The sequence below is a fragment of the Vreelandella aquamarina genome (assembly GCF_900110265.1).
Lineage (GTDB): Bacteria > Pseudomonadota > Gammaproteobacteria > Pseudomonadales > Halomonadaceae > Vreelandella > Vreelandella aquamarina.
This window is the reverse complement of the sequence record NZ_FODB01000020.1, coordinates 1-56844: the sequence shown is the minus strand read 5'-3', so window position 1 is coordinate 56844 and position 56844 is coordinate 1. Positions and strand designations below refer to the sequence as shown.

Below are 56844 nucleotides of genomic sequence, written 5' to 3'. Positions count from 1 at the left end.
GCCTTGGTGAGCCGTTACCTCACCAACTAGCTAATCCGACATAGGCTCATCCCATAGCGGGAGCCGGAGCCCCCTTTCTCCCGTAGGACGTATGCGGTATTAGCCTGGGTTTCCCCAGGTTATCCCCCACTATCGGGCAGATTCCTATGCATTACTCACCCGTCCGCCGCTCGTCAGCATCCAGCAAGCTGGATCTGTTACCGCTCGACTTGCATGTGTTAGGCCTGCCGCCAGCGTTCAATCTGAGCCATGATCAAACTCTTCAGTTTAAGATCAATGCGATCCTTACTCGCTGCCCGAAGGCAACAAAAGCGGATCAAACTTGGCTCAAGGTTCAAACGAATTTGAAAGATGTGAACATCTTTCTTGTGCGCTTGCCTTGATAATTGGTGATTTATCACCCTCATCGGCAAGCGCCCACATGAATTACCTGATCAAATTGTTAAAGAGCTTTTCGAAGGGCGTTGCCGTTCGATATGGGCGTATTTTACGCATTTAAATCAGCGCGTCAACACTTTTTTCGCATTAGTACTCTGACCGAGAAAGCCTCACATAAAGACTTAACATTTGACCCAGCGCAACCTTCCAGAATCGGCCCTTTTTTAAGCTAATACTCACGTCACACCACCGCTAATTGTCGGCGTGTCGTTAAAAAAGAGCCAGATGAGAGAGGGAACTATGCGTAACAAATATGAAGTGATTTCAGCGCTCGGCGCCACTCTATTGCTTTCTGCTAGCGCAGCGCAGGCAAGCGATGGCCTAGATGAGTATCGCCAGAGGTTTGAGCCTTTACCACACCTACCACCATTACCTGCCACTAACTCCCAGACAGAGGAAAAAGTTGAGCTGGGTAATATGCTGTTCTTTGAACCGCGCATTTCCTCTAGCGGGGTTATTAGCTGTGCCACCTGTCATAACCCTGCGTTGGGATGGTCAGACCGCATACCTCGCGCCGTTGGCCATAACGGCCAAGTTGGCGAGCGCAATACGCCCACTGTACTCAACAGTGGATTTTTAGATGCACAGTTTTGGGACGGTAGAGAACCCGACCTTGAAGCACAAGCATTAGGACCCATCCAAGCAGACGTTGAGATGGCGATGCAGCTAGAGCATGCTTTGGAGCGCCTAGCTGAATTTGAACGGTACCAAGATAAATTTTCAGCCGCATACCCTGATCAAGAAGACCCGATCAACGCTGATAATTTAGGACAAGCATTAGCCGCTTTCCAGCGAACGCTCAACACCCCGGATGCGCCCTTTGATCGCTATTTAAGAGGGGACATGGACGCGATTAGCGAACAAGCGAAAAACGGCATGGTAGCTTTTGTTGATAATGGCTGCATTGCCTGCCATCGCGGCGCCAACTTTACCGACAGTCAGTTTCATGCCATTCAGGTGCCGGGGTCGACAGATTTGGGTCGCTACGTGGTGACCGGCGAAGAAAGAGACAAGTACCGCTTCCGCACCCCCACCTTGCGTAATGTCGGCGTCACTTACCCGTACATGAACAATGGTGCCACCGAAACGCTCGAAGAAGCCGTGGCCATTATGGGCCAGGAAATGCTGGGACGTGAGTTTGACGAACCCACCATTGATAACATCACGGCATTTCTGCACTCCCTGACAGGTGAAATGCCCGATTTCGAGGTGCCCGCTCTACCCTGATGCACTATGCCGCCGCCCATAGGAGCGGCGGCAGGCTGTATCAGGCTGCTTCCAGGCGCTTCAACAGTTCAGCGCGCCGCGCGTCGCTGACGAAGGCTTCTTCCATGGCATTGCGATTCAGCCATTTGAAGGTATCTTCTCCCCAGCCAAAGGCATCGGCACAGGCGATATGATTTTCGAGCAGCCCACCACCAAAATAGGCAGGATCGTCAGAGCTGATGGTGACCTTCAGCCCCGCTTCCAACAACGCCGGTAGCGGATGCTGATCCAATTGATCGACCACTTTCAGGCTGACATTGGAGAGCGGGCACACGGTCAGTACCGTCTGGGACTCCTTGAGACGCTGCACGACGTCTTCGCTTTCGAGACAGCGCACACCGTGGTCGATGCGCTGAACGTCCAACAGGTCCAGGGCTTGCGTAATGTAAGCGGCAGGCCCCTCCTCGCCCGCATGAGCCACACGCACCAGCCCAAGCTCCTTGGCGCGCGCAAACAGGGCCTGAAACTTCTCGGGCGGGTTGTCACGCTCGGCGCTGTCCAGGCCAATGGCATCCAGCATTTTCCAGTAGGGTGCCGCCTGCTCGAGAACGTGCAGTGCCTCGTCGGCTGGACGATCTCTCAGGAAGGCCATGATCATACCCACTGAAAGGTCCAGCTGGCTCTCGGCCTCCTGTTTGGCCCTGAGCAGTCCCGCCATGACCACCTCCAAAGGTACCCCACGCTGCAGATGCGCCTGAGGGTCGAAGTGCATATCGATATGCAGCACGCCTTCCGAACGGGCACGCTTGAAATAATCCATGGCCAGGTCATAGAAGTCCTGTTCGCTGCGTAAGACGTTCATGCCCTGGTAATAAAGATTCAGAAACTCTTGCAGGTCTTTGAAATCGTAAGCTGCCTTGGCCTCTTCGACCGTGGCATAGGGGAGTTCGATGCCATTACGGTCCGCCAGTTGGAACATCAGTTCCGGCTCGAGAGAACCTTCGATATGCAAGTGAAGCTCAGCCTTGGGAAGGTGTCGTAAAAAGTCGCTCATGGTCGCCGTCTACTTGCCGATTCGGTGAATATCAAAATGAAGTATCGTGAATTAACTTACCACCATCAAGCCGCCATTGATGAGCCAACCCCGGCACCAGGGCCGCATCATCCACTTGATGAACAAAGAAAATCGCCGTACGGCCTACCAACCAGGCGTCCAGCGAGGCCGCTACGTGCCGGGCCGTTGCCGCATCCACTCCCGCGAAGGGCTCATCCAGCAATACCACCGAGGGTGAGCGTAAGAACAGCCTCGCCAACGCCACTCTGCGCGCCTGCCCGCCTGAAAGCTGCTGCCCTCTTTCACCCACCTGAGTCGCCAACTGACGAGGCTGGCGTTTCGCCCAGTCCGAGAGAGCGACCTGGGCAAGCACCTGCCAAAGCTCTTCGTCTGTCGCGTCAGGCTTGGCGATCCGCAGGTTATCGGCCAGCGATCCATCGAACAGGTCTATTTGCTGGGGCAGGTACCCCATATGTGCTGCACTACTTTCGAGGGTAACGGCAGAGGGTGCATGCTCCGCCACCCACACGTCCCCTTCAGTGGGAGAGATGCGGCCCATGATCAAATTGGCCAGCGTCGATTTGCCCGAACCCGAAATACCCATGATGGCACCACGTTGACCGGCGGGCAGGGTCAGGGAAACCTGGCATATAGCCCAGCCCGCCGCATCCGGATAACGGAACATGACCTCACGCAGTTGCAGGGCATGGCCACCCTCGTCATCCGGAAGAGAGCCCACACGCGTTTGCCCTTGTGTCGCCTGCAGGGCATTCAGCCGCTGGGCCGCCCCGTGGCTGGCGCCAAACCGCACAAAAGCGGCAGGCAGGCTGGCCAGCACCTCATTGATACCAAACACGGCAATCACGGCCATGACCATGATGGGGCCCACCACGCGCTGCTCGGCCAGTGCCAGACTCCCCAGCCAGAGCACACCGATGATCAACAGCCCCGTTACCGCCATCAGTAGCGCATTTCCCAGCGCAGACTTCACGGCCAACTGACGCTGGTTATCCAGCGCTTGCTGTTCGTGAGCTCGTATTTTCCTGCGGTACCAGTCACTGGTTCGGTAGCTCATCAGCTCAGCAGACGCCTGTACCTGATCCAACACCAGCCGCCGAAGCTCCTCCTGATCATCCACTTGCCGATGGCTGTTGGTGAAACCCAGCCTGGCAAAGCCCAGGGTGATGACCAGCCACAGCAGCGTCAATACACAGGCCACGACGGCTCCCACCAGCGGCAACCAAATAGCGATGAAACCTGCAACGATCCAGACACTCAACAAGGCCACTACTGGCGGCACCAGCAGGCGTAGATACAGGCTATCCAGGGCATCGATATCCGACGTCAGGCGACTCAACCACTCACCGACTCGCCGACGCCGCAACGATGCGTCATCCAGGCGCGTCAAGTCACCAAAGACGCGATAGCGTAAATCCGCCAGCAGCGTCAGCACGGTATTGTGGTTGTAGAGCCGCTCAGTATATCGAGCGACAGTGCGCAGCAAGGCAAAAAAACGAATGCCGCCGCCGGGCACATAAATATCCAGCGATGACGGCAACCCGGCAGCCAACGCAATGCCCGCCAGGGCACACGCCGCAATGAACCAGCCGGACAAACCCAGCAGCGCAAGGCCCGCCAGCAATGTTACCCATACCAGCAGCGCACCCACGAGGAAGCGCTGCCTGCGCCTTAACATGAGCGCCAGCCATGGGCTCAGGTCATTGTGCAGAAACTTCATGGCGCCACCTCGTGAAGCTGGCCGTCTCGACACACCCAGTGGCGAGTGGCAACGGCCATCACCGCAGGGTGATGTGTTGCCATGACCAACGTTCGCCCTTCCGCCGACCAGGCCAGCAGTGCGTCGATCACGCTCTTTTCCGTCGCCGAATCAAGGCTAGCGGTGGGCTCATCCAACAACACCAGCGGTGCCTGGCTGAGAAATACTCTAGCCAGGGTCAAGCGCTGCGCCTGACCTCCTGACAAGCCGACCCCGCGCTCCCCTACCACCGTCTCCAGGCCATGGGGCAAGGCAGCCAACAATTCACCCAGGCCTGCGTTTTCCAGGGCCTCCTGCATGGCAGCCGGTGTCGCATCAGGCGCCGCCAGGCGCAGGTTATCGGCCAACGAGCCTTGAATGATGCAGGGTGATTGATCCAGCCACGCCACTTGCTCGCCCTGGCGGACTCTGCAAGCGCCACGCAGAGGCGCCATGAAACCGGCCATCAGCGCCAGCAAGGAAGATTTGCCACTGCCTGACTCTCCGGTAATAACCACCACATCTGCCTGACGTATCGTGGCCGAGACGCCCATCAAGACCGCCGAGTGCCGACCATAGCCCACCTCGACATCCACCAATTCAATCAGTGCATCTGGTTCAACGGGGGCGTCGAACCGGGTCGGCACCACGTCAGGCTCATTGAGGATGGTCACGATACTCTCTGCCGCCCCCAGCGCCGCAGCACGGTCATGATAATGCTGCGAGAGGGTTCGCAAGGGCTGGAAGAACTCCGGAGCCAGTAGCAACACCGCCAGACCACTGAACAGGGTCAGCGAGGGGGAAGGACCGTAATCGATATAGCCCAACAGACCAAACCCCACGTACATGGCGACGACGGCGATGGCCACCGAGGCAAAAAATTCCAATACCGCTGACGAGAGAAATGCCAGCCTGAGAGTGCGCATGCTCAGGCGGCGATACTGGTCGGTGGCATACCAGACGTCCTGCTGGGCAGCACGCGTATGACCAAATAGCTGCAGCGTCGTCATGCCGCGTACGCGGTCGACGAAATGCGCCGAGAGCCTGGCAACGGAAGCAAACTGCTCCTTGTTGAGACGCTCTGCCCCCATGCCGACCAGCGCCATGAACAGCGGAATCAATGGCGCAGAGAGCAGCAAGAAGATGGCCACCAGATAATCGAGCCAGCCCACCACGACGGCAATCAGCAGTGGCAGCAAAAGGACGATGCGCATTTGCGGGAGGAAGCGCGCGAAATAGCCATCGAGGGCTTCGATGTGCTCGACCGACTGGGTCGCCAGGGCCCCGCTCTGCTGCCGCGTCATCCAGACCGGGCCTAGCGCGGCGACCTTGTTCAAGACCTGCTCCCGAGCGTACTGACGAATGCGCAAGCTGGCAGTTGCACTCAACGACTCTTGCAGGGCAAGAAACAGTGAGCGCAACGCCACGGCGACCACCAGACCGAGCAGCACGGGCACCAGCGTGACAGGTGAGCGGCCATGAACGACCAGTTGCTCGATCGACCACGCCAACCCGACCACCAGCAAGATCGTCTGAGCGCCGGACAGCACGCCGAAGCACGCCGCCAGCGCCAGCCGAGCTCGCTCACGACGAGCCAGCGTGCTCAGCCAACGGCGCGGCGTCAACAAATTCGACTGGGCCGCAGGAGGGGCCATGAATCAGTGGTACCCTTCGCCGACGCGCACCTTGCCGCGGAAGACCCAGTAGGTCCAGGCGGTGTAGGTCAGGATGATCGGAATGACGAACAGCACACCGATCAGCAGGAACAGCTGAGATTCAGGGGCGGAGGCGGCATCCCACAGCGTGTAGTTGGGGGGCACGATGATGGGCCACTTGCTGACGATCAGCCCCAGGTAAGTGAACACGTAGATGCCGATGGTGGCTACAAAGGGAATGCCCTCGTCACGACGTTTCACGGAGCGATACACCATGAAAGCCGACAGCAGCGCCAATGCCGGGAACACCCAGATCAGCTGCAAATGACCGAACCAGCGCTCCCAGACCACCGGATTCACGAACGGAGTCCAGATGCTGATGATACCGAAGACGCCCAGTACCAGCGCCAACAGCAGCGGGGTGATCCTGTACGCCCACTCCTGAATGTGGCCCTCGGATTTCAAGATCAGCCAGGTGGCTCCCAGTAACGCATAACCTGCCATCAGGCCGAAGCCGGTCAGTACCGAGAATGGCGTCAGCCAATCGAAAGCGCCACCTGCAAAGGCAAAGTTTTCGACATGAAACCCCTGAATGTAAGCACCGACCACCGCCCCTTGAGCGAAAGCGGCCACGCCGGAGCCCCAGCAGAAGGCGCGGTTCCACCAGCGACGATTGCGCCGGGACTTGAAGCGGAACTCGAAGGCCACACCCCGGAAAATAAGCCCCGCCAGCATCAAGAACACACCAATATAGAGTGCCGGCAGGAAGACCGAATAGACCAGCGGGAAAGCCCCGAGCAAACCGGCACCCGCCAGCACCAGCCAGGTCTCGTTGCCGTCCCAGACCGGCGCCACGGAGTTCATCATCACATCCCGGGCGTCTTCGTCCGGGGCGAAGGGATACAGAATCCCAAGCCCCAGATCGAAACCGTCCATCAGCACGTACATCATTAGTCCGAACCCGATGATGCCTGCCCAAATTATCGTCAGATCAAACATTTCCATGTCTCAGTTCCTCACCGGGTCGACATCGTCATCAAAGGGAGTTTCCGTGGCCGACAGTGGACGCATGGGGCGTCTGAAATTGTCGCCTGCCGTTTCACGCTCTTCATTGGGCAGCATGCCGTTACGCACCACGCGGGTCAGATAGTAGATACCGGCATAGAACACCACCGCGTACACCAGCACGTAGCCCACCAGCGTAAACAGCGCCATGGGGCCGGTCAACGAAGGCGTAACGCCTTCCGCATGGGCCATCATGCCGTATACCAGCCATGGGGCACGTCCTGACTCGGTCACGATCCAACCAGCCAGCACGGCGACGAACGGCATGGGGATCATGTACACCAGCGTCTTGAGGAACCCGGTGTGCTGATGGAATTTGCCTTTGCGACGCAGCAACAGTCCTATCAGGGCGGTGGCAATCATCAACAGTCCGATCCCCACCATCACGCGGAACGCCCAGAAGACGATCCAGACCGGCGGCTGCTCTTCAGGAGCAAATTCATTCAGCCCCTGAATAACCCCATCCGTAGAGTGGGTCAGGATGAGGCTGGCAAGATTGGGGATGCCGATTTCAAAGCGATTGGTTTGCGCTTCCTGGTCCGGAATGGCGAACAGCAGCAACGGAACGTTGCCAGAGGTTTCCCAATGCCCTTCCATGGCCGCCACTTTAGCCGGCTGATGCTCCAGAGTATTCAAACCATGGAAGTCCCCCACGACTGCCTGGGCTGGCGCCAGAAACAGCAGCAACCAAAGGCACATGGAAAGCGCTCGACGGTTGGCTTCCGGGTCGCGACCACGCAGCAGGAACCAGGCACTCACACCGGCCACCACGAAGCCACCGGTCAGAAAGGATGCCATGGCCATGTGCGCGAAGCGGTAAGGAAAGGAGGGATTGAATATCGCTTCGGTCCAGGAAACCACGTGGAACCGATAGTCGATGAGTTCTACCCCTGCCGGCGTATGCATCCAGCTGTTGGCAGAAAGAATCCAGAACGACGAAATGAAAGTACCGATCGCCACCATGATGGCAGCAAACAGGTGCACCCCTTGTGGCACCTTGCCTCGGCCAAAGAGCAGGACACCGAGGAATGCCGCCTCAAGGAAGAAAGCAGTAACGACCTCGTAGCTGAGCACCGGCCCGAGGAAGTTGGAGGCCGCCTGGGAGAAGTTGCTCCAGTTGGTGCCAAACTGGAAAGACATGACGATCCCGGAGACGACGCCCATTCCGAAAACCACGGCAAACACCTTGGTCCAGAACAGTGCCAGGCGGTCCCAAGCGGGGTTGTTGGTCTTGAAGAACAGCCCATGAAGCAGCGCTATGTAAGACGCCAGCCCGATGGTGAAGACCGGAAAAATCGCATGAAACGATACAACGAAGGCGAACTGCATTCGCGATAGTACAAGGGGGTCGAGTTCCATCACACGCTCCTAAGACCTGGATTAAAATCCCATCAATGGGTGTCACAAGCTTAGTTGAGCCTTAATGGCGCTGCATTTTAGTTATAAGCACTAAGCTTATTCTTTACATGTGTTGTAGTTTAACGTTTCGACCGCCGTTATACAGCGATAGTTTGCCTGAAAAGCTGTGTCGCATTGACGCATACTCCTCAGACAAACCACCATTTTTCGGTGCAATCGTTTAAGACATCACCACAATGCTGACCATATAGCCTGTGTAGGCGATAAAAATGGCGAAGAGAACACCGCCTTCAACGCGGTTGATACGCCGTGGGCGACCACGCCAAGAAAATGCGAAGAGCACCATCATAAGCGTCATAAAGGTCATGACACTCCAATCACGCACCAGCACCTCACGACCCGCTTCAATAGGTGCAATCACTCCCGCCAGCCCAACAACGGCCATACTATTAAACAGGTTAGAGCCCACCACGTTGCCCAGCACCATATCGTGCTCTTTACGCCGCAGTGCGCTGATTGAAGAAGCCAGCTCCGGCAAAGAAGTACCTACGGCGACTACGGTTAAACCGATAATTAAATCACTGACTCCGAAAGCTACCGCGATCTCGACAGCTCCCCATACCAGCAGCCTCGAACTGGCAATCAACAGCACCAAGCCAATCAGCGTCCACATGATGGCCTTACCGCGCGACATCGGGTTGCTATCAAGACTTTCGGTCACTTCACCCAACAACGGATCATCCTCCTGACCTCGAGAACGAATAATGCTGATCGCAATAAATATGCCCAGCGCCACTAGCAGCACAATAGCTTCAGCACGGGAAATCCAACCGTCGAAAAGCATATAGCCGGTAAGCAGCATCACCGCTACCAACAGGGGCATTTCTTTACGGATAACACCTGAATGAACAGCTAACGGAGAGATAAGTGCGATAAAGCCCAAAACCAAACCAATATTGGCAATGTTGGAACCGTACGCATTCCCCACCGCCAGGCCTGGGTTGCCTTGCATCGCTGCCAGCACCGACACCATCATTTCCGGTGCAGAAGTACCAAAACCGATTACCAACATACCAATCAGCAGCGGCGACAGCCCCAGCCACCGCGAAGTTGCCGCAGCGCCATCAATAAATTTTTCTGCGCTCCAGATGAGCAGGACCAAGCCTACTACCACAGCAATAAAGGCAAGTAACATTTCAGTTCCTTGATGTCATAATGTTAGGCACTATCGCGGCTGCATCCTTGTCTAACTCTGGTATTTGGTCAAGTACTGTTTGCAAGTAGTTATCAGGTTACCTAGGTTGACACACACGATATACCATCGTATTGGTTCTAACCGTATTATGCACAGAGAGTTTGCTGTTGCCCCATTACGCCTTTATGAAACGGCCTTCGCTGCCGGTTAATACACCCCAGGTTGATTGCTCCCCCCCTGAAACTCGCACCCAGCGAAGGCGTTTGCGTGCGTGCCATGAATGTGACTGGGTATCTGCGCTCCCCCCCCCTGAACTCTGGTGAAAAAGCCACCTGCCCTCGCTGCTCGCATGTGTTAGTGAAGCGCCACCGTTATCCTGCTCAGCGCAGTATGGCGCTAGCGTTAGCCTCATTGGTCGCATTAATAGTCGCGGTATCTTTTCCTTTTGTCAGTTTCAGCGTTAGCGGTGTTGGCAACCGCATTGATCTATCGCAGACCGCCACCACGCTGATTGCTTTCCACCAGCCGATAGTAGCTATTGCGGTCATGATGACTATTGTCGTGCTGCCCGCCGTATATCTTGTAAGCGTCGTCTGGCTTCAGTTTGGCTTACTGCAGTCTCGCCCTATGCCTTTTAGCCGTGACATTGCCCGCTCCCTGGCACATCTAACCCCATGGATGATGGCCGATGTATTCATCATCGGCGCACTGGTAAGCTTAATTAAAGTTGCTGGCATGGCGCAGATTGAACTTGGCATCTCCTTTTGGGCATTCTGCTTGTTCGCCATACTGTTATTAATGACGGTGCAGTCCATTGACGCTGACTGGATGTGGTTCTCATTGGAAGGCGAACCCCTTGCTCCTGAAGGCACGCTCACTGGCACCACCGCTGCTAGCCAGCATGTCACTGGCTGCCCTACCTGCGGATTGATTAATCGCATTCAGTATGGAAAAGAACGCTGTGTTCGCTGCCATGAAAAACTGCATAAGCGCCTACCACATAGCTTACAGCGCACCTGGGCGCTTCTCTTTGCAGCTAGCATCATGTATATACCCGCCAACCTTTACCCCATCATGACCACTACCAGTTTAGGCAGCTCAGCACCCTCCACTATCGTTGGCGGCGTTGTCCAGCTCATTCAAATGGGGTCCTGGCCGGTGGCTGCGGTGATTTTTATCGCCAGTGTGATTGTGCCTGTTGGCAAACTGGTGGCACTCGCATGGCTATGCTTGATGATTAAGCGCAGCAACGAGCTCAACGCACAGAGCCGTACCCGCCTCTATCGATTAACTGAATTTATTGGACGCTGGTCAATGGTTGACGTATTTGTCGTGGCCATTTTGGTCGCCCTCATCCGCGCTGGGTCATTAATGTCGATTACACCAGGTCCTGCCGCGCTAGCTTTTGGTGCCGTCGTAGTGCTCACCATGCTGGCTGCCATGACATTTGACCCTCGTTTAATCTGGGATACCCACACTCCACGCCCTCTTCGCCGTAAAGCGGCCACCAAGGAACCTGTTGATGGCTAATGATTCAACACCTCAGAATACCTCAAACGCTGAAAACAATGAGTTACATAAAGCAAAATCGTCGCCACAAACTCGGCTATCGCCTATTTGGATAGTTCCTTTGGTGGCCGTCATTATTGGGCTGTGGCTGGTTTATGATAACTACTCAAGCCGGGGCACCATGGTGACGCTGACCATGGACAGCGCAGAAGGTATTGAGGCGGGCAGTACGCTGATCCGCAGCCGCAATGTTGAGATTGGCCGCGTACAGAGCGTTCGTTTGTCTGATGACCTGTCTCACGCGGTGATGATGGCTCAAATTCAACCCGAAGCCGAAGCCATGCTCCGCGAAGACAGTCGCTTTTGGGTCGTCAAGCCGCGCATTGGTCGCGAAGGCATCAGCGGCCTGGGCACGGTACTCTCGGGGGCTTATATACAGCTTGAGCCTGGGCAATCAGAGGAGCCTAAGCGGGAGTTTGAGGTAAGCGATCTCCCACCGGTCGCGCCTGCTGGGCAAGCAGGATTACAAATTAGCCTTGTCAGCCAATTGGGCAATTCGCTGCGTGTTGGGGATCCCGTCTCTTATCAAGGTTACACGGTAGGGCGCGTAGAAGACGCTCGCTTCGATGCAGACACACGTACCATGCACCACCAAGTATTTATCGAAGAACCCTACGCCCAGCTCGTGACCGATAGCACCCGCTTCTGGACCGCTAGCGGAGTGGACTTCCGCCTGGATGCTGACGGCGTGCGGGTCAACGTAGAATCGCTGGAAGCTCTGCTGGGTGGCGGTGTCACCTTTGGTGTGCCTGAAGATCTTCCCATGGGTAAGCCGGTAGAAGCCAATACACGTTTTAACCTCTATGCTGATGAAGATACTGCCCGGGAAGGCACATTTAACCGCTATCTAGAGTATGTATTGCTTGTTGATGACACGGTTCGCGGGCTATCACGAGGCGCACCGGTCGAGTTTCGTGGCGTCCGAATTGGTACCGTGGCAGCAGTACCCTGGAATTTTACGGCGCCACAGCCCGATTCGCGGGCTCGTTTCGCCATCCCTGTGCTCATCCGCATCGAACCACAACGCTTAGGGATCGAAAACACCGATATCGACCTGGAGGAGTGGGATAACCGCTTTAAGCGCATGTTCGGCCTAGGCCTTCGGGCATCACTCAAGAATGGCAACCTGTTAACGGGTGCGCTGTTTGTGGACCTTAACTTCCGGCGTGACCTTACCGACGAATACGTCGCGGAAGTTTTCTCCGAGCGGACCGTATTCCCGACGGTAGCGGGCGGTTTTGCACAGATTCAGGCTCAGGTGACTAGCCTGCTTGAAAAACTAAACGCCTTGGAAGTAGAACCTTTGATAGCCGGGCTGGACCGCAACCTGCAAGCTTCTGAAAGTGTACTGAACGAAGTGCGTGCAGTCAGCGCGTCTATCAATCAGTTGCTCAATGATCCAGAAACGCAAGCCATCGGGAGCAACCTCAACGGCACGCTGGAAGAGCTGCGCAGCACCCTTCAAGGGGTCTCGCCTTCATCGCCCGCCTATCAAGAGCTTACCGGCGCCATTGAGCGTTTGGATCGGCTGATGCGTGACCTACAACCGCTCACTCGGACGCTGAACGAGAACCCACGCGCGCTGCTGTTCGACAATTTAGAAACGCAGGACCCGATTCCTCGTGCTCCCCGTTAAGAAGGATTGAACGTCATGTTACGCCGATTACCGCTACTACTGCTGATCATCAGTTTGAGCTTGCTGCTTTCCGCCTGCGCTAGCAGTGTCTCTCCCCCTGCACGCTATATGCTTCCTGCCAGCCCAGCAGTGAACGCACCGGCTAACGCCCAGGCCACGCTGCAAGTGCGCACACCTCGACTAGCCCACTATTTAGACGTGGACGGGATTGTGATGCAGTTAGACGACATCACGTTAAACGAAGCGCGGGAGCACCAGTGGGCGGAGGGTATTGGGCGCCAGCTTGAACGCGCCTTACGGGCCGAATTGGCAGATCAGTTACCCAGCGTGCAAGTGGTACGAGCAGAAGGTAGCAGCCCTGGGGCGCTCACCCTGTCCATGGAAGTGGATCAATTCCAAGGCCGCTTTGACGGTGTCGCGGTAGCCAGCGGCCAGTGGCAGCTTCGAGATACCGATGGCGAGTTGCTCGCACTCAAAAGCTTCACTGCAGAAACCACTCTTGAACAGGATGGCTACCCTGCCCTGGTCCGTTCGTTGGGCGAAAGCTGGGAGAGTGTTGCTGCACAAATTGCTCAGCAGGTTCGACAAGGCGGCTACTTCTAAACCTTTATTGCAATCGCTAGGGGAACAGCATTGGTGTGAGACTTTCGTGCTACACTCTTTGCCAATAAATGACATCACTGTCAGCGCTACCCTGTCACCCCCTTGTTATGCCTGGTATGGCGTTACAAGACGTATAAATGCCCGTCGCGGCACAGCGTATTATCTGGCAAACTTCGCTGCCGCGACGGTGTACCATCCTCGCTTTTTGAACATTACGCCTAGCAACGCCGCCGAGCTAGTGGCGCCGATTGCTATGCGATTGCGGAGAACGCATGAGTTTTTCTGATCTTGGTCTGCATGACGATTTATTGCGCGCGGTAACTGCGCAGGGCTATACACAGCCTACGCCTATTCAACAACAGGCCATCCCCATCGTTCTTGAAGGTCGCGACCTTCTTGCCAGCGCACAAACCGGTACCGGCAAAACCGCTGGCTTTACGCTACCGATGCTACAGCGCTTGGCAAATGGCAAACGCCCTGGCAAACGCCAGGTTCGCGCACTGGTCCTCACACCCACCCGCGAACTGGCTGCACAAGTGGGGGAAAGCGTGGCTGCTTATGGGCAGCACCTCTCACTACGTTCACACATTATTTTTGGTGGCGTGGGCCAGCAGCCCCAAGTCGACGCTTTAAGAGCCGGCCTGGACATTCTAGTAGCCACCCCTGGGCGCTTGCTTGATTTGCACCAGCAAGGGCATGTCGACCTCTCCGCCATTGAAATTCTGGTGTTAGATGAAGCCGACCGTATGCTAGACATGGGCTTTATCCACGATATCAAACGGCTATTGCGTCTGGTGCCGAAACAGCGCCAAAACCTGCTGTTTTCTGCCACTTTCTCTAACGAGATCCAAACGCTGGCCCAGCAACTGCTGAATAACCCTGCCCTCATCGAAGTGGCTCCACGCAACACCACGGCAGAAAAAATTGAGCAGGCCATCTACCGCGTTGATCGCGACAAAAAACGCGATCTATTGGCCCATCTGATCCAGCGCCACAACTGGTTCCAGGTGCTGGTGTTTACCCGCACCAAGCATGGCGCTAACCGGCTCGCTGAACAGCTCTCCAAGCAGGATATTCCCGCGATGGCGATCCATGGCAACAAAAGCCAAGGAGCACGTACTCGGGCGCTGGGTGCTTTCAAGAGCGGCGACCTACAAGTGCTGGTAGCCACCGATATTGCGGCACGCGGGCTAGATATTAATGAACTTCCTCACGTGGTGAATTTCGATCTGCCCAACGTGGCTGAAGACTATGTCCACCGTATTGGGCGCACAGGGCGCGCGGGTAGCAATGGCGAAGCGGTGTCTTTGGTGTGTGTCGATGAACACGGCCTACTCAAAAACATTGAGCGCCTGATTAATCAAACGCTGCCGAAACATATTGAGCCAGGCTTTGAGCCAGACCCCAATGCCAAGCCAGAACCGATCGAGAATGGCCGCCGCGGTCAGCGCCAGCCAAGGGCTAACCGCAAGCCTGGCGGCCAAGCTGCCAATGCTGGTGGCGAGCGCCGCCGTCGCACTCGCCGGTAGCCCGAACGCCCGGAATATGCGAAGGTAGCGCCTCGCTTATTCCGGCGTTTTTGCTGAATTAATTCATGGAGTGATTATGGCGTCTTCACAACTCATGGCAGATTATCGTCAATGGCTGACTTTTCAGCGTCAGGAGCAACTCAGCCGCGAGCATCAAGGTATTTCTCAGCGCCTAGAGGACGCCCGCGCCTCAGCTAATCAGGTCTTGCAGGCCTATCGCAGCATGGCTGAAAAAGCCTCAAACGAAGGTGCCTGTTATCGCACTCTGTTTTTACGCGAACGCGATAACGCCTCACTCCCCTGTGAAGGTTGGTTATTTGTACGGCGCGTACTAAGCGAAGGCAACAGCACCCGCGTTCGAGTCACACTATTGGAAACTTTTACCCTAGAAGATGGCATCATCGCGCCAGGTGATAAACCGGCACGCAAGCTAACGCTGGAAATTTACGACAAGCTTGATATCAATAAAGGCATGCGTACCCAGGCACGTGTTGATTGCTTGGATACCACGCAAGATTATCACTTCATCACCTTGCTAGATGCGGTGCGAGGCGACCTTCGCCCCTACTTAAAATAAGCGCCGCTTCATGATCTCACGCCACGCTTGCCGATTCATTTTGCTGATGTTTATGGTGGGGCTAAATTTACGCCCTGCCATGTCCTCGGTCGCCCCCCTGCTAAGTCGGCTGCAAGAAAATGCGGGGCTTTCCGCCTCAGCGGCGGGCTTGCTAACCACGCTCCCCGTTCTTTTTCTTGGCTTAACCGCCCCCTTGGCACCAATGATTGGCAACCGTATAGGGAGTGAGCGTGCACTTAGTGCCGCATTACTCCTGCTGGCCAGCGGCTTGCTGTTACGGGTTCTGCCTTTTCCTGGATTGCTTTATCTAGGTACCGCCATGGCCGGTAGTGCTATTGGCTTGGCGGGCACGCTGTTACCCGCGCTAGTCAAGCGTGAGCTGCCTCAAAATGCGGATTTGCTCACCGGGCTCTACACCATGGCACTCTGCTTGGGGGGCGCTCTAGGCGCTGGGCTCAGCGTGCCGTTAATGCAGTGGCTGGGCAACTGGCAAGCCAGCCTAGTCAGTTGGTCACTGCTCGCACTGGCTACACTCATCGTATGGATCAGCTATGCGCCATCTCCTGCGCCAAAACCAACGCTTAACCTGCCCACCGGCATCCCCCTCGTGTCGCTACTCAGGCAGCCGCTAACCTGGCAGGTGATGCTCTTTATGGGCATTCAATCTTCCATGGCATATATCGTTTTCGGCTGGCTGCCAACTCTTCTGATTGAGCGCGGATACAGCGAGGCAACCGCTGGCTGGACGATGGCCGTTTCCATTATGTGCCAACTGGTCTCAGCACTGAGTGCGCCTTGGATTGCGCGATTGCATCACGACCAGCGCCCGGCCCTACTGCTGGTATTGGTATGCACAGCCTTAGGGCTTGTCATGTTGTTAGCCGCTCCGTTGGCATGGCGATGGCCCGGTGCCGTGTTGCTGGGGCTTGGGCAGGGCGGAAGTTTTAGCCTTGCATTAAGCTTATTGGTACTGCGAACCGCAAACGAACGCCTTGCAGGCCAGCTTTCTGGCTTGGTGCAAGGGGGTGGCTATACCCTGGCCGCATTGGGGCCCTTTGGGGTTGGTCTGATGCTCCAAGCCGGTGCTACCACGCAGCATATTGCTTGGCTACTGATTGGATTGATCGGCGTTTGCTGCGGCTTTGCGTTCTTTGCGGGACGCAAACGGCAGCTTGATGACCAAAGCGGCCAACTACAGGTATATCACCGCTAACCACTTCTTAGCTTTCAACAGGATACAGCGATGAGCCAGGCTCCTCTCCTTGCAGATGCTCAAAGCAGCCAAGAGCGGTTGCTTGTGATTTACACCGGCGGCACGATCGGTATGCAGCCTCAGGCTAACGGGCTCTCACCTGCCGGTGATTTTCCTGAACGCTTGGCCAGCGCACTGAGCCAGCTGCCGTTGCGGGACCAACAAATGCTCCCTGCTTATGATGTCATCAGCTACTCACCCCTGATTGATTCCAGCGCGGCGACCCCAATAACATGGCAGCAGTTAGCCGCCGATATCGCCGAGCGCTTTACAGAGCATCGTGGTTTTGTGGTAATTCACGGTACCGACACGCTAAGTTGGACCGCCGCTAGCTTAGCCTACCAATTGCAGGGCTTAGATAGGCCTGTGGTGTTGACGGGTGCCATGGCCCCCCTAGAGGCTCCTAACAGCGATGCCTTACAAAATCTCTACGGCGCTCTACGATTTGCTGCCCATCCCGAACTACAGGAAGTGGCCATTTATTTTGCCAACCGCCTGCTCAGAGGCACGCGCGCCATCAAGCAGCACAGCGAGGCTGTCGAGGCGTTTTCATCACCCAGCTACCCACTGCTGGGCGAGCGCATCGGCGACGACTTTATTCTGTTCCCCAGCCGCGGCTTGTCTTACCAGCAGCGCGGGGCTCCGCGCTTTGAGCTGGTGGACTACCAGCCTGTCGCCAATGGCGAGGTGGTTCGCATTACCCTCTGGCCTGGCATAGCGCCCTGGCAATTAGAGGCGTGGCTTAGCCATCCAAACGTGAAAGGCGCGCTGCTACAGCTATGGGGCGCAGGCAATTTACCGGATAACCCCGCACTACTAGAGGTGATTGCCAAGGCGACCGGAGAAGGCAAACTCATCGCCGCCATCAGCCAATGCCCACAAGGAAGTGTGCATATGGGGGCTTATGCAGCAGGGCACGGTCTCAACAATGCTGGGGTGCTATCCGGCGATGACATGACGCCCGAGGCCGCCTACACCAAACTGGTGCATGTACTAGCGCAACCAATTTCATTAGAGGATCAGAGGCGACGGTTTTTAACGACGCTAGTGGGCGAACGTTAAATGATCTAGCCAGTACTACACTGGCATAGTGGTTTATTCCCGCTATGGTTAAACAATGTCCTTAACGTGTATTAACCACCCACTGGATAGGAAGCCACTTATGGATCAACCGGTACATCACTTTAGCGAACTGTTTGAGCAACTGGGGCTGCGCTCGGATTCAGCCTCCATCGAACGCTTTATCGAACGGAACTCCCCGCTGCCCAAAGAGATGCCCTTGGCCGACGCCCCCTGCTGGAACGAGGGCCAAGCGGATTTTCTACGCGAAGCAGTGGAAGAAGATGCCGACTGGGCCGAGGTCGTCGATCATCTGGATGCCTCGATGCACAAAGCCGAATAGGCCTTCGCATCACGCCTGCTCCTGCGCCGCTTCCAGGCGGCGCCGGTACCAGGCCCCCGCCAGCAACAAAGCCGTCAACGCCAGAAGCGGCAGCAGTACGTCCATCTGCAGCGGGTCTTCTTCTTCGATGGCTTCCAGCGCACCGTAAATGGCACTGCTGTAGACAGCCCATTTCACGGCCAGCCCCAAGGCTGCAGCCAGCAGATAACGCCCCAGGGCAATATGCCCCAAGCCTGCCGCAAAATTGATCACTGAATGTGGAAAGCCCGGCAACACACGCATGGCACATTGCGTCAGCAGATCGCTACGCGCTTTCAGCGTGTCCATGACCTTGAGGGTCAGCCCCTTGGGCTGCCAACGCTCGCCGACCCGTGCAGCAAGCAGATATGCTCCCCAGGCACCCGCGACGCTGCTGATGGTCAACATCACCGTAGCGACCAAGGGGGGATAAAAGGGGGCAATCAACCACAGTCCAATACTGCCAGGCAAGCCAATCGCCAGGGTGACCGCCATGGTCAGCATGACCGTCACCACGACCACGGGATGATGAGACATGGTCGCGGCCCAGCGTTTCACCGCCATCAGGTCCGGAGAGTACCAAAGCCATATGTAGGCCAGCATGGCAGCCACCGCAAACGCGGCCGCCCAACGCCAGGAATAGAGAGATAATTTACGCATTGAGGCGTGCTTCAACCCGCTCGAGAATTTGCCGACTGACCTTTCCGACCAGCGGTTTGGCCGCCTTGTTCACCGTTTTTTCCATCAGACGATTGCGGATGTCATAGCTCAGCGTCAGCGACACCTCAGTCCCTTCGGGTACGGCACGCAGCTGATAGCGCCCCTGGTTTTTGACACCTTCCAGGGATTCCCAGGCCAGCACCGTTGGAGGATCGATATCGGTTACCTCCACGTCAAACGCCCAATCCATGCCCACTGCCCGCACGTGCCAGCGGTAGCGGTTTTCGCCAAGACGATCGATCGAGCGTATCAGGTCCGAATAATCCGCAAAATCTTCCACTCGGCGTAACAAGTCAAATACGCGCTCCGGGGAGGCTCTAACGATTTCACTATGTTCTATGGTGGCCATGCGTCCATCTCTTGCTCTAGCGGCTGTAGATGAGTAGCTTATCACGCCAATTCCATTGGCACACCGGATGCCACCACCCAGAACACTGGTCAGCAAGCGCGGCATTGCGTAAACTGCCCGCCTTCCGGACCGGACCCCGGAACACCGCCCTGCTGCTTGGGCAGGCACGACATAAATTCTCCGACCATGAGTACCCAGCATGTCATCCACTGCATCATCCGGCGCCCAGGCGCCATCCACCGTCGTCATCTACTCCGGCGGCATGGACTCCTATACCGTCCTTCACCGTGCGCTACGTGAGGGCCTCGCTGTCCATGCGCTATCCTTCGATTACGGTCAGCGCCACCGTCGTGAACTGGACGTTGCACGTCAGGTATGTGAGTCCTTGGCCATCCCTCATCAGGTCGTCGATATTCGCGCCATCCACGGGCTGATCGACAACTCGGCATTGACCAACGCTGCGTTGACCATGCCTCAAGGGGAGTACGATGCCGACTCGCTCCACAGCACCGTGGTGCCCAATCGCAACATGATTCTGCTGTCGTTGGCCATTGCCAAGGCAGTCAATATCGGTGCCAACCGCGTGGATTATGGCGCGCACGGCGGCGATCACATGCTTTACCCCGACTGCCGCCCGGCCTTCGTCGAAGCCATGAACGATGTAGCGCAGATTGCCAACTTCGAACCCGTCACCGTCCATGCCCCTTATCTGGCCTCCAGCAAAGCCGACATCCTGCGTGATGGGCTCGCCATGGGCCTGGATTACCGCCATACCTGGACCTGCTACGAAGGCCAGCAGCTCGCCTGCGGCCAGTGCGGTAGCTGTCGCGAGCGGTTGGCCGCCTTTGCGGCTAACCACAGCGTCGATCCTCTCGACTACGCCATCGACACTTCACAGGTGGCGCACTGATGTATCACGTTAAAGAAGCCTTCTACACCTTACAGGGTGAAGGCGCCCAGGCAGGTCGTGCCAGCGTGTTCTGCCGTTTTACAGGCTGCAATCTTTGGTCAGGCCGGGAAATAGATCGAGCGAACGCACAATGTACCTTTTGCGACACCGACTTTAACGGTACCGACGGAGTTAATGGCGGCCGGTTTAACACAGCCCAGGCGCTGGCAGAACACATCAAAGCGCTGTGGCCTCAGGAAGCTAACAACGCCGTGCCATACGTGGTATTTACCGGCGGCGAACCGCTGCTACAGCTCGATACCGAGCTCATTGCCACGCTGCATAGCGAAGGCTTCGAAGTGGCAGTGGAAACCAACGGTACGGTGCCCGCTCCTACGGGCATTGACTGGCTCTGCGTTAGCCCTAAGGGTAGCAACCCGCTAGCGATCACCCAAGGCGATGAGTTGAAACTGGTTTTTCCCCAGGCCGATGCGCCACCGGAGCAGTTTTCTCACCTCGCCTTTAGCCACTTCTTTTTACAGCCGATGGATCTCAGTGCCGTCGCTCAAAAGAGTATTGCCACCGACGGCGCGGCGACCGTTCAGGCCACCACCGCGTACTGCATGGCCAACCCACAGTGGCGGCTGTCACTGCAAACGCACAAAATCGCAGGATTCGAGTAATGGCGCTATTTGTTAATCATCTGACCCATATCGATGTCTCTCTTTGGTGCCCCACGAAAGGGTTGGTTGGCTGTAGCTGGCAAGTGGATGCTCAACTAGAGGGTGAACTAGGCGAGGACGGAATGCTGTTCGACTTCGGTGAAGTAAAGCCGTGGATCAAACGCACCCTGGATAGCGGACTGGACCACACCCTACTGGTGCCCACCCAAGCACCCGGTGTTGAGGTCAGCGAATGCGATGAAGGACTCTGCATTCGCACCACCACACCCTACGTGATGGAAGTTCGTGGACCGACAGAGGCATTTACCCTACTTCCCTGGGCATCGATCACTCTAGAACGGGTGACTCAGTACCTCAGCGCCCAACTCACCGAGCAGCGGCCAGCCAATGTTGAACGCGTGACGCTCACGCTAAGCGATGAGCTTATCAATGGTGCTGCCTATGGCTATAGCCATGGATTAAAACGTCATTCGGGTAACTGCCAGCGCATTGCCCACGGGCATCGCTCTCGCCTGCATATCTTCCAGGAACAACAGCGACAGCCGCAGTTGGAACAGCAATGGGGAGCGTGGCTGGATAATCGTTATCTTTTGGAAGAGGCAGATATAGCAGAGCATAGCGAGTCACAGCTCACCTGCCGCTATGAAGCAGCCCAAGGCAGCTTCTCAATCACCTTGCCATCTGAGCGCTGTAGCGTGCTGCCAAAGCCCACGACGGTAGAAAATATTGCCCTCTGGCTGGCCGATCAGATCGCCAAGCAAACGGGGACCGCCACTCACGTATACGCCTTTGAAGGAATCGACAAAGGCGCGACAGCACAAGCGAGCCCATGAGTGAGTTGATCACCAGTGACAGCAGCGCCACATGCCGAGCAGGCTGCGGCGCTTGCTGTATAGCTCCGTCTATTACATCGCCGATACCCGGAATGCCCGAGGGCAAACCGGCGGGGGTGCGCTGCGTTCAACTCGACGCCAACAACTTATGCACGCTGTTTGGCAGCCCGCTGCGCCCGATGGTGTGCGGGCAGTTCGATTATGACCCCACCGTGTGTGGCGAGCACCGCGATGAGGCGCTCGCCACGCTGTCGTGGCTAGAAGAGAGCACTCGCTGAATGTTTAAGCCTCGTTTTCAACACTCAGCGAGTGGGGCAAACGGCGACCCAGTAGGCTAACCCAGCGCACCAGCACCGGTGCATCGCTGTGGCTAACCTCGCTCAACAGGCGACGGAACGCCTCTTTTGCCTGCTGATCATGGGGTGAAATCCGCGTAAGCCAAAGCTCCAAGGCCGCTAACTCTTGATGGCGGTTGCCATGTTCCCGTGACTGCACAATCGCCATTTCGGCAAGCGCCTTTACTTCACTGGCCGGGTGCCCCAGCAAGTCACGCACTCTGGCCAGTTGAGTCGCCAACTCGGGCAAAAAGAGCGTGGTGCGCTCTCGGGCAATCACCAAACATTGATCCAGATACTCCTCGGCGGCCTTTAACTCGCCAAGTTCAATACAGGCATCTGAGTACCAAAGGACGGGGCGCTGGAAACGATCTCGCCCATTCAGCTCAGCCATCTGGTCCAGACTATCTCTTAATTGAACTAAACCAGCGTGATCCCCCGCCATGGCCCTCTGCCAACCCAACACACCTTGGGCGGAGAGTTGCCACAGCTGAAGGTCCGGCGTGCCCGTCATGGCGGCCGCGCGCTCAGCATGGCGTGCCGCAAGATGCACATGCCCTAATTGGCGATAGAGCGCTGCGGCAAACATTAACGCCATGGCAAGCGTTCCCGGATGACCAATTTTCTCAGCAAGACGGATGGCTGACGAGACGTGACGCTCGGCGCGCTGATAGTCGCCACGTAAACAGAGTGCCCAGCCCTGGAAGCAGGCAGCTGTCACTTGCGGGTGATCCGAGAAGGGCAGCCACTCGATCATCATTTGCGCATTGAGCGGGTCGATTTCATCCAGGTGGTCATGGGCCTGCTGAATTCGTCCGGCCCAGTACTCACAGTGCGCCCGGGCATAGTCGGCCAAACGGCGATAGCGCGGGTCTTCCAGACGTTCGGCAATATCCGCCAAGGTAGAGGCAAGTGCAAACGCGTCGGCATGGGCGTAGCGCTGGCTGCGGCCTACCCACAGCCCCCACTTGACTAGGAAAATTTGTTCTAAATCTTCCGGGTCGTCCGGCGAATTACCACCGGATTGGCGCAGCAGCTCCCGGGCGCGCACAAAGCTTTCGTGGGCAGTGGGCGAGCCATGGCCTTCCAGCGCAAACGCTGCCTGCCCACGCACGGTAAGTAGGCTGACCTCACGCTCCACTTCATGGTCAACGTGGCGCAAACTGGCCAAACCGAAGTCGGCCATCCGCAGCGCCGTACGGTTCGCGCTCACCTTCAGCGCTTCACGAGCAGACAGTTCGAAATAGCGCGCGCCTCGAGCGTAGTGGCCGCTGCGGCGCAGATGGGTGGCGAAATCCCCCGGATGACGGCTGATCCACACAGGGAAACGCTCCTCAATCAGCGTAACGACCTGCTGGTGCAGCTTGACCCGTACATCCCGAGGGCAGGAGAGATAAGCCGCTTCTTGTAGTAGCTGATGGCTAAACTGGTACTCGTGCTCGCCGCTCTCTTTATCAACCGGCTCAATAATTTCCAGCAGGCGCATATGCTCTACGGCTTGAGAAATCCGCGCTTTATCCCAGCCACTGCATTCAGCCAGGAAGTCGAGGCGGAAGCGTTTGCCCAGCACCGCCGCAATATGGGCAATTTCCCGATCCCCTTCCAGCTGATCGATACGGCTGGCCAGCAGGCCAAGCAGCCCTTTGGGCAATTCATCGAACTGAACACTACGCCCTTCGCGACGATCCATATCCAGGCGACGGCAAATCTCCTGCATATAGAGCGGCACGCCATCGCATCGCTCAATAATTTGGTTACGCAGTCGAGGGCTTAAATGCATACGATAGCGGCGCGATAGCTGGGAGAGCAGCCGAGAGGACTGCAGCGCATCGAGCTTGCCGAGGGTAATTTGCTGATCCCAATGCAGCTTCACTGGTAGCGCTTCACGACCGTGATGACTGGCCACCAGCATAAAGGCCGTATTGATGGACAAACGAGCTTGTAAACCGGCCAATACTTTGAAGGAGGGTTCGTCCAACCACTGTAGATCATCAACCATCAAGACGAGAGTCTGGGCGCCAGCGCGCTGGTCGATCAGACGGTGCAGCAGTTTCACGACCAACTCTACCGCTTCCCCGCTTTGGGTAAGCTGAGTAATTTCCTGAACGCCCCTAACCCCCAGCGCCTCTTCCAACAGCTGTTGGCGAGCATCGTCTAGCGCTGTATCACCCAACGATGCCTGCAACTCATGCAATGCTTCTTGAGTAGGCGTGGCGCCTAGATGCCACGCCAAGAGAGAACGGGCCACCCCGTAAGGCTCTAACACCGACAAGCGTGTGGTTGGCTGCCAACAGATAGCGGCGTCGCGGCTAAGTTCAAGCTGACGAAAACCAACCATCAGCGCCGATTTTCCCATGCCTGAGGCCCCCCGCACCAAGACACTTTGCCTTAAGCCAATACCCGCTCTTGCCAGCGCATCACGCAGCGTACGCAGTGACGTTTCGCGACCGACCAGACTGGGCGGCAGCGCATCCCGGCCGCCTTCATTCTGGCCTAACACCAGCGCCCGCAAGCGCACTCGACCATCGCTTGCCATCAAGCGCGACACCAAGCGCGGCTGCAGGTCCAGTGCCGGGGGCATGTGCTGGCTGGCTTCTTGAGAAATCACTAGTTCACTACCTTCAGCAGCGCCCATTAGCTCAAGGGAGATCTGTGTGACTTGGCCAAGCGGGTCAGCCAACTGGCGTTCAGGCAGATAGACCACACGGCCGCTATGTAACCCAGCCGCCAGCTCAAACGAAGGCGCTTCCCCTTCCCCACTCCAATGGCGCTGAGCTTCCTGCGGCAGCGCTTGGCGGCAGTGTTCATAGAGCGCTACCAGCTCGGCAAGCTGATGCGCAGGGCCGTGGGTGCCGAAACACGCCAGTCCCAAACCGCCGGTGGCCCCAGGCAGCCAGAAGCCACCTAAGTGATGGCACTGCTGCTCTAGCCAGCGCAATAGTTCCAGCTGAAGCGCTAGACAGTTACGAGTTGCCGCCCGGTCTTGCCAGTCGCCTTTCAGACGTAAGCGAATCGCCATGACCGACAGTTGGCGAAGCTCAATCTCATCTTCACGCAGCGGCTTACTATCGGCTGCCAGTGCACGAGAAAAAGCGCCCTGGGGCGACATGGCTCGCGGGTCGTGGTGGCCGTCCGACCAGTAGCTGGCCAACTGTAAGAAACCGGGCTCAGGCTGCTGGCCCGACAGCGCGAGCAACTGCAAATAGCTGTTGTACTGTTCATGAGCAGCGGCCATTTGATTTTTTTCGGCCAGTTGACGCACCAAACGTTCGTGGAAAGGCCCATAGCCTGAAAAGCGGCTCACCAGGCCTTCCAGCATGTCGTCTGGCGTTTCGTCATGAGCCTCAAGCACTTGCTCGGCAAACCGGATCACCCGCTGACGCCACTCATTGCGCACCTGCACTAGCCAGCGCTGAAATTCGCTGCAACTTGCCAACTGCAACTCTTCAATTAGATCGCCTTGGTAGCATGACATCACCTCCTCAAGGGTTTCTAAATCCTTGGGGCCTTCTAGCAACTGCTGCAGGTCATGTAGATCTACCTGCCAGTGGGCAGGTAAATGAAAGGCGATAGTCTGTCGCGATACGTTCAATACCTGATCGGCGTTATCACCCATGGACTGACGCAGGCAGTGCAACGCGTGGCGCAAGTTGGTACGACCTGACGAAAGCCCCTGGTCTGGCCAGAGCAGCTCAGCCAGTGCCGCACGATTGACCGGCTGGCGATGCAACAAAAGATACACCAACAGGGCCTTAACTTTGTCGTAATTGAAATGAGTGAGTACATCCTCCCCCTGGGTTAAGGAGAAGTGACCAAACAAGGTCAGCTGGTCTGTCTGTTGAGCATCGCGCATGATACACATCCCGCCTGACTAGCAGCGCCTTAGGCGGGCACGCCGCTATGGAAACGAAACGCCGTATCCGGAGTCATCATCAGCTCCGCTTCACGTGCGACAAAGAAGGCAATACGGTCATCAATCGGCTCAGCGGTCTGTTGACGCGCCAACAGCAGATAATCTTCAAAATGGCGCCCTTCTGACTTCACCAGCGTGCGGTAGAACTTCGCCAGTTCTTCGTCTAAGTAAGGGATAAGGCGGGCAAAGCGCTCACAGCTTCGTGCCTCAATTAATGCGCCAATAATCAGTACATCGATTAAGCGCTCAGGATCGTTACTGCGTAAATGTTTGCGCAGCCCCTCGGCATAGCGCGAGGCAGTGAGGTGATGATAGGTCACACCACGCTTTTCCATCAGGCCCACCACTTGTTCAAAGTGCAGCAGCTCTTCGCGGGCAAGCTGAGACATTTTGCTTAATAAAAGCGGCTGATCAACATAGCGGTAAAGCAAGCTCATCGCGGTGGAAGCCGCCTTCTTCTCACACTGCGCATGGTCAATCAGCAGCGTTTCAGGATTGGCAAGCGCCCACTGCAACCACGCATCAGGCGTTGGGCAGGCAAGAAACTGATGCAGACTTTCTGGTAGCAAATCATCCGCTGAAAGGGAGTGATCTGCTGTTTTTAGTGCCATTAGTTGTATAGACATAATACCGCTACCGAGCGCTTATCTCACTATTGTATAACATGTAAACGCCGTTGGCGTTTGTTTCCTAGCTATCCGAAGGCCACTTATTTAATGGCGCCTCAATTCTCATATAGCATATTTCTAATATATAAGCTCAGCTTATTTGGCGCTCCACACACCGCCTAAACCACTTCACTACGTTACTTAATAACGAATTAATCGTATGCCTATGGTAACGCGGCATCACAATAATCACACCCGCGCTTACCTCAAAACACCCCTGCTGGTAAAAAACTTTCAGATTTTGGGCACATTAACTAAAAAAGCCGCAAGAAAGGAGCTCAATATCAGCGCCTCAACATAAAGTACAAGCAGGCACTTAGCTTGGCTTCTTAACATTGTCGACAGTTTCCCGTAGAATCCCGCCCATCCACCAGACGCTGTTTGTCAAGCGTATGTCACGTGTCCGAACGCCTCACCCAACGTGCTAGTAGTCGTTCGGCACCACTGATTCATCACTACTAAGAAGATGAGAGGGCCCCAACGTGCTTGAAGCTTACCGCCAACATGTCGAGGAACGCGCCGCAGAGGGCGTCCCACCTAAGCCCCTAACCGCCGAGCAAGTCGCCGCCTTAATTGAGCTGCTCAAAGCGCCCCCGGCGGGTGAAGAGGAATTCATCCTTGACCTGATCACCAACCGCGTTCCGCCCGGTGTTGATGAGGCCGCCTACGTAAAAGCGGGCTTTTTGACCGCGATTGCTAAAGGGGAAGCCACCTCTCCATTAATTGATAAAATTCACGCCGTTAAACTGCTAGGCACCATGCAAGGCGGTTACAACATCGTCTCTATGGTGGAGCTGCTGGATAACGAAGAGCTGGCCCGTGAAGCTGGCGAGCAGTTAAAGCACACCCTACTGATGTTTGATGCCTTCCATGACGTAGAAGAGCGTGCCAAAAAAGGCAATGCCGTCGCCAAAGACGTCATTCAATCCTGGGCAGATGCTGAGTGGTTCCTATCCAAACCAGCTCTGGAAGAGAAAATCACCCTGACCGTTTTCAAGGTGCCCGGCGAAACCAATACCGACGATCTCTCTCCAGCTCCGGATGCCTGGTCACGCCCCGACATTCCGCTGCATGCTAATGCGATGCTCAAAAACGAGCGCGAAGGCATTGAGCCTGAAGTACAAGGCACCACTGGCCCGCTCAAGCAGATCGAAGACGTCAAAGCCAAAGGCTTCCCGGTTGCCTATGTAGGTGACGTGGTAGGTACCGGCTCTTCACGTAAGTCAGCCACTAACTCTGTGCTGTGGTTCTTTGGTGACGACATTCCTTACGTGCCAAACAAGCGCGCTGGTGGCTTCTGTTTCGGCGGCAAAATCGCGCCTATCTTCTTCAACACCATGGAAGACTCCGGTGCCCTGCCGGTAGAAATGGACGTTTCCAAGCTGGAAATGGGCGACGTCATTGACGTTTATCCCTACGAAGGCAAAGTGTGCAAGCACGGCACCGATGAGGTGTTGAGCACTTTCGAACTGAAAACTCAGCTGATTCTTGACGAAGTACGTGCTGGCGGCCGTATTCCGTTGATCATCGGCCGTGGCCTGACCGGAAAAGCACGCGAGTCACTGGGCTTAGCACCTTCTGACGTATTCCGCCTGCCCGACCAGCCTGTCGATACCGGCAAAGGCTTCACCCTGGCGCAGAAGATGGTCGGCAAGGCCTGCGGCATGGATGGCGTACGCCCCGGCATGTATTGCGAGCCGAAGATGACCACTGTGGGCTCGCAAGATACCACTGGTCCTATGACCCGTGACGAACTGAAAGACTTGGCTTGCCTAGGTTTCCAGGCAGACTTGGTCATGCAGTCGTTCTGCCACACGGCGGCATATCCGAAGCCGGTAGACGTGGACACTCACCACACCCTGCCGGACTTCATCATGAACCGTGGTGGCGTCTCGCTGCGCCCCGGCGACGGCATCATCCACAGCTGGTTGAACCGCATGCTGCTGCCGGACACCGTAGGTACTGGCGGTGACTCCCACACCCGCTTCCCGCTGGGTATTTCGTTCCCTGCGGGTTCTGGCCTGGTGGCCTTCGCCGCTGCTACGGGCGTCATGCCGCTGGACATGCCGGAATCCGTTCTGGTGCGCTTCAAAGGCAAGCGCCAGCCGGGCGTCACCCTGCGCGATTTGGTTCACGCCATTCCGCTGTACGCGATTAAGCAAGGTCTGCTGACTGTCGAGAAATCCGGCAAGAAAAACGCCTTCTCTGGTCGCGTACTGGAAATCGAAGGCCTGGAAGACCTCACCGTTGAGCAGGCATTTGAGCTTTCCGACGCGTCCGCTGAGCGTAGCGCCGCTGGCTGTACTATTACGCTGTCTGAAGAGAGCGTGACCGAGTACCTGAAATCCAACATCACGCTGCTGAAGTGGATGATTGCTAATGGCTACGGCGACGAGCGCACCATCAGCCGCCGCATCCAGGGCATGGAAGCGTGGCTGGCCAATCCGAGTCTAATGCGCGCCGACAAAGACGCCGAGTACGCCGAAGTCATCGAGATCGACCTCAGCGAGATCAAGGAGCCTGTTCTCTGCGCTCCCAACGATCCGGACGACGCTCGCCTGCTCTCCGACGTGGCTGGCGAGAAGATCGACGAAGTGTTTATCGGTTCGTGCATGACCAACATCGGTCACTTCCGTGCCGCCGGTAAGCTGCTGGAGAAACAGCCTGCGGGCAGCCTGAAGACCCGCCTGTGGTTGGCGCCGCCGACCAAGATGGATCAGCACCAGCTGACCGAAGAGGGTTACTACGGCATTTATGGCCGTGCAGGCGCCCGCATGGAAATGCCGGGATGTTCACTGTGTATGGGTAACCAGGCACGCGTTGCAGCGAAGAGCACCGTGGTGTCCACGTCTACACGTAACTTCCCGAACCGTCTGGGCGATGGTGCAAATGTTTACCTCGCCTCGGCAGAGCTAGCAGCGGTTGCTGCTGTAGAAGGTCGTCTGCCGACCGTTGATGAGTATCAGCGTTACATGGGTGAGTTTGACGCCATGGCAGGCGAGATCTATCGCTACATGAACTTCCACGAAATCGAGGAGTATCAAAAAATCGCCTCGAACGTGATTCCGGTAGCCCAAGAGGCTTAATCGCCAGTGGCACCGACCCATCGCCGATGCTCGCAACATCGCAGCCTGGGTAATCCCTCGCTGAGCCGATGACAGAGCGCCCCTTCCTATTGAGGTTGGGGCGTTTTTTATGACGCTGTGAACATAGCGCTGTAACCATAGGAGTAACTCATGACAACGACAACCCAAGTGGTCACCCCCGATCTATGCGACGCTTACCCCGACGTAGAGGTGCTAGAGCCCCTCTTTGCTAACTTCGGCGGTGTCGACAGCTTTTATGGCCCAATTCGCACGGTAAAGTGCTTCGAAGATAACTCAATGGTCAAACAGGCTGTGGCGGAGCCTGGCGAAGGTGCCGTACTGGTTGCGGATGCCGGTGGCTCTCATCGCTGCGCGATGTTAGGCGATATGCTGGCAGAGCAGGCAGCGCAAAATGGTTGGGCAGGCGTATTGATGTACGGTTGCGTGAGAGATGTCGACATTTTGGCCACGCTTCCTTTAGGCGTGCAGGCACTCGGCAGCCACCCGCGTAAAAGCGAAAAGCGCGGCGAAGGCCAGCGGGATATCGCCGTAACGTTTGCGGGCGTTACTTTAAGAGTTGGCCAGTGGCTGTATGCTGATAATAACGGCATTATCATCGCCGAGCAGCCCTTAAAGCTCTCCTAATCCCGCTTGTCAAGGGTGGCAGTTAGTGCCACCCTGATGCTTCACTCTGACACTTTTGTGACTATGCAGCCGCTCACTCAATTAGGCAACGCCCTTCTTCGCACTCTCCGAGATCACCTCCGTCCGCTCATAGCTTATCACTTGCTGTTTACCCTACTGGCCTCTGCCTTATTGGTACCGGCCGTTGCCTGGGTATCGCAACGCTTTTTGGCACAGCTAAACCGCACGGTGGTCACCACGGATGCACTCTTAGCGCTGCTCTTCAGCCCATTAGGGCTATTGGTCATGCTGGTGGGCCTTGGCTTTACGTTTTTACTCATTTACTGGCAGCAGGCTGGCATGTTGCAAGTGGCTGTCCGGCCAAAAGATAACCATTACCGGCTAGCGTTCGAGGCGCTCTGGTTGAGCACACGACGGCTTCCCGCTCTGGCGGTGCTAGTGATTCTCCAGGTCGGGGCTCACCTATTGCTGCTTGCCCCTTTTATGATGGCGCTTACCTGGCTATACGATCTATGGCTTAGCGGTGTCGACCCCTACTATTTGCAGCGCATTCGCCCTCCTGTGCTGTGGTACTTTTTAGCTTGCGCGACACCGTTGGTGGTTATCTGGATGATCTTAGCAGCGTGGCTGTATCTGCGCTGGCTGCTGGCACTGCCACTAGTGTCGCTGGAATCTTGCTCACCGTATCAAGCACTCACGCGAAGCGTTTATTTAACACGTGGCTGGCACCGCTCTATTGGAGTGGCTGTGCTCACCCTGCTACTGATCATTATTAGCTTACCCATTATTACCACATGGCTGTTTGACACGCTGGTCACGCCCTTATTGTGGTGGCTACCAGAGCACAACACGGTGCTGATTCCAGCGATGCTGGCCTATTTAACCGGCTATGTGCTGGTAACACTCACCATCACTTTCCTTGGTATTGCTACTAACGCTCTGCTGTCCGCCTGCCTCTACTTACAGCTGGCCCATCACGAACCACGCCCTGCGCCGCCTTCCCACGATGCCCACCCTGGACGCATGGCATGGGCGATTGAACTTAGCGTGCTGCTGCTCGCAGGGCTACAGGCGTGGTGGATTCTTAACAGTTTTGAGATTCGCGATAACGTGGCCATCATCGCCCATCGCGGAAGCTCCATGGTGGCACCGGAAAACACCCTTGCTGCCGTGTCTCAAGCGCTGGAGGATGGCGCTGACGCCGTAGAGCTGGATGTTCGCCTGAGTGCCGATAATCAGGTCATGCTCTATCACGACCGAACGCTCGCCCGCCTCACCAGTGATCCTCGAGAATTTAGCGACCTCACCCGTAGCGAACTCAGCAAGTTTGATGTGGGTAGTTGGTTTGGCGACGCCTTTCAAGGGGAGCGCATAGCGGGGCTGGATGAAGCGTTGGCCGCCGTCCGCGGGCGCGCATCGCTGATGATCGATATGAAAGCCCTGCCGGGTCAAGAAGAGAGGCTGGCACAAGCAGTCATCGATGCACTGGGGCAGGAAAGCGACATACGCTATCGCTGCTGGGCCACCCAGCAAGAAGCACTAACAGCCGTGACGGCCTGCGGCTTTCCTAACGCGCTGATGGATATGCGTCTGGCGACCACGTCGCCTGCACTGGTGCGCTACATCAAGCAACAGGCCCCGGGGCTGCGTGTTACTCTGCTAGCACAGCTCATTCTTCCAGGCACCCTAGACCGACGCCAATTTGATGCATTAGGCCTGCGGCATAACCGCATTAGCGCCCAAGAGGTGCGCCTGGCGGCGCTTTTCGGTTACGAGATTCATGCCTGGACGGTCAACGATCGGGCGCGCATGTCGGCACTGATAGACCTCGGCGTTGATGCCATCATTACCGATTATCCTGATCGCTTGCACGCCTTAACAGAAGACCGCCGTGCGCTAAGCGACGGCGGTCTTATGCTGGTCAAGCTACGCAACTGGTTACGTCAGTAACAGTCGGGGCGTCGTTTACTCACCCATCACGACGCCTTCCCGACGCGGGTCGGCACCACCAAACAGTGTGCCATCCTCCAATCGCCGAATCGCCTGAAGGCCGCTCGTGAGCTCACGTTCGCTCACGTTGTGACCCCGCTCACGCAGCGATTCGATGATCTCTTCAGGGAAGCGACCCTCCTCTAAGTAAACATCACCACCCAACGTAATCGCATGGGGAAGACTCAGCGCTTCCTGAGCGTTCAACCCCCAATCGCGCATTGCTGCCAGTGTTCGAGCAGTATAGTGGATGATCGCAGCGCCACCAGGGGAGCCGAGACTCGCCACCAGCGCACCGGTTTCCTGATCAAATACCAAGGTGGGGCTCATACTAGAGCGTGGCCGCTTACCAGGCTCCACTCGGTTAGCCACCGGCTGCCCGTCCACCTCAGGAGTAAAAGAGAAATCCGTCAGCTCGTTATTCAATAAATAGCCGCCAGGCAGGTCAGTGCCGCCATCTGCCAGAATACGTGAACCAAAGGCTTGCTCAATGGTGGTCGTCATCGCAATCGCATTGCCATCGGCATCCACAATGCTGATATGGCTGGTGCCATACTCAGGTTGCTCGGGCTGGCTGGCAAAGCTAACAGCCAATTCACCTGGATTGCCCGGCTCGGCGCTCTCACCCATGCTCTCTTCACCGATTAGCTCGCTGCGTTTACCAAGGTAATCAGGCGCTAGCATGAGCGACCAGTCACCGCCCGGTGCCTCGACAAAGTCAGGGTCAGCGATGTAGCGGCCCCGGTCAGCAAACGCCAGCCGCGAGGCTTCTAGAAATTGATGCAGCCAGCCACTACTGGTCACGCCATTTTCCAGCGGCGCCTCCAACAGCGGTTGCTGGTCCAGCATACCGAGAATTTGCATGATCGTTAGATGGCCAGAAGAGGGAGGAGGAAACCCGCACACTTCCCACTGCTGCCAGGGGGTGCATAGCGGCTCACGCTCAAGAGATTGGTAACCACTGATGTCATCAAGCGAGATCTTACCGGGTCGAACCGGATGCGACTGCACCTGCTCAACGAGATCCTCCGCGACCTCACCTTCATAAAAGGCAGCGCTGCCCTCTTCTGCAATGCGACGCAAAATAGCGGCTAAGGCAGGATTTTTTAGTGTGGTGCCCACTTCCAGGGGCTCTCCATCGGCGGAGTAATAAAACGCTTGAGCCAGGTCGTTTTCGCGCAGATATTCGTCATTAGCCAGGCTGGTGTGCAGCCGCTGGCTCACCGCGAACCCCTCTTCCGCCAGTGTAATCGCGGGGGTAAAGAGTTCTTGCCAAGCCAACTGGCCATGCTCAGCATGGGCCTGTTCCAACATACGCAAGGTACCGGGCACGCCCACCGACAACCCGCTGGCGACCGCTTCCATAAAAGGCAGCGGCTCGCCATCTTCCATAAACAGCTCGCCGGTTACGGCGGCAGGCGCCGTTTCACGGCCATCATAAGCCTGTACATCAGCACCATCAAAGTGCATCAAAAATGCGCCGCCACCAATCCCACTGGATTGCGGCTCCACCAGAGTTAATACCATTTGTACGGCTACCGCCGCATCAATGGCATTCCCCCCGGCCTTGAGCACCTGATAGCCCGCATCGGTAGCCAGCGGGTTAGCCGCCGCCACCGCGAAGGAGTCTGCCGCCCATCCCGGCTTCTCCTCAAAGCCTGACCCTACTTCCGGTGTAATGGAGGGTGTTTCGTAACTAAACCCCCAACTCACCATTGGCGCCAGCAGTAAACCCGTGAGTGAGAGTGCCCTTTTTGGCAGCATAACCTTTCTCCTTAAACCGTGTCTCAGGCGTGAATCACCAAGGCGTAACCGCCTTTTGAGCGCTCAAGCAATAGCGTAGCCTATAAAACGACTGCGCCCGGCACAATGGCCAGGCGCAAAATAGCAAGCACGCTAATCAAGCTGAAGGAGGCTAAGCAATAGTTTCCCCCGCCAACATGAACCACGTTTCCAGCACTGCATCGGGGTTGAGTGACACGGAGTCAATGCCCTGCTCCATCAACCACTTGGCAAGATCCGGGTGGTCCGAAGGGCCTTGGCCGCAGATCCCCACGTACTTACCTTTCTCTTTACAGGCCTTAATAGCCATGGCCAGCAGCTTTTTCACCGCGGGGTTACGTTCGTCAAACAAGTGCGCGACGATGCCCGAGTCTCGATCCAAACCCAGCGTTAACTGGGTAAGGTCATTCGAGCCAATGGAGAAGCCATCGAAATACTCGAGGAACTCGTCCGCCAATAGCGCGTTGGCAGGCAATTCACACATCATGATGACCTTCAAACCATCAGGGTGCTCATCACCGCCACGCTGCAAACCGTTAGCCGCTAGCAGATCGACTACTTCACGCGCTTCATCCGTGGTGCGCACAAACGGCACCATGATTTCGACGTTGGTCAGCCCCATGTCGTCACGCACACGTTTCAGCGCGCGACATTCGAGCTCGAAACAAGGACGAAATGCCTCGGAGATATAGCGAGAAGCCCCACGGAAACCCAGCATAGGGTTCTCTTCACCGGGCTCGTAGAGCTTACCGCCTATCAGGTTTTCATACTCGTTGGACTTAAAATCCGACAACCGAACGATCACGCGCTGCGGATGAAAAGCAGCAGCTAGCGTGGAAATTCCCTCCACCAGCTTATCGACGTAGAAGCTCACCGGATCGGCGTAACCAGCAGTACGTAGATCGATCACCTGCTGTAGATCAGCAGGCAGCGTATCGTACTCAAGCAGCGCTTTCGGGTGCACACCAATCATGCGATTGATGATGAATTCAAGACGCGCCAAGCCAACGCCTGCATGGGGCAAACTAGCGAAACCGAAAGCGCGATCCGGGTTGCCCACGTTCATCATAATTTTAAACGGAATCTCCGGCATGGAATCAACGCTGGACACGTTGCAGTCAAAAGCCAGCAACCCTTCATAAACGTGGCCGGTATCCCCTTCCGCACACGAAACCGTAACGTCAATGCCTTCTTGTAGCTGCGTGGTCGCATCGCCACAGCCAACCACCGCAGGAATGCCCAATTCCCGGGCAATAATCGCCGCGTGGCAGGTACGCCCACCACGGTTAGTCACGATTGCCGAGGCGCGCTTCATGATGGGCTCCCAATCTGGGTCCGTCATGTCGGTGACCAAGATGTCGCCTTCTTGAATTTTGTCCATCTCGTCTGGGCTGAGGACAATCTTAACTGCCCCGCGGCCGATACGCTGGCCAATGGCCCGGCCAGTAATCAGCGTGCGCCCTTTCTCACGCAGTTGGAAGCGCTCAAGCTTACCGCCCTCCTGCTGTGACACGACGGTTTCAGGACGCGCTTGAACGATATAGAGCTTGCCGTCATCGCCATCCAATGCCCACTCAATATCCATCGGGCGCTGGTAGTGTTGCTCAATGGTCACTGCTTGACGAGCAAGATCCATCACCTGCTCATCGTTGATGCAGAAGCGGCCACGGTCTTTGAAAGGCACGTCAACGGTTTCAACAGATTTACCGGCGCTGGCATCTTGGCCGTAAACCATCTTGATCAACTTGGACCCTAACGTGCGGCGCAGAACGGCCGGGCGGCCAGCAGCCAGGGTGGGCTTGTGAACATAGAACTCGTCAGGATTGACGGCTCCCTGCACCACGGTTTCGCCCAGCCCCCAAGAGGCCGTGACAAAAACGGCATCACGGTAGCCAGATTCGGTATCCAGGGTAAACATAACGCCTGATGCGCCGGTTTCAGAGCGCACCATCTTTTGAACGCCCGCTGACAGCGCAACATTCTCGTGGGCGTAGCCACGATGCACACGGTAGGAGATGGCGCGATCGTTAAACAGCGAGGCAAACACTTCATGCACCGCATGTTTGATATTGGCAAAACCTTCAATGTTCAAGAAGGTTTCCTGCTGCCCAGCGAAGGAGGCATCGGGAAGGTCTTCCGCCGTGGCGGAGCTGCGCACGGCTACTTTGAGGCTTGGATGTTGCGTTTGGAGCTGTTCGTAGGCATCGCGAAGCGCGGCTTCAAAGCCAGGCGGCAGCGGTGTATCAATGATCCACTGGCGAATCGTTTTTCCTGCCTCAGCCAGTGCTTTGACATCATCGACATCTAAACGAGCAAGCTTGTCGTTAATGCGGTCGTTCAGACCTTCGTGAGAGAGAAACTCGCGGTACGCGTGAGCAGTGGTCGCGAAGCCGCCTGGCACCGTGACGCCTACACCCGATAAATTGGAAATCATTTCGCCAAGCGAAGCGTTTTTACCACCCACGCGTTCGACGTCTGCCATACCTAGCTGATCGAACCACAGAATGTACTCTTCCACGCAACCCCCTCGCTTTTAGACTTCGTTACGACCCGTTGGGACGACACTAATAGACGTTGTCACCCTAGCACTGCGGCAGCGTATTCGCCATTGGTCTAACAGCGAAGGGAGTGGAGGATTTTTACAACAAATACACAAAATTAGCGTTTTATGTAGTATCGACTAGGCGTTGTGCTCATCGTTTGCACAGCACACAATAGCTTATCTATGAACATGGCAGACTGGCGGATCAGGTTATGAAACGAACAGCTTTCTTTATTTCGGATGGCACCGGCATCACCGCAGAAAGCTTAGGGCGCAGTCTCTTAGCGCAGTTCAGTGATGTGGAGATCAATATGCTGACTAAACCGTATATTGATACGGTTGAAAAAGCACAGGCACTGGCACAGATTATCGAATCGACCGCCGTACGCGATGGCTGTAGACCGATTATCATTGATACGATTGTGGATCAACAGATTCGTAACGTTATCCGCCAAGCGTCGGGGTTTAAGGTCGATATTTTTTCGACGTTTCTAGAACCCCTTGAGCAGGAGCTGGAAACGCACTCTTCCTACAGCGTCGGCAGAACACACTCCATCGGTAGCGACGACGTATATATGGATCGCATCCACTCGGTTCACTTTGCACTCGATAACGACGATGGAGCACGCACCCACCAATACGACAAAGCCGATATTATTCTAGTGGGGGTTTCCCGCTGTGGTAAAACGCCGACCTCACTCTACTTGGCGCTGCAGTTCGGCATTCGCGCCGCGAACTATCCGCTCACCGAAGATGACCTGGATGAAGATGGCAGCTTGAAGCTACCCAAAGCGCTGGCACCTCATCGGCACAAGCTGTTTGGCCTTACCATTGATGCACGCCGACTCTCGGCCATTCGTAATGAACGCCGCCCCAATAGCCGCTATAGCTCGATGGATCAGTGCTTACAAGAAGTAGAGCAGGCAGAATCGCTGTACCGGGCAATGCATATTCCGTTTATTGATACGACGCGATTTTCAATAGAAGAGATCTCTACGCGCATGATTGCGGAAACCGGCCTAGCGAGGCGGTTCTCACCCCGCTAGGATTGCGCTAGCTTACATGCCCTTGGGAGCAAAAATTCCAGGGGCATTACGCCAGTAGCCTTTGTAGTCCATACCAAAACCAAACACGTAACGGTCGGCCACTTCTAGGCTGCAGTAATCTGCTTTTAATCCCGGAACGGCTTTGCGGTCGTGCTGCTTGTCGACCAACACTGCGGTAGTCACACTGGCCGCCTGGGCTTCTTTGCAGTATTTCAGAATGGCCGCTAGGGTTGCGCCTTCATCGAGGATGTCGTCAACAATCACTACATGTCGGCCCGCCATGGGAATTTCAGGCGATACGCGCCAGAAAAGCTCACCGCCGCGCAGCTCGTTGCGGTAACGGGTCGCATGTAAATAGTCCACTTCCAGCGGAAAACCAAGACGCGTCAGCAGATGCCCCGTGGTAATGAGCCCGCCATTCATAACGCAGTAAAACACCGGTAGCTTGTCGCCCAAGTCTCGCGTGATCTCTTCCGCCATGCGATCCAACGCTCGCTCAACCTGCTCTTGTGAAATCAGGCAGTCGGCGTTATCCATCAACTCACGCATAGAATCTAACGATTCAAGCGCTTCTTTATCCAACTTGGACATGCTACTTCTCCAAAAACATCTAATAAGAAAACGGTATAAAAATGGAATTAATTCGCTAGCGCTTCGAGCTTGGCATGCGTGCGGCGCCAACGGCCGAGTGCAGCCAGTGCATCCAGTTCAGGCCTAGCACGGCCGTAACGCAGCTTGGCAGGCCGTTTATTCAGCACCCCTTGGCAGGCCCCTAGTACCTCAATGGCTGCCGCTCGGTCATTGCAGATCAGCAACATATCGCAGCCAGCGGCCAGCGCCGCTTTGGCACGCTCAGCCGGGCCGCCTGCCTCATGCGCCCCCGTCATGCTTAAATCATCGGAAAAAATACACCCTTTGAACCCCAATGATTCACGCAGCATGCCTAACCAGTTGGGTGAGAACCCTGCAGGGCGAGTATCAAACGCTGAATAAGTCACGTGGGCAGGCATGACACCGTTCAACACACCCGCTAACTCGCGAAACGGCACGAGGTCTCGGGCTTTCAGCTCGGCCAGGGGTCGCTCATCCACTGGCAGCGCAATATGGGAATCCGCCGCCACTCCGCCATGGCCAGGAAAATGCTTACCAACTGCCGCCATGCCAGCTTCATGCAAGCCTTCGATAAAGGCGCGCCCTAGTTGGGCGACATGCTCTGGATCGCTGCTGAAACTACGGTCGCCAATGACGCTGGAGATACCGCTCTCAACATCCAACACTGGCGCAAAACTCATATCCAACCCACAGGCGGCCATTTCCATCCCCAGCAGCCAGCCTGTGTCTTTGGCTAAGGTGAGCCCTGCTACTGGGTCGCTGGCATACAGATCGCCAATTCGCGCCATGGCGGGCAGGTTGGTCACCCCTTTTTTGATCCGCTGGACTCGACCGCCCTCTTGGTCAATACCTAGCAGTAGATCACCACGCACACGACGAATACTGCTGCAGAGCTGCCGCACTTGGTACGCATCTTCGACATTACGGGCGAACAGGATAACGCCGCCCACCGCAGGGTCTTTTAGCAATGTCTTTTCAGCGTTGGATAACTGCGGCCCTTCTAGGTCAAGCATGACCGGGCCAATGGGTTGCGTCATGGGGAGGATCCGACAAAAAGGGCGCCATTTTAGACTAACCGCTTAGCGTGTCAAAATTCTGGCAGGACGCCCGGAAGTGGGCTTAATGCAACCAAACCGGCGTACCGGGTTGGGCGTGTGCAAACAGGTAGTGTAAATCGTGATTTCGCAGGCGGATGCAGCCGTGAGAGGCAGCCACACCCATCGGTTGTTCTTCAGGCGTGCCGTGCAAATAAATGTAGCGCCGCTGGGAGTCCACGTCAGCGCCGCGGTTAACGCCGCGCTCCAGCCCGCAGAGCCACATAATGCGCGTTAGAATCCAGTCTCGCTCAGGGTAATTGGTCGCCAATTCAGGCGAAAATACTTCGCCAGTCCATCGGCGACCACGAAATACCGCATTATCAGGCAAGCCCTTGCCGATAGACGCACGGACATAGTGCCAGCCCAGCGGTGTTTGGCCGCTACCCTCTTGCTGCCCTACGCCAGCAACCCCAGTGGAGATCGTGCACTCATAGTTCACTTCCTTTCCCTGCCACCAGCGCAACCGCTGCCGCTGGGTGTCAATCTCCACCCAACCAGATTGGGAAGGCGGTAATTCAGCTAGCCTGGGCGTTGCCATGGTTTCCCTCTTCAACCGCAGCCGGTAGCGGCGCGTTCATCGCAGCAACAACGACTGGACGTAGCCGCCGCACAAGGTCACGCACCGTCACCTGCTCTTGATAATCCTTTGCAGCAATATCACGCAGGGCATCCAGTCCCGAGAGCGTAAATATCACTGTGCCTAGCATAAAGTGTAGCCGCCAAAAGCGCTCGGCGTCCGGCAGCTCAGGCGTGGCTTTACGCACCAGCTCGGTAAAACGGGTAAATACATCGCCATACTGCTGCTGAATGTAGCGACGCAGATGCCCTTGCGCCTGACTGTAGGCTAACCCTAGGAGCCGCATAAATACCTTCAGGCTATTACGTTCGGCGGGCACTGCCAGTACCGTAGTGGCCATGGTCTCTAACAGCACTTCTAGAGGAATAGGCTGGCCTTGATAGTGAGCTTCTAGCTCGTCCAGTGCGGTGTGAAAGCGCTCTGAAAATGGATCGAGATAGCGGGAAAACACCGCTTGAATTAGCGCTTTTTTGGAACCAAAGTGGTAGTTCACGGCCGCCAAATTAACCCGGGCCTTGCTGGTGATATTGCGCAGCGACGTCTCGGCAAAGCCTCGCTCTGCAAACAGTACGTCTGCAGTATCTAAAATACGCGTTACCGTATCCGATTGGGCCATAGCGCCCTCCAAAAAAACAGGTGTTTTAAACATAGCTGAATACTATGTCATAACCCCTGCTGGCTCAATCTCTTATCCAAAGGGTAGTAAGCGTTAACTAAACACTTAACGACTGTCTCGGTTGGGTGTAACTCGTCATGTACTGGACAGAGCAACATACTGTATACTTAAACACATACTGATTAAGCCGACATGTAGCTACTGTCTTTTCACTGTTTTGGAGTTTGGTATGTCGCGTCCACTCACAGCACGTCAGCAGCACGTATTTGATTTTATTGTTAAGACCATGGGTGAGCTTGGCTACCCCCCTACCCGCGCCGAAATTGCCAAAGCGCTGGGATTCCGCTCGCCTAACGCAGCAGAAGAGCATTTGCGTGCGCTCGAGCGCAAAGGCGCTATTCGTATAATTCGCAATACATCACGAGGCATCCGCTTACCTAACCAGGAGCCGCAGGAGCTTACTGAAACGCCAGCGGCTGCAGCACCTGCTACTAATGAGCCGCTGCCCAATGGGCTTCCTGTGATTGGTGAGGTCGCCGCTGGCAGCCCTATCCTTGCGGCTGAACATATTGACCGTTACTGCCCGCTGCCCGCTGAGTACTTCACGCCTAAAGCAGATTACCTGCTACGGGTGCGTGGCCTATCCATGAAAGATGTAGGCATTCTTGAAGGCGACCTTCTGGCCGTGCATCGCACTGACCGCGTTCGCGATGGGCAAATTGTCGTGGCACGACTAGAAGACGAAGTAACAGTCAAGCGTTTTAAACGCCAAGGGCATCAAGTAACACTGATTGCCGAGAACGCAGATTTCGCACCAATTGAGATCGACCTACGCACTCAGCAGCTTGATATTGAAGGCGTGGGTGTTGGTGTTATTCGCGGTGGTAATGGGCAAGCGCTTGGCTAGTTGCCCAACCTGTAAGGCAGGCTACTGCAAGTCGATATAGCGGTGGTCATTAAAGGTGGCCACCCAGCTTGGGTGGTACACTAGTAAAATACTCAGCAGCATACCGGTTATAAATGCCTCTGACGGCATCAGTAACGGTAAAAAGCGGGCATACTCTTGGGCGAGATAGACGGCCTCGGGATCAGTGCCCGCTACGATAATCAGCGCAACAGCAGATAGCCCTCCCCCTAAGGTCGCCAAGGCCGTTCCAAAAAAGCCACAAGCAAATAAAAACACCATCAAATTATCAGGCAACCGACGGTCAACGATTCGCCATACAAAACCGGTCACGGTCGCAGGCACAATACCTGTCACCAGCATATTTGCCCCCATTAGCGACCAATCGTTTCTGCCAATAGCTACCATGGCGACATTAATCATCACGTTGCTGATCAACGCCAGCGGCATTTTAAAGACTAGCGTCATCAGCACCGTAAACACCAAGTGAAGCGTTAACCAGTCCACCGCTTGCGCACGCAATTGCCACATCAACATGACGGCCAACGTAGCTGCCATCCAGCGGTGCTGAAGCGCTGTATCCTCAAGTAGTGGCCGCCAGGGGCGCAGGCATAAGCACCAGACGATGACACCCAACGATAAAAGCCACGTCATCACGAGTGCCCACGGTGCCAATACGCTTTGTGCAAACGACATAGCGCCCCCTTCTGCCGATTAGCTAAAAACGACCGTTTTGTTGCCGTGAATTAGCACGCGATCTTCTAGGTGCCAACGCAGCCCCCGCGCCAATACCGCTTTTTCCACATCGCGACCAAAACGTACCAAATCAGTAGGCGTGTGACAGTGGCTGACCCGGTGAATGTCCTGCTCAATTATGGGGCCTGCATCCAGCTCTTCTGTCACATAGTGGCAAGTTGCCCCAATCAGTTTCACGCCCCGCTCATAGGCTTGATGATACGGCTTGGCACCCGCAAAGGAAGGCAAGAAGCTGTGATGAATGTTAATCACGCGTCCTGCATACCGTTCGCAAAGCGAAGGCGGCAGAATTTGCATATAGCGTGCCAGCACTATGCAGTCAGCGCGGGCAGCATCAATCTGCTCCTGCACCTGTTCAAAAGCCGTTTGTTTATTAGCCGGGTCAACTGGTACATGATGATAAGGGATGCCATACCATTCAGTCAGCGAGCGCATATCATCGTGATTAGAGATAACGCCGACAATATCGCAATCCAACTCACCTGCCTGCCAGCGGTAGAGAAGGTCCACCAAACAGTGGGATTCCCGAGACACCATCAACACCACACGGCGGCGCTTTTGGGTATCCACCAGCGACCACTGCATATCAAATTCAGCCGCCACCGGCTCAAACGACGTGCGCAGTGCTTCCGCCGACATACCCAGAGAATCCGCCAGAATCTCGTAACGCATAAAAAAGCGGCCAGTCTCTAAGTCAGAGTGCTGGCTGGCTTCGGTAATTGAGCCGCCTTGTTGAGCAATAAAACTTGAGACACGCGCCACGATGCCCACTTGATCTGGGCAGGAAACAACTAAACGATAGTAATGAGACATAACAAACACTCTTAACGTATTTAACGGCACGCTCGCCAAGCACCTGCCTACCAGCAGGTAAACCACATTAGCGGCGGTAGTGTACCGTAAGCACGATGAGGAAGCATCGTGGTCAGGTGCCGCGATGATTGTTACCCGCCCCCCGCTTCCCGTATAGTTAAGGAATTACTTTCTAGGCTTTTCATAACTGATGCATCCATCCCGCGTTCAACTTCGTCCCCGTCGTCGCCCGCCCCTGCGCCTACTCCCGCTAGGTGGATGTGGTGAAATTGGAATGAATCTTACGCTGTATGGATACGACGACCAGTGGATCGCCGTAGATTGCGGCATGATGATTCGCCAAGACCTGCCCAACTCGCCCCTGCAAGTACCTAATACCGATACCCTAGAGGCACTGAAGATCACACCTAAGGCGCTGTTTATCACCCATGGTCATGAAGATCATATTGGTGCGGTGGCGTGGCTATGGCCCAAATGGGGTTGCCCTATCTTTGCCACTCCTCTCGCAGCAGGGCTATTGCGTTACAAATTCGCCGAACACCAGCTCAGCAGCGCCTCCATTGAAGTGATTGAACCAGGCGATGCGGTGGAGAGCGGGCCATTTACACTGCGCTACTTGAGTGTTACCCACTCCATCCCCGAAAGCTGCTCCATCATGATGCAGGCGGGTGATTACCGCATACTGCACACCGGCGACTGGAAACTCGACCCCAACCCACTGATTGGCGCCCCCGTGAACGCTGCCCAGTTTAGAGCACTGGCGCCGGTGGATCTTCTGGTAGGTGACTCGACCAATGCGCCAATGCCAGGGCAGTCGGGCAGCGAGGGGGATGTTGCCAAGGCGCTTTCCACCACATTGAAAGCGTGTAAAGGCCGCGTGGTAGTGTCCTGTTTTGCTAGCAACCTAGCGCGCGTACTGGCCATTGGCTTAGCGGCCCAAGCGTGTGGCCGTCGCGTTAGTTTGATGGGCCGCTCAATGGAGCGCATGGTCAGTGTTGCTAGAGGCCTTGGTTATCTGGATAACTTCCCCCCCCTGGTGCCACCCCATGATTTGGGCTATCTACCACCGGAGGAGGTCGTGATTATTGCCACCGGTAGCCAAGGCGAGCCTCGCGCTGCCTTGCAGCGTTTAGCGCAGCGTCGACACCCCTTTGTGGACTTGGAACCCGGCGATAGCGTGATTTTTTCCGCCAAAACAATTCCAGGCAATGAGCGCCCTATCGAGCAGCTTAAAAAACGTTTACTGCAACTCGGTGTCACGCTGTTCGACGAAATGAACCACCCCGAGCTTCATGCCACCGGCCACCCCGCTCAGGAAGAGCTGAAAAAGCTCTACCAGTGGGTGAGGCCCAAAATGCTACTGCCGGTACATGGTGAAGCGCGCCATCAGGAGGCGCACCAAGCGCTTGCTGAGGAGCTAGGTATCAGAGCGCCGCTAGCACCGGTGAATGGCGATATGATCGTGCTTGACCACCAAGGGCTGCGCTGCGAAACGCGCTACCCACAGCCGCCTTGCATTGTTAACCAAAATAGCGTCGTGCCTCACCCTGGCCTTGAGAGCAGCCATCCCACTGCCCGTCGTGGCAGTCTGTTTCTAGCGCTACCGGTAGCAGCAACAGAAACGGGATGGTGTCGTATTGGTCGTCTGATGCTTGACGCCAACGGCGCAAGCCCTATGGATGAAGATAGCTTCAGCGAGTGGCTGGATGAGCAGCTAGAAGAGATTGAGGCAGACACCTTGGCTGATTTGCGCCATGCGCTGCAGCCAAGGCTGGTGCACTGGCTGGCTAACCACTTGCAACATATGCCAGACGTGCACCTGCAGATCATGGCCGCTGAAATGCCGACCATCGAAGAGTTAAACGACGAGCCTTAAACACAGGTGTTACCAGCGTTCAGCATCCTGCTGATCGGTGTGGCGCTCTTTAACCCAGTACGCCCCCTGCTTGGAGTGCTCTTTCTTCCAAAACGGCGCCTGGGTTTTTAAATAATCCATAATGAAATCGCAGGCCTCAAACGCATCGCGGCGGTGCGCGCTTGCCACCAGCACTCTAACGATAGGGTCGCCCGGGGATAAGTCGCCCACCCGATGAATAACACGCACCGCCTGCAGCGCCCAGCGCTGCCAGGCTTGCTCAGCAATTTGCGTTAAGGTGCGCTCAGTCATTCCTGGATAGTGCTCAAGGGTTAACCCCGTTACGTCGGGCGTCTCGTTAAAATCTCGCACTAACCCGGTGAACGTCACAATCGCACCAATGTCGGTGCGCTGGCGCAGCGCGCTCTCATAGCCGTACGCCATTGAAAACGGAGCGGACTGCACTTCTACCGCGATGTCTGGCAATGTCGGCTCGCTAACAGACACGGCTTAGCCTCCCGTTACCGGTGGAAAAAAGGCCACTTCGTCATCATCAGTGATACGAGCGCTATCATTTGCCATCACTTGGTTAATGGCACATAGAGTGCGCTGATCAGCCAGCACGGAAAAGCGTGCATCCTGGGCACTAAGCGCAGCTTTTAGCCCGGCCACATCGCGACTTGGCAGCTTATCAAGCCCAATGGCCAGATCACTCTCACCGACCCGCTCACGCAGCTCTGCCAAAAACTTGACGCGCACACAGGGCGAGGCACAGCGCTCACCTAAGCTTACCTCTCCCACTGCGCCTTCACCGGTGACAATAGGCGTGACCATCTCACGCTCCCGCTGATAGTCACCACGCAATCCGCCTCGCTTGCTGTCGAGCTGCACAGCTTCAATGCGCATCTCTTTATCAACGGCTTTACACATATCGTAAAGCGTCAGGCAAGCAACCGAAACGGCCGTCAACGCTTCCATCTCGACGCCCGTGCGCCCGTTCAAGCGACACATGGCCGATACATTCACCCAGCCATTTGCATGGTCAATATCGAAATCCACCGCTACTTTGGAGAGCGCCAGCGAGTGGCAGAGCGGAATCAGTTCATGAGTTCGCTTCGCTGCTTGAATACCCGCAATACGCGCTGTTGCGAGTACATCCCCTTTGGGCAGCGCCCCATCGCTTAATAGCTGCAGAGTATTGGGCTGCATCACGATTCGCCCAGAGGCAACAGCCTCACGACGGGTCTCGCGCTTATCGCCGACATCAACCATATTCGCTTCGCCGTGCGCGTTCAGGTGGGTTAACTGCATGGTGTCACCTTTTCATCATCAAGCCAGAGTGCGGCGTTGTTGGTCGGCCCACTCACTTACCCAGCGAGCAATCTCTTCACAATTATTTAAATCCAAGCGGGCCACCGATGGCCTAAGAGCCACCGGCGGCTCAGCAGTAAGCGCAGCCGCCTGCACCCACTCATCGCATAAAATAGCCGGATCGCCTATTCCGTCTCGGTAAAGCACCAGCTTGGGAATAGGCCATGCTTTGAAGCCTTCCACAATCACCAGATCTGGGTGATGCGGCGCCATTAGGGTAAGCAAATAGGCTAAATCGGGCTCCTCCTGCCCTGGCGTCTCCTGCATCAGTGCAAAACGTTGGCGCGATGCAATCAGCATAGGAGTGGCCCCGGCGCTACGCAGCTTGTAGCTGTCTTTACCCGGCTGGTCCACATCAAACTGGTGGTGGGCATGTTTAATCACCGCTACCGAAAGGTCCTTTTCGCGCAGTAGAGGTAACAGCTGCTCTAGCAGCGTGGTTTTACCGGTCCCACTCCAGGCTGCCACTCCCAGTGTGGGAAACGGTACGGGAAACGGAGAGCGCAGTGCCTCACTCATAAATCACCCTATGTGCCACAAGTTACTCACCCTCTTTTTCTGCAGGTAATAACCAGTTTAACGCAATGCCTACCAAAGCGGCTAAGCTAACGCCCTGCAAAGTGAATTGCCCGCCACCAAACTGCATACCACCGATACCAAACACCAAAATAAGTGACACCACCACTAGGTTACGCGCCGCAGTCAGCGACTGACCTGCGCGCACCAGGGTATTCATCCCCACTACGGCAATAGAGCCGAATAGCAGCGTCATAATCCCCCCCATGACCGGCCCGGGAATTGTCTGCAGCAGCGCCCCCAATTTGCCAACAAAGGCAAGGATGATGGCAATAACAGCAGCCACAATCATATATTTTGGATTGAATGCCTTGGTTAGCGTCACAGCACCGGTAACTTCTGAATAGGTCGTGTTAGGCGGCCCACCGAACAGGGCTGCTGCCGTCGTTGCCAAGCCATCGCCCAGTAACGTGCGGTGCAAGCCAGGTTTTTCAAGATAGTTTTTACGTGTCACCGAGCCAATCGCCACCATATCGCCAATATGCTCAACGGCGGGAGCGATGGCCACTGGAATCATAAACAGGATGGCCGCCCAGTGAAAACTCGGCGCGGTAAAGTTGGGGATAGAGAGCCAAGCCGCTTCACGCACCGGAGTAAAATCAACCACCCCCATAATCAGCGCCAACGCATACCCCGTTGCAATGCCGCCCATAATCGGCACTAAACGCAGCAGCCCACGGCCAAGCACCGCAAGCAATAAGGTTACTAACAGACTGGCCATGGAGAGAAAAATAGCTTGCCCATAGCTAATATTATCGCTGATTTCACCGGTTGCCATACTGACCGCGACTGGCGCTAGCGCTAAGCCGATCACCATAATCACTGGGCCCACCACGACAGCAGGCAGCAAACGATGCAACCAGGCGGTGCCCTTCAAGCGCACCGCCTGGGAAATGGCAACATAGACAAGTCCCGCGGCCATCAGGCCACCCAGCGTGGCAGAAACGCCAAAACTGGCGATTGAGCCTTGAATAGGAGCAATAAATGCAAAGGAAGAAGCTAGAAACACCGGCACCGTTTGTTTGGTCACGCCATGAAACACCAACGTGCCAATCCCGGCGGTAAAGAGTGCCACGCTGGGGTCTAGCCCGGTTAATAGCGGAACCAACACAAGCGCACCAAAGGCCACGAACAGCATTTGCGCGCCGGTAAGCAGCATTTTAGGCCACGACTCTTGACCAGCACTGTTTGTCATCACACCACTCCTGGGGGTCGGTTATTAGTAACGGAGGCAAAAAAATGCCCCCAACGCGAAGCGTAAGGGGCCTTTTGAGGCGGAGCGCTTAACGCGTTCCGAAAATCTTATCGCCGGCATCTCCCAAGCCGGGGACGATGTAGCCATTCTCATCGAGTCGGTCATCCACCGACGCCGTGTAAATCTCTACATCAGGATAAGCATCTTGCACCCGTTTAATCCCTTCAGGGGCAGCAACTAAGACAATCACTTTCATATGTTCACAGCCACGCTCACGCAGCATATCCAGCGTGGCCACCATCGAACCACCAGTCGCCAGCATCGGATCAATCACAATCGCCATGCGCTCTTCGATGTCGTTGGCGAATTTAGCGAAGTAAGGTACCGGTTGAAGCGTCTCTTCATCCCGGTAAAGACCAACAACGCTTACCCGTGCGCTAGGGATTAAATCCGTTACGCCCTCCAACATGCCTAGCCCGGCACGCAGGATCGGCACGATAGTGACTTTCTTACCTTTCAAACGACGGGTCGCAATGGGCTCGCCGTTCCAGCCCTGAATCTCATGGTCTTCCAGCTCCAGACCTTTGGTTGCTTCATAGGTCAAAAGCTTAGCCACTTCACCTGCCAGTTCACGAAAGCTCTTAGTGCTCAAATCAGCTTCGCGCATCAATCCCAGCTTATGTTGAACAAGCGGATGGTTAATGGCGTAGACACTCATGGGGCTTCCTCACTGCAGGGGATTCAGGATAGCGACCTAGGTCGCATCGACATGCTTACAAAATTGCGCGCCATTCTACCCGCAACTGACCATCAGGTTAAGGGGTTTCGGGCAATTGCCACTCAATTGGCGTCCGCCCTTGCTCCTGCAAGAATTGATTCGCCCGCGAAAAGTGGTGATTACCAAAGAAACCACGGTGCGCCGACAGGGGCGACGGGTGTGGTGACTCAAGTACCAAATGGCGAGAGGTATCGATGAGCGCTTTTTTCTGGCGAGCATGGCTACCCCACAGCAAAAAAACGCAGGACTCTGCATGCTGACTCACGGTTTCAATAGCCCGGTCGGTAAAATGCTCCCAACCTTTCCCCCGATGCGACGCGGCGTTGCCCTGCTCAACGGTAAGCGCTGTGTTCAGCAGCAGCACCCCCTGCTTCGCCCACGACTCTAAAAAGCCATGACGCACTGGGGTAAAACCGACATCACTTGCCAACTCTTTGTAGATATTGACCAGCGACGGCGGCACTTGCACGCCCGGCTGTACCGAAAAACAGAGCCCATGGGCCTGATTAGGCCCGTGGTAAGGATCCTGCCCTAGAATTACCACTTTCACCGAGCAGAGCGGCGTTAATTCAAAGGCGCGAAACCAGTTTGAGGAGTGAGGGTAGATCACTTTCTTAGCCGCTTTCTCTGCGGCCAAAAATGCTTTCAGGGCGGACATATAGTCAGCCTGAAAACCCTGCCCCAGCCACTGGCTCCAGTCTTCGGGTAGCGGGTTAGCCATATTACTTTTTCATTTGGTCAGCGAGAGGCTCTACGTAGGCAATGCCCATATCCCAAGGGAACTGAATCCAGCACTGCTGAGCCACTTCGGTCAGGTATTGATCCACCAAAGGGCGACCCTCTGGCTTAGCGTAAATCGTGACAAAGTGCGCTTTTGGGAGCATTTCGCGTACGGCGCGTGCCGTTTTTCCCGTATCGACGAGGTCATCAACCAGCAGCCAGCCGTCACCGTCGTGATCCACCCCTTTCATAATATCCAGACCACCTTGATCCATATGGTCGTAACTTTTGATGCACACGGTATCAATCAAACGGATATTCAGTTCGCGAGCAATCAGCGCAGCCGGAATCAAGCCGCCGCGAGTAATCGCCACAATGCCCTTAAAATCACGTTCGATTAAAAGATGGCAAAGTTGGCGCACGTCGCGGTGAATTTGGTCCCAAGAGACGGTGAAATGTTGATGGTAGCGTTCGCTGCTCATGGGGAATTACTCGTCTTCGTTAAAGGAACAGACCGCGAATACGCTATAGCCCGCATCGCGAATTTTCTGAGAACCACCCAGCTCAGGCAGATCAATGATAGTGGCTGTTTCCACCACCTGCCCACCGCAGCGCTGAATCAAATTCGCGGCTGCCAGCATCGTGCCACCAGTGGCAATCAAGTCGTCCATTAACAGGATCCGGTCGCCTTCCTGGAACGCATCAGCATGCAGCTCTACTTCTGAATGACCATACTCCAGCGTGTAGGTTTCGCTGATAGTTTTAAACGGAAGCTTGCCTTTTTTGCGCACCGGCACAAAGCTGCAGCCCAACTCATACGCCAGCGGCGCACCGATAATAAAGCCACGGGCGTCAATGGCCGCGATGGCATCCAAGTTCATCTCCTGGTAGCGGTGCACGAAGCTATCGATCAGCTTGCGAAAGGCAGCGCTGTTTTGCAGCAGCGGAGTGATGTCACGGAAGTTCACTCCTTGCTCTGGCCAGTCAGGAACCGTGCGAATAACGGACTTAATATAATCGCCGTAGATGCTCATCGCGTCTCTCATTGATTAGTCAAAATGCGGGCAGTTAGCCCAGGAACAGGAACTTTGCTGCAAACAGCAGCGCCAGCACGACCACTGCCGGATTCAGGTCGCTGAATCGACCTGACAGGGTCTTGATGGCAACGTAGCTGATAAAGCCCAGGGCAATACCCTCGGCAATCGAGAAGGTCAGCGGCATGGCCAGCGCAGCGATCAGCACCGGCGCGGCGTCTGTGGGGTCTTCCCAGTTGGCATGTGCAAGACTACCCGCCATCAGTACCGCTACATACAGTAGCGCACCCGCCGTTGCATAAGCCGGAATAGAACCTGCCAGCGGCGCGAAAAATAGGCTGATCAAGAACAGTACGCCCACCACAACGGCCGTTAAGCCAGTACGCCCACCAGATACAATACCTGCGGTTGATTCGATATAGCTGGTCGTGGTGGAGGTACCCAGCGCGGCGCCCGCCATCGAAGCGGTACTATCTGCCATCATGGCACGACCAATACGCGGTAGCTTGCCGTCTTCATCCAATAGTTTGCCACGGTGAGCAACACCTACCAGCGTACCGGACGTATCAAACAGATCGACAAACAAAAAAGCGAAGATAACGCTGAGCATGGCTACATCTAGCGCGCCCACCAGATCCATCGCCATGAATGTCGGTGCAATCGAAGGAGGCATCGACATAATGCCACCGTACTGATTGTGACCCAGCACCATGGCCAGCACGGTGACACCAATAATGCCGATCATAACGGCGCCAGTAACACGCAGGTAAGCCAATGCGGTAATCACGAAGAAGCCCAGCAGCGCGTAAAGCGGCGCAGGCTCTGATAGGTCACCAAGGGCAACAAAGGTTGCCGGGTTTGCCACGACAATACCGGCATTCTTCAGTGCAATCATTGCCAGGAAAAGGCCGATACCCGCCGCGATGCCCAAACGTAAAGAGAGCGGAATAGAATTAATGATCCATTCGCGAATTTTAAAAATACTCAGCAGGAAAAAGGTCAAACCAGAGAAGAAGACGGCCCCTAACGCCGCTTCCCAGGTGTAGCCCATACCCAGCACCACGCCGTAGGTAAAGAAGGCATTCAACCCCATACCCGGCGCTTGAGCGATCGGATAATTGGCCCATAGGCCCATCACGAAACAGCCAATCGCCGCGGCCAAACAGGTGGCTACGAACACAGCGCCGTAATCCATTCCCGCTTCCGAGAGAATGCTTGGGTTAACGAAGATGATATACGCCATGGTAAGAAACGTTGTAATCCCGGCGATCACTTCCGTTTTTACATTGGTCTTCTGCTCTGTGAGCTTGAAGTAGTTGTCCAGTGATTTCATTTAGTTTTTATCCTTCGCGCTTACGCTGAATGCGTCCCTTGATGCGAGAAAAGCCGCACATACTACCGAAAGGCACCACGCGATGCGAGCACCTCAAGTGCGGCTAGCTAAGTTGAGGAGAAGCCTCATACCTAATTTATTAGCAAACTTCAGGCCATGAGCTAACCGATTGGTCAACAAAGAGCCAAGATTTTCCACTATTGGCGGCTCGCCAGAACCCGCTCCACCGTCTCAACAATCACTTGAGTCTGCGGGTCAATTTCAATATTGACCCAGTCATTCATCAAACGGCTACCTAACATCGTGCGTGACAATGTTTCAGGGATGAGATTAACACTGAACTCCACCCCTACCCCATCGGCAGATGGGCGTACATCGCCAACGGTGAGGCTGATACCGTCGACACCAATATAGCCTTTTTCAAACACAAACTTGGCCGCTTTATCAGGCAACGCAAACCAGAGCCGACGGTTATTAGGAGCTTCTTCAATAGCTACTACCTTCGCCATACAAATAATGTGGCCTGACATGGAGTGCCCGCCAATTTCATCCCCAAAACGAGCTGCGCGCTCTATATTGACGCATTGGCCTGGCGTAATTGCACCAAGATTGGTCAATCTCAGCGTTTCGCGCATCAGGTCAAAGCTAACGCGCTCACCATCTATCGCCGTTACCGTCAGGCAAACGCCGTTATGTGCCACTGATGCACCAATCTCTAACCCGCTACGCATACTCTCTGGCAGAGCAACCACATGGGTGCGGAACTCCTCTAGTTCATGCACCTCAACGACCTCAGCGATACCTTGAACAATGCCAGTAAACATTGGCCCTTCCTTTCAATCTCAGGTTAGTAGGATGGCGTAGACCATAAAAACTCGCGCAAGCTTACTACTAATGACCCAACCTTGTGCAGCCAGTGGTTAGCAGACGCCTATTGATCATGGCTTTTTTGCTGTTAGCAAGCAGTTCAATCACCTCGAAACAGCAACAAAAACCAAAAACTATCAACTAAAAAGAAAATAAACCTGTATATGAACTTAAAAACATGAAATAGAACGGATTTAATTGACAACCCATTCGCCACTCTTTAGACTTTCGCCGCAAATGTAATGACGCCGATTTGTACCCAGATTGCGGGCGTCCACCTGGCCTTTGGCGGGGTGAAGTGCAGCTAAAAGGGTGTGTCCAGCATTGATGGCCACCCGCAAGGGTGGCCTTTTTTTGTTCCCCGCCCTACGCTTGCCCCCTCGCACTCCGTCTTCGGCCTACCATTAAGGCAGACGCTATGATTGAACTTAGCAACGTTAGTAAAACCTATGGCAGCGGCGACAGCGCCGTCCATGCTCTTCAGAATGTTAATTTAACGATTCCCAAAGGCACGATACACGGCGTGATTGGTCTGTCCGGTGCGGGCAAATCGACGCTCATTCGCTGCGTCAATCTGCTAGAACGCCCCACTAGCGGTAGCGTTTTGGTGGATGGTCAAGAAATGACCGGTCTACGCCGTCGTGAGCTCAACCATGCTCGCCATCGTATTGGTATGATTTTTCAGCACTTTAACCTGCTCACCACGCGGACCGTGTTTGATAATGTCGCCCTTCCCCTGGAGCTGATGGGCGAAAAGCGCAGCACTATCAAAAATCGTGTTTTACCGCTATTGGAGATGGTGGGCTTAGCCGATAAAGCGAAGCAGTACCCTGCCCAGCTTTCCGGCGGCCAAAAACAGCGCGTGGCCATTGCCCGCGCCCTGGCCAGCAAGCCCAACGTGCTGCTATGCGACGAAGCGACTTCAGCCCTCGACCCGCAAACGACCAGTTCAATCCTTGAACTCCTCAGGGATATCAACCATCAGTTGGGGATTACCATTCTGCTGATTACCCACGAAATGGAAGTGGTGAAATCGATTTGCCATCGGGTCAGCCTGATCTCTGACGGCAAGCTGGTAGAAGATGCGGAAGTCGGCGACTTCTTTACTGCGCCAGCCACCCAGCTTGGCCGCGACTTTTTGAACGACTTTCTACAGCTCAGTCCTCCTAAAGAGCTTTTGGAACGCCTGGAAGAGAGCCCCAGCGAACATACACATCCGGTGGTGCGGCTGACTTTCTCAGGCGATGCTGTCTCCACGCCGCTCATTTCTCGCTTGGCGCGTGAGTGCAGCGTCGATGTCAGCATTTTGCAGGCCAAAGTCGAGTCCATTCAGGACCGCACGCTTGGCCTAATGATTGCCGAACTACTGGGCAGCCATGAGCAAACCCAGCAAGCCATGTCCTATTTAGCAGCGCATCAACTACAGGTGGAGGTACTCGGCCATGTCCAGCGCAATGTTTGATCTTATTTTACAGGCCACGCTGGATACCCTTTATATGGTGGCAGTGTCCGGCGTCATCGCCACACTGCTTGGCCTGCCGCTGGGCGTAATGCTTTATGTCACCCGCCCGCGGCAAATTCTGGCGATGCCGGTGCTTAACCAAGTGTTGGGTATCATTACCAATATTGGCCGCTCAATTCCCTTCATCATTTTGATGGTGGCCATCATCCCCTTCACCCGCATGCTGGTAGGTACGTCTATCGGCATCAACGCCGCCTCCGTACCGCTGACCATTGCAGCAATTCCGTTTGTGGCTCGCCTCATTGAAGGCGCGCTCAACGAGATTTCTCCAGGGTTAATTGAATCGGCACAATCCATGGGTGCGACGCCTTGGCAAATTATTACCAAGGTGCTGATTCCCGAAGCTCGCGGCGGCATTATTACTGGCCTCACCATTACGCTCGTCACTCTGGTGAGCTACTCAGCCATGGCAGGCGCAGTAGGCGGCGGCGGCCTTGGCGACCTTGGCATTCGCTATGGCTACAACCGCTTCAACCCAACCATTATGCTAATCACTGTGGTGATTCTAGTGGTGCTGGTACAAGGATTCCAAAGCCTAGGCGACTATTTAGTGCGCAAAAGCGACCGTAAATAGTCATAGCCAGCGCCTTTCATCGACATAGCTAAATATAACAAAAACGCATTAGACTTGCGTTTCTTATTCCCTCATCATTGCACCACGATGCATAACGACACTGGAGTAACGCCATGCAAAAAGTCATTATCGGCAGCCTGACCGCGCTTGCACTTGCCATCAACGTTGCCAATGCGGAAACCCGTACCATTAAAATAGGCACCGTAGCTGGTCCTGAAACCGAAGTGATGGAAGTCGCCGCTCGCATTGCCAAAGAAGAGTACGACCTGAACGTCGAAATCATCGAGTTCACTGACTACGTAACGCCGAATGCTGCACTGGCCGATGGCAGCCTGGATGCCAACGCTTACCAGCACGAGCCCTACATGCAGGCGATGGTGAATGACCGCGGCTACGACTTTGCCATTGCCGGTTACACCTTCGTGTATCCCATCGGCGCTTACTCTGAAAAGTACGACAGCATTGATGAGCTGCCGGACGGCGCACAAATCGCCCTGCCCAACGACCCCTCCAACGAAGGGCGTGCGCTTATCCTAATGCACAACGAAGGCCTGATCACGCTCAACGATCCGACGTTCCTGGAAGCCACGCCGATCGATATCGCAGAAAACCCGCGCGGCTTCCGCTTCCGTGAAATCGAAGCCGCCCAGCTTCCCCGCGTGCTTCCCGACGTGGATATGGCCTTCATCAACAACACTTTCGCCCAACCGGCTGGCCTGAGCCTGGACGATGCGCTGATCAAGGAAGGCCCTGAGTCTCCCTACGTCAACCTGATCGCAGTTCGCGGTGGCGATGAAGATCGCGAAGAGATTCGCCAGTTGGTCGACGCTTATCAGCGTGACGAAGTGATCGAGAAAGCCGACGAGCTGTTCAAAGGCGCGGCGGTACCGGGCTGGACCGACGAGTAACTCTCATCCGTTCGTCATTCATTATCAGGCCAGCCGAGAGGCTGGCCTGATGCGTTTTCACCAAAGGAGACGGTATGTCGATAACCGATTACACGCTGTTAAACCGCCAGTTAGAGGCTTTGCTGGATACCCGCGACTGGCTGACCAACAGCGCCCAAACCTGCGCGTTTATTCAGCAGGAGCTCAGCGAGCTGAACTGGGTCGGTTTTTATCTTCAGCGCGAAGCGCAGGTGCTCTGCCTGGGCCCTTTCCAGGGCAAGCCTGCCTGCCACCCCATCCCGTTTAGCAAAGGGGTATGTGGCGCAGCAGCACGCGAGCAAGCCACCCAAAGAGTCGACGATGTGCACGCCGTTGCTGATCATATCGCCTGTGATGCAAACTCGAACTCTGAACTGGTGGTTCCTATCGTGACCGATGGTTTTGTCTGGGGCGTGCTGGATATCGACAGCCCGCAACATGCGCGCTTTAGTCAAGAAGACCAAGCTGGCATCGAGGCGCTTGTTGCTACGTTCATGCGCCAGACAGACCTACCCCGCTTCCTTTGATTCAAGGCCGTTTTGATTCAAGGCCGGGAAAGTCAGCACGATCGAGTAGGAGGGGGAGTCGCCTCCCCCGTCCTCTCACACCACCGGGCAAACGGATCCGTACCACGGCGGTTCCTGTCCCCCATTATCGGGCTGAGCTTCGTTCCGCTGAATTCGCTCGCCTGTGTGCTCTGAGCGCTTCGACAGTCTTTGGGCTTCCGGCCCGCCATACAGTTATCGAGAGCCCTCCGGGGAGGCTTCTGCTCGTACACATCAGAGAGTGGTCAACTATCCACTCGTGACAGGTTCAGCCCTTCAGCTCTTGGTTAGAGAGCCTAATATGGCCTCTGCTGACTCCTGTTCGCCCATCCCGACACCTCACGGTGTCGGTAGCCAGTGGCAGGCGAACAGGCCTCCC

Annotated in this window: 50 protein-coding genes, 1 rRNA gene and 1 pseudogene; 23 read left to right on the top strand and 29 right to left on the bottom strand. The window is 55.6% G+C overall.

Features of this window, described 5'->3' with window-relative positions:
- Positions 1 to 269, bottom strand: a 16S ribosomal RNA gene (locus BMY49_RS07435); the annotation flags it as partial.
- 409 nt (positions 270 to 678) lie between these two features.
- Here BMY49_RS07435 and BMY49_RS07430 point away from each other — a divergent pair.
- Entirely contained in the window at positions 679 to 1665 is a 987-nt protein-coding gene (locus tag BMY49_RS07430) for a cytochrome-c peroxidase (RefSeq protein ID WP_062360341.1), read from the top strand.
- Positions 1666 to 1705: 40 nt separating this feature from the next.
- Here BMY49_RS07430 and BMY49_RS07425 read toward each other — a convergent pair whose 3' ends face one another.
- The 6 genes from BMY49_RS07425 to BMY49_RS07400 all read right to left on the bottom strand — a co-directional run bounded on the left by BMY49_RS07425 (position 1706) and on the right by BMY49_RS07400 (position 9728).
- Entirely contained in the window at positions 1706 to 2698 is a 993-nt protein-coding gene (locus BMY49_RS07425) for an adenosine deaminase (RefSeq protein WP_089675320.1), read from the bottom strand.
- Between the two features lie 31 nt (positions 2699 to 2729).
- The gene (gene cydC / locus BMY49_RS07420; RefSeq protein WP_089675319.1) at positions 2730 to 4436 is read right to left on the bottom strand and encodes a thiol reductant ABC exporter subunit CydC; all 1707 of its coding nucleotides are present in this window, start codon (positions 4434 to 4436) and stop codon (positions 2730 to 2732) included.
- Positions 4433 to 6109 (bottom strand): thiol reductant ABC exporter subunit CydD, encoded by a 1677-nt coding sequence (gene cydD / locus BMY49_RS07415; RefSeq protein ID WP_074210523.1) that lies wholly within the window; start codon positions 6107 to 6109, stop codon positions 4433 to 4435. The genes cydC and cydD overlap by 4 nt, the downstream gene beginning before the upstream one ends.
- Positions 6110 to 6112: 3 nt before the next feature.
- Complete coding sequence (gene cydB / locus BMY49_RS07410; RefSeq protein ID WP_044628267.1) at positions 6113 to 7114, bottom strand: cytochrome d ubiquinol oxidase subunit II; 1002 nt, start codon at positions 7112 to 7114, stop codon at positions 6113 to 6115.
- 3 nt (positions 7115 to 7117) lie between these two features.
- The gene (locus tag BMY49_RS07405; RefSeq protein WP_044628268.1) at positions 7118 to 8533 is read right to left on the bottom strand and encodes a cytochrome ubiquinol oxidase subunit I; all 1416 of its coding nucleotides are present in this window, start codon (positions 8531 to 8533) and stop codon (positions 7118 to 7120) included.
- Positions 8534 to 8753: 220 nt separating this feature from the next.
- Positions 8754 to 9728: a calcium/sodium antiporter gene (locus BMY49_RS07400; protein ID WP_044628269.1), complete on the bottom strand. Its 975-nt coding sequence runs from the start codon at positions 9726 to 9728 to the stop codon at positions 8754 to 8756.
- Positions 9729 to 9913: 185 nt separating this feature from the next.
- Between BMY49_RS07400 and BMY49_RS07395 the strand changes: the two are divergent.
- The 8 genes and pseudogenes from BMY49_RS07395 to BMY49_RS07360 all read left to right on the top strand — a co-directional run bounded on the left by BMY49_RS07395 (position 9914) and on the right by BMY49_RS07360 (position 18296).
- A pseudogene (locus BMY49_RS07395) lies at positions 9914 to 11258 on the top strand (PqiA/YebS family transporter subunit).
- Positions 11251 to 12933: an intermembrane transport protein PqiB gene (gene pqiB, locus BMY49_RS07390; protein ID WP_044628270.1), complete on the top strand. Its 1683-nt coding sequence runs from the start codon at positions 11251 to 11253 to the stop codon at positions 12931 to 12933. Before BMY49_RS07395 ends, pqiB begins: the two are co-directional and overlap by 8 nt.
- A gap of 15 nt (positions 12934 to 12948) precedes the next feature.
- On the top strand, positions 12949 to 13536 hold the full coding sequence (locus tag BMY49_RS07385; protein ID WP_044628271.1) for a PqiC family protein: 588 nt from the start codon (positions 12949 to 12951) through the stop codon (positions 13534 to 13536).
- 272 nt (positions 13537 to 13808) lie between these two features.
- The gene (locus tag BMY49_RS07380) at positions 13809 to 15065 is read left to right on the top strand and encodes a DEAD/DEAH box helicase (RefSeq protein ID WP_044628272.1); all 1257 of its coding nucleotides are present in this window, start codon (positions 13809 to 13811) and stop codon (positions 15063 to 15065) included.
- A 76-nt stretch (positions 15066 to 15141) separates the two neighbouring features.
- Complete coding sequence (locus BMY49_RS07375; protein WP_044628273.1) at positions 15142 to 15642, top strand: hypothetical protein; 501 nt, start codon at positions 15142 to 15144, stop codon at positions 15640 to 15642.
- 10 nt (positions 15643 to 15652) lie between these two features.
- Positions 15653 to 16855, top strand: coding sequence for an MFS transporter (locus BMY49_RS07370; RefSeq protein ID WP_044628274.1), 1203 nt, complete (start codon positions 15653 to 15655; stop codon positions 16853 to 16855).
- Positions 16856 to 16885: 30 nt separating this feature from the next.
- On the top strand, positions 16886 to 17956 hold the full coding sequence (locus BMY49_RS07365) for an asparaginase (protein WP_089675318.1): 1071 nt from the start codon (positions 16886 to 16888) through the stop codon (positions 17954 to 17956).
- Between the two features lie 100 nt (positions 17957 to 18056).
- Positions 18057 to 18296, top strand: coding sequence for a DUF2789 domain-containing protein (locus tag BMY49_RS07360; RefSeq protein ID WP_039182146.1), 240 nt, complete (start codon positions 18057 to 18059; stop codon positions 18294 to 18296).
- A 9-nt stretch (positions 18297 to 18305) separates the two neighbouring features.
- Here the strand turns inward: BMY49_RS07360 and BMY49_RS07355 are convergent, their stop codons facing one another.
- The gene (locus BMY49_RS07355; protein ID WP_052509912.1) at positions 18306 to 18974 is read right to left on the bottom strand and encodes a VTT domain-containing protein; all 669 of its coding nucleotides are present in this window, start codon (positions 18972 to 18974) and stop codon (positions 18306 to 18308) included.
- Entirely contained in the window at positions 18967 to 19383 is a 417-nt protein-coding gene (locus BMY49_RS07350; protein WP_054640855.1) for an SRPBCC family protein, read from the bottom strand. The genes BMY49_RS07355 and BMY49_RS07350 overlap by 8 nt, the downstream gene beginning before the upstream one ends.
- A gap of 199 nt (positions 19384 to 19582) precedes the next feature.
- On the opposite strand from BMY49_RS07350, the gene queC reads away from it, so the two are divergent.
- The 4 genes from queC to BMY49_RS07330 are packed head-to-tail and all read left to right on the top strand — an operon-like array spanning position 19583 to position 22066.
- Positions 19583 to 20293 carry a 7-cyano-7-deazaguanine synthase QueC gene (gene queC / locus BMY49_RS07345; RefSeq protein ID WP_062360364.1) on the top strand — a complete coding sequence of 237 codons (711 nt, stop codon included), beginning with the start codon at positions 19583 to 19585 and terminating at the stop codon, positions 20291 to 20293.
- Positions 20293 to 20955, top strand: coding sequence for a 7-carboxy-7-deazaguanine synthase (queE, locus tag BMY49_RS07340; protein ID WP_089675317.1), 663 nt, complete (start codon positions 20293 to 20295; stop codon positions 20953 to 20955). The genes queC and queE overlap by 1 nt, the downstream gene beginning before the upstream one ends.
- A complete protein-coding gene (locus tag BMY49_RS07335) occupies positions 20955 to 21788 on the top strand; it encodes a 6-pyruvoyl trahydropterin synthase family protein (RefSeq protein WP_089675316.1) in 834 nt (277 codons plus the stop codon). Before queE ends, BMY49_RS07335 begins: the two co-directional genes overlap by 1 nt.
- Positions 21785 to 22066, top strand: a complete 282-nt coding sequence (locus BMY49_RS07330) for a YkgJ family cysteine cluster protein (RefSeq protein ID WP_044628280.1) — start codon at positions 21785 to 21787, stop codon at positions 22064 to 22066. The genes BMY49_RS07335 and BMY49_RS07330 overlap by 4 nt, the downstream gene beginning before the upstream one ends.
- Before the next feature lie 4 nt (positions 22067 to 22070).
- Here the strand turns inward: BMY49_RS07330 and BMY49_RS07325 are convergent, their stop codons facing one another.
- Positions 22071 to 25976 carry an AAA family ATPase gene (locus BMY49_RS07325; RefSeq protein WP_089675321.1) on the bottom strand — a complete coding sequence of 1302 codons (3906 nt, stop codon included), beginning with the start codon at positions 25974 to 25976 and terminating at the stop codon, positions 22071 to 22073.
- 29 nt (positions 25977 to 26005) lie between these two features.
- The gene (miaE, locus tag BMY49_RS07320) at positions 26006 to 26662 is read right to left on the bottom strand and encodes a tRNA-(ms[2]io[6]A)-hydroxylase (RefSeq protein ID WP_089675315.1); all 657 of its coding nucleotides are present in this window, start codon (positions 26660 to 26662) and stop codon (positions 26006 to 26008) included.
- A 524-nt stretch (positions 26663 to 27186) separates the two neighbouring features.
- Here miaE and acnB point away from each other — a divergent pair.
- From acnB to BMY49_RS07305, 3 genes are all read left to right on the top strand, one after another.
- A complete protein-coding gene (acnB, locus tag BMY49_RS07315; RefSeq protein ID WP_089675314.1) occupies positions 27187 to 29790 on the top strand; it encodes a bifunctional aconitate hydratase 2/2-methylisocitrate dehydratase in 2604 nt (867 codons plus the stop codon).
- Between the two features lie 150 nt (positions 29791 to 29940).
- Positions 29941 to 30435: a ribonuclease E activity regulator RraA gene (gene rraA, locus BMY49_RS07310; RefSeq protein WP_089675313.1), complete on the top strand. Its 495-nt coding sequence runs from the start codon at positions 29941 to 29943 to the stop codon at positions 30433 to 30435.
- Positions 30436 to 30441: 6 nt separating this feature from the next.
- Complete coding sequence (locus BMY49_RS07305; RefSeq protein ID WP_089675312.1) at positions 30442 to 32385, top strand: glycerophosphodiester phosphodiesterase family protein; 1944 nt, start codon at positions 30442 to 30444, stop codon at positions 32383 to 32385.
- A 15-nt stretch (positions 32386 to 32400) separates the two neighbouring features.
- Here BMY49_RS07305 and ggt read toward each other — a convergent pair whose 3' ends face one another.
- Positions 32401 to 34188, bottom strand: coding sequence for a gamma-glutamyltransferase (gene ggt, locus BMY49_RS07300; RefSeq protein WP_089675311.1), 1788 nt, complete (start codon positions 34186 to 34188; stop codon positions 32401 to 32403).
- Positions 34189 to 34339: 151 nt separating this feature from the next.
- Complete coding sequence (gene ppsA, locus BMY49_RS07295) at positions 34340 to 36724, bottom strand: phosphoenolpyruvate synthase (protein ID WP_089675310.1); 2385 nt, start codon at positions 36722 to 36724, stop codon at positions 34340 to 34342.
- A gap of 236 nt (positions 36725 to 36960) precedes the next feature.
- Between ppsA and ppsR the strand changes: the two genes are divergently transcribed.
- A complete protein-coding gene (gene ppsR / locus BMY49_RS07290; protein WP_044628288.1) occupies positions 36961 to 37794 on the top strand; it encodes a posphoenolpyruvate synthetase regulatory kinase/phosphorylase PpsR in 834 nt (277 codons plus the stop codon).
- 12 nt (positions 37795 to 37806) lie between these two features.
- Here ppsR and BMY49_RS07285 read toward each other — a convergent pair whose 3' ends face one another.
- From BMY49_RS07285 to BMY49_RS07270, 4 genes are all read right to left on the bottom strand, one after another.
- Complete coding sequence (locus BMY49_RS07285) at positions 37807 to 38385, bottom strand: hypoxanthine-guanine phosphoribosyltransferase (protein ID WP_089675309.1); 579 nt, start codon at positions 38383 to 38385, stop codon at positions 37807 to 37809.
- A 47-nt stretch (positions 38386 to 38432) separates the two neighbouring features.
- Positions 38433 to 39443 (bottom strand): beta-N-acetylhexosaminidase, encoded by a 1011-nt coding sequence (gene nagZ / locus BMY49_RS07280; RefSeq protein ID WP_089675308.1) that lies wholly within the window; start codon positions 39441 to 39443, stop codon positions 38433 to 38435.
- 82 nt (positions 39444 to 39525) lie between these two features.
- Positions 39526 to 40041 (bottom strand): L,D-transpeptidase, encoded by a 516-nt coding sequence (locus BMY49_RS07275; protein WP_089675307.1) that lies wholly within the window; start codon positions 40039 to 40041, stop codon positions 39526 to 39528.
- On the bottom strand, positions 40019 to 40696 hold the full coding sequence (locus BMY49_RS07270) for a TetR/AcrR family transcriptional regulator (protein WP_089675306.1): 678 nt from the start codon (positions 40694 to 40696) through the stop codon (positions 40019 to 40021). Before BMY49_RS07270 ends, BMY49_RS07275 begins: the two co-directional genes overlap by 23 nt.
- A gap of 229 nt (positions 40697 to 40925) precedes the next feature.
- On the opposite strand from BMY49_RS07270, the gene lexA reads away from it, so the two are divergent.
- A complete protein-coding gene (gene lexA / locus BMY49_RS07265; protein WP_044628293.1) occupies positions 40926 to 41603 on the top strand; it encodes a transcriptional repressor LexA in 678 nt (225 codons plus the stop codon).
- A 21-nt stretch (positions 41604 to 41624) separates the two neighbouring features.
- Here lexA and BMY49_RS07260 read toward each other — a convergent pair whose 3' ends face one another.
- Both BMY49_RS07260 and purU read right to left on the bottom strand, forming a co-directional pair.
- A complete protein-coding gene (locus BMY49_RS07260) occupies positions 41625 to 42296 on the bottom strand; it encodes an energy-coupling factor ABC transporter permease (protein ID WP_054640849.1) in 672 nt (223 codons plus the stop codon).
- 18 nt (positions 42297 to 42314) lie between these two features.
- Positions 42315 to 43169, bottom strand: a complete 855-nt coding sequence (gene purU / locus BMY49_RS07255) for a formyltetrahydrofolate deformylase (RefSeq protein ID WP_044628295.1) — start codon at positions 43167 to 43169, stop codon at positions 42315 to 42317.
- Positions 43170 to 43443: 274 nt separating this feature from the next.
- Here purU and BMY49_RS07250 point away from each other — a divergent pair, with 274 nt between their 5' ends.
- Positions 43444 to 45045: a ribonuclease J gene (locus BMY49_RS07250; protein ID WP_044628296.1), complete on the top strand. Its 1602-nt coding sequence runs from the start codon at positions 43444 to 43446 to the stop codon at positions 45043 to 45045.
- A 9-nt stretch (positions 45046 to 45054) separates the two neighbouring features.
- Here the strand turns inward: BMY49_RS07250 and moaE are convergent, their stop codons facing one another.
- From moaE to BMY49_RS07200, 10 genes are all read right to left on the bottom strand, one after another.
- The gene (gene moaE / locus BMY49_RS07245) at positions 45055 to 45531 is read right to left on the bottom strand and encodes a molybdopterin synthase catalytic subunit MoaE (RefSeq protein ID WP_074210515.1); all 477 of its coding nucleotides are present in this window, start codon (positions 45529 to 45531) and stop codon (positions 45055 to 45057) included.
- 3 nt (positions 45532 to 45534) lie between these two features.
- The gene (gene moaC / locus BMY49_RS07240; RefSeq protein ID WP_062360390.1) at positions 45535 to 46335 is read right to left on the bottom strand and encodes a cyclic pyranopterin monophosphate synthase MoaC; all 801 of its coding nucleotides are present in this window, start codon (positions 46333 to 46335) and stop codon (positions 45535 to 45537) included.
- Between the two features lie 18 nt (positions 46336 to 46353).
- On the bottom strand, positions 46354 to 46914 hold the full coding sequence (gene mobB / locus BMY49_RS07235; protein WP_089675305.1) for a molybdopterin-guanine dinucleotide biosynthesis protein B: 561 nt from the start codon (positions 46912 to 46914) through the stop codon (positions 46354 to 46356).
- Positions 46915 to 46936: 22 nt separating this feature from the next.
- The gene (locus BMY49_RS07230; protein ID WP_089675304.1) at positions 46937 to 48166 is read right to left on the bottom strand and encodes a uracil-xanthine permease family protein; all 1230 of its coding nucleotides are present in this window, start codon (positions 48164 to 48166) and stop codon (positions 46937 to 46939) included.
- 88 nt (positions 48167 to 48254) lie between these two features.
- Positions 48255 to 48884 (bottom strand): uracil phosphoribosyltransferase, encoded by a 630-nt coding sequence (gene upp / locus BMY49_RS07225; protein ID WP_044628300.1) that lies wholly within the window; start codon positions 48882 to 48884, stop codon positions 48255 to 48257.
- Between the two features lie 97 nt (positions 48885 to 48981).
- Positions 48982 to 49665 carry a uracil-DNA glycosylase gene (gene ung, locus BMY49_RS07220; protein WP_089675303.1) on the bottom strand — a complete coding sequence of 228 codons (684 nt, stop codon included), beginning with the start codon at positions 49663 to 49665 and terminating at the stop codon, positions 48982 to 48984.
- Between the two features lies 1 nt (position 49666).
- Positions 49667 to 50146 carry a xanthine phosphoribosyltransferase gene (gene gpt / locus BMY49_RS07215; protein WP_044628302.1) on the bottom strand — a complete coding sequence of 160 codons (480 nt, stop codon included), beginning with the start codon at positions 50144 to 50146 and terminating at the stop codon, positions 49667 to 49669.
- Between the two features lie 6 nt (positions 50147 to 50152).
- The gene (locus BMY49_RS07210; RefSeq protein WP_044628303.1) at positions 50153 to 50698 is read right to left on the bottom strand and encodes an adenine phosphoribosyltransferase; all 546 of its coding nucleotides are present in this window, start codon (positions 50696 to 50698) and stop codon (positions 50153 to 50155) included.
- Between the two features lie 34 nt (positions 50699 to 50732).
- Positions 50733 to 52031: an NCS2 family permease gene (locus tag BMY49_RS07205; RefSeq protein ID WP_054640844.1), complete on the bottom strand. Its 1299-nt coding sequence runs from the start codon at positions 52029 to 52031 to the stop codon at positions 50733 to 50735.
- Between the two features lie 197 nt (positions 52032 to 52228).
- Positions 52229 to 52855: a riboflavin synthase gene (locus tag BMY49_RS07200; RefSeq protein WP_054640843.1), complete on the bottom strand. Its 627-nt coding sequence runs from the start codon at positions 52853 to 52855 to the stop codon at positions 52229 to 52231.
- Positions 52856 to 53316: 461 nt separating this feature from the next.
- On the opposite strand from BMY49_RS07200, the gene BMY49_RS07195 reads away from it, so the two are divergent.
- The 4 genes from BMY49_RS07195 (at position 53317) to BMY49_RS07180 (ending at position 56447) form a co-directional block, all read left to right on the top strand.
- Complete coding sequence (locus tag BMY49_RS07195; RefSeq protein WP_089675302.1) at positions 53317 to 54360, top strand: methionine ABC transporter ATP-binding protein; 1044 nt, start codon at positions 53317 to 53319, stop codon at positions 54358 to 54360.
- Complete coding sequence (locus tag BMY49_RS07190) at positions 54341 to 54994, top strand: methionine ABC transporter permease (RefSeq protein ID WP_044628308.1); 654 nt, start codon at positions 54341 to 54343, stop codon at positions 54992 to 54994. Before BMY49_RS07195 ends, BMY49_RS07190 begins: the two co-directional genes overlap by 20 nt.
- 113 nt (positions 54995 to 55107) lie before the next feature.
- Positions 55108 to 55902: a MetQ/NlpA family ABC transporter substrate-binding protein gene (locus BMY49_RS07185; protein WP_089675301.1), complete on the top strand. Its 795-nt coding sequence runs from the start codon at positions 55108 to 55110 to the stop codon at positions 55900 to 55902.
- Between the two features lie 74 nt (positions 55903 to 55976).
- A complete protein-coding gene (locus tag BMY49_RS07180) occupies positions 55977 to 56447 on the top strand; it encodes a GAF domain-containing protein (protein ID WP_089675300.1) in 471 nt (156 codons plus the stop codon).
- Positions 56448 to 56844: the final 397 nt, after the last annotated feature.

Bases quoted from the DNA above. Each gene is read 5' to 3' on its own strand.
- BMY49_RS07365 (WP_089675318.1), top strand. From the start codon at position 16,886: ATGAGCCAGGCTCCTCTCCTTGCAGATGCTCAAAGCAGCCAAGAGCGG.
- cydD (WP_074210523.1), bottom strand. From the start codon at position 6,109: ATGGCCCCTCCTGCGGCCCAGTCGAATTTGTTGACGCCGCGCCGTTGG.
- ggt (WP_089675311.1), bottom strand. From the start codon at position 34,188: ATGCTGCCAAAAAGGGCACTCTCACTCACGGGTTTACTGCTGGCGCCA.
- upp (WP_044628300.1), bottom strand. From the start codon at position 48,884: ATGAGTGTCTACGCCATTAACCATCCGCTTGTTCAACATAAGCTGGGA.
- queE (WP_089675317.1), top strand. From the start codon at position 20,293: ATGTATCACGTTAAAGAAGCCTTCTACACCTTACAGGGTGAAGGCGCC.
- BMY49_RS07385 (WP_044628271.1), top strand. From the start codon at position 12,949: ATGTTACGCCGATTACCGCTACTACTGCTGATCATCAGTTTGAGCTTG.
- BMY49_RS07325 (WP_089675321.1), bottom strand. From the start codon at position 25,976: ATGCGCGATGCTCAACAGACAGACCAGCTGACCTTGTTTGGTCACTTC.
- BMY49_RS07400 (WP_044628269.1), bottom strand. From the start codon at position 9,728: ATGTTACTTGCCTTTATTGCTGTGGTAGTAGGCTTGGTCCTGCTCATC.
- nagZ (WP_089675308.1), bottom strand. From the start codon at position 39,443: ATGACGCAACCCATTGGCCCGGTCATGCTTGACCTAGAAGGGCCGCAG.
- BMY49_RS07350 (WP_054640855.1), bottom strand. From the start codon at position 19,383: ATGGCCACCATAGAACATAGTGAAATCGTTAGAGCCTCCCCGGAGCGC.
- BMY49_RS07430 (WP_062360341.1), top strand. From the start codon at position 679: ATGCGTAACAAATATGAAGTGATTTCAGCGCTCGGCGCCACTCTATTG.
- BMY49_RS07270 (WP_089675306.1), bottom strand. From the start codon at position 40,696: ATGGCCCAATCGGATACGGTAACGCGTATTTTAGATACTGCAGACGTA.
- BMY49_RS07185 (WP_089675301.1), top strand. From the start codon at position 55,108: ATGCAAAAAGTCATTATCGGCAGCCTGACCGCGCTTGCACTTGCCATC.
- BMY49_RS07330 (WP_044628280.1), top strand. From the start codon at position 21,785: ATGAGTGAGTTGATCACCAGTGACAGCAGCGCCACATGCCGAGCAGGC.
- BMY49_RS07425 (WP_089675320.1), bottom strand. From the start codon at position 2,698: ATGAGCGACTTTTTACGACACCTTCCCAAGGCTGAGCTTCACTTGCAT.
- BMY49_RS07180 (WP_089675300.1), top strand. From the start codon at position 55,977: ATGTCGATAACCGATTACACGCTGTTAAACCGCCAGTTAGAGGCTTTG.
- pqiB (WP_044628270.1), top strand. From the start codon at position 11,251: ATGGCTAATGATTCAACACCTCAGAATACCTCAAACGCTGAAAACAAT.
- BMY49_RS07375 (WP_044628273.1), top strand. From the start codon at position 15,142: ATGGCGTCTTCACAACTCATGGCAGATTATCGTCAATGGCTGACTTTT.
- BMY49_RS07370 (WP_044628274.1), top strand. From the start codon at position 15,653: ATGATCTCACGCCACGCTTGCCGATTCATTTTGCTGATGTTTATGGTG.
- BMY49_RS07230 (WP_089675304.1), bottom strand. From the start codon at position 48,166: ATGACAAACAGTGCTGGTCAAGAGTCGTGGCCTAAAATGCTGCTTACC.
- BMY49_RS07195 (WP_089675302.1), top strand. From the start codon at position 53,317: ATGATTGAACTTAGCAACGTTAGTAAAACCTATGGCAGCGGCGACAGC.
- purU (WP_044628295.1), bottom strand. From the start codon at position 43,169: ATGTCTCATTACTATCGTTTAGTTGTTTCCTGCCCAGATCAAGTGGGC.
- rraA (WP_089675313.1), top strand. From the start codon at position 29,941: ATGACAACGACAACCCAAGTGGTCACCCCCGATCTATGCGACGCTTAC.
- lexA (WP_044628293.1), top strand. From the start codon at position 40,926: ATGTCGCGTCCACTCACAGCACGTCAGCAGCACGTATTTGATTTTATT.
- BMY49_RS07380 (WP_044628272.1), top strand. From the start codon at position 13,809: ATGAGTTTTTCTGATCTTGGTCTGCATGACGATTTATTGCGCGCGGTA.
- BMY49_RS07355 (WP_052509912.1), bottom strand. From the start codon at position 18,974: ATGCGTAAATTATCTCTCTATTCCTGGCGTTGGGCGGCCGCGTTTGCG.
- BMY49_RS07335 (WP_089675316.1), top strand. From the start codon at position 20,955: ATGGCGCTATTTGTTAATCATCTGACCCATATCGATGTCTCTCTTTGG.
- BMY49_RS07205 (WP_054640844.1), bottom strand. From the start codon at position 52,031: ATGAAATCACTGGACAACTACTTCAAGCTCACAGAGCAGAAGACCAAT.
- gpt (WP_044628302.1), bottom strand. From the start codon at position 50,146: ATGAGCAGCGAACGCTACCATCAACATTTCACCGTCTCTTGGGACCAA.
- BMY49_RS07260 (WP_054640849.1), bottom strand. From the start codon at position 42,296: ATGTCGTTTGCACAAAGCGTATTGGCACCGTGGGCACTCGTGATGACG.
- BMY49_RS07250 (WP_044628296.1), top strand. From the start codon at position 43,444: ATGAATCTTACGCTGTATGGATACGACGACCAGTGGATCGCCGTAGAT.
- BMY49_RS07190 (WP_044628308.1), top strand. From the start codon at position 54,341: ATGTCCAGCGCAATGTTTGATCTTATTTTACAGGCCACGCTGGATACC.
- BMY49_RS07285 (WP_089675309.1), bottom strand. From the start codon at position 38,385: ATGTCCAAGTTGGATAAAGAAGCGCTTGAATCGTTAGATTCTATGCGT.
- BMY49_RS07200 (WP_054640843.1), bottom strand. From the start codon at position 52,855: ATGTTTACTGGCATTGTTCAAGGTATCGCTGAGGTCGTTGAGGTGCAT.
- mobB (WP_089675305.1), bottom strand. From the start codon at position 46,914: ATGAGTGAGGCACTGCGCTCTCCGTTTCCCGTACCGTTTCCCACACTG.
- BMY49_RS07405 (WP_044628268.1), bottom strand. From the start codon at position 8,533: ATGGAACTCGACCCCCTTGTACTATCGCGAATGCAGTTCGCCTTCGTT.
- miaE (WP_089675315.1), bottom strand. From the start codon at position 26,662: ATGTCTATACAACTAATGGCACTAAAAACAGCAGATCACTCCCTTTCA.
- queC (WP_062360364.1), top strand. From the start codon at position 19,583: ATGTCATCCACTGCATCATCCGGCGCCCAGGCGCCATCCACCGTCGTC.
- ppsR (WP_044628288.1), top strand. From the start codon at position 36,961: ATGAAACGAACAGCTTTCTTTATTTCGGATGGCACCGGCATCACCGCA.
- cydC (WP_089675319.1), bottom strand. From the start codon at position 4,436: ATGAAGTTTCTGCACAATGACCTGAGCCCATGGCTGGCGCTCATGTTA.
- moaC (WP_062360390.1), bottom strand. From the start codon at position 46,335: ATGCAGTTAACCCACCTGAACGCGCACGGCGAAGCGAATATGGTTGAT.
- BMY49_RS07210 (WP_044628303.1), bottom strand. From the start codon at position 50,698: ATGAGCATCTACGGCGATTATATTAAGTCCGTTATTCGCACGGTTCCT.
- BMY49_RS07275 (WP_089675307.1), bottom strand. From the start codon at position 40,041: ATGGCAACGCCCAGGCTAGCTGAATTACCGCCTTCCCAATCTGGTTGG.
- BMY49_RS07360 (WP_039182146.1), top strand. From the start codon at position 18,057: ATGGATCAACCGGTACATCACTTTAGCGAACTGTTTGAGCAACTGGGG.
- ung (WP_089675303.1), bottom strand. From the start codon at position 49,665: ATGGCTAACCCGCTACCCGAAGACTGGAGCCAGTGGCTGGGGCAGGGT.
- cydB (WP_044628267.1), bottom strand. From the start codon at position 7,114: ATGGAAATGTTTGATCTGACGATAATTTGGGCAGGCATCATCGGGTTC.